This window comes from Prosthecobacter sp. (genome assembly GCF_044373815.1).
In the GTDB taxonomy this organism is placed as follows: Bacteria; Verrucomicrobiota; Verrucomicrobiia; order Verrucomicrobiales; family Verrucomicrobiaceae; genus Prosthecobacter.
Window position 1 is genome coordinate 1 of sequence record NZ_JBIPNG010000003.1, and the last position, 46831, is coordinate 46831.

Genomic DNA, 46831 nt, shown 5'->3' on the forward strand with positions numbered 1-46831 from the left:
TGGGCTTTTATCTTCACCGAGAAAGTCCTTGCTTACGATCACGCCCTTATGGCTGTGGCCTTCCTTGTCCCCGGCATTGTTTCCGGGGCCGTTTGCGCGGTCTTGTGGCGTAAAGTGGGCCTCCGCTGTGACAAAGCCAGGTCCGGCTCGAAAGACAAAGAACCCACACCCGCAAGCTGACGGCAGCTAATCCATCTCAGTCCCTTTCGGCCAGCATTCCTTTCTCCTTGCAATGAATTGGTGAAACTGGAAACCTCCCCATCATGGCCAATTTTGATATAGTGTTATGGGGTTTTATCGTGGTGCTTCTCACTGGGGGGCTGGTCGGTTACTTTAAAGCTGGGAGCCGTGTGTCGCTGCTTACGAGTGGCCTTATCGCGGTTCTCCTGGCGTTCGCCGCATTGGGATTTTTCGGCGCAACCACTTCCCGCTCGGTCGCGAGATTCATGGTCGGGTGTCTCTTTTGCCTCTTTGGCTGCCGCTGGTGGGTGAGTCGTAAGTTCATGCCTAGTGGCCTCATGGCCTTGGCAGCGCTTGCGACCAGCGGCCTGCTGGCCGGATTTGACGATCATCTGCTAGGAAATGGCTTTTGAGGGGGGGCGGGGCGTGTTGGCTCTGGACGTGGCACGGGAACGGGGTGTTAGGAGGGGCTCGCCGCTGCTCCTGCGCATGGTCCCAGGCAGCTTACTTCCCCAGCCGCTTCACCTTCACCTCAGACACCACCCAGTCGCTGGCGACGGTGCCGAGAGCGAAGGCGCCGTGCGTGCTCTTCCAATCTGAATGCTGGCTGAGCGAGGACACCGGGCCGGCCCATTCGTAGAGGGGCTGGCCATCGAGTGTGGTCGTGATAATGGCACTCGGGCCGGCCTGGCGGACGGTCACTTCCAGGTCGTGCGGCTCGGAGTCCTTCACCTGTTTGCCCTGCACGGCTCCCGGCAGGTCTTTGCCAAACTTGCCGTTGACCATGACCAGGCCGGTGTAAATGCCGCCATGGGGCGACCTTCCAGCTCGAACCCGCACATCCGGTCCGCAACGGGGATGACGAGGGGGGAAGATTGTTTCGGGCCGAGCTGCCGCAGCTTCACGCGTACTTGATACCTAGTGCCGCTCAGGTCGCCGGGCAGCGGCAGGGTGGCATGGGGCTTGACCGGGCTATTGAGCGTTCCGTTTTCCATGCGCCAGCCGTTGCCGGTCTTCTCGACGATGGCGGGGGTGAGCTTGGCGAAGAGGTCTTCTTCGCCTTCGAGACCGGAGGCCGGTTTGGCTTCGGCCAAGCTCTGCGGCTCCCAGATGAGGGTTTCATTGTTCTCCGCAGCACAGCCGAGCCGGTGGCCGCTGCGGCTGAAGGAAAGCTGCTGCGGCGGTCGGTTGGGACCGCGCAATTCCTCCAGGCGGCGGCCGCTGTCGAGGTCCCAGAGGCGGATGCTGAGGTCATCAGAGGTCGTGGCGAGGATGGGCCGTGTGGGGTGCCAGGCCAGCGCGGTGATGCGGCCGTCATGTGCGCGAAACACCACACTTTTGCCACAGCGCATACATGCTCAGGCGCGCAGCCTCACGCAATTCCTGAAAACGTCTAGGCAATCGCTCGCGGATGCGCTCGGCGTAGTCGTGGGCGGCGTGGTTGTCAGGCGCGGTGGGTATGGGAACTCTTGCGGCGTGGAGCACGGCCAGTGGCGCGAGGAGCAGCGTGGGCTTCATGGAATGAGCAATCACTTCACTTTCCAAATCTTCACGTCGTCGATCCATACCGTGTTCGGCATCAGCAAACTGAACCAGCGCTTCATCGGATGGGCGAAGCCTTCGGAGCGGTGATGGGCAAGGAGTTTGCCATCAATGCTGAACCGTAGTTCATCGCCTTCGGTCACGAGCACGAGTTCGTGCCAGTCGATGTCCGCTTTCCACGGGACGGTGATCTGCTTCGTTTTCAACAAGGCTTCGAGATCGGCGGGCAGTTTCTCCTTTCGGTCCAGATACTCCTGCCTGCGCTTGCGGATCTCCAGATTCATCACGCCGGTCTTCGAATCCATGAGCACGATGTTGCTCTGCGAAAGGACGCCGTAGCAGAGATGGCCCGCATGGATGCCCTTGGTCTCGCGGTCCACGAAGCCAAGCGTGAGTGCTTCATCTTTGTTCAGGCCGGGAAACTTGAAGCGCACGACGGCACCGCCATCGGCGAAGCCGGCATCGTGATGAATGTGCGCGGCATGTCCGGCTTCTTTCGTGGCGCTGGCGAGCTTGAGGATGCCGCCGTCGAGATCGGCCTGTTTGATCTGCGGCACCCGGTCTGCCGTGGCGCTCTCCCAACCGTTGCCGATGGCCTTCATGCCATTGCCGGTTTCCTCACGCTCAAAGGCGTCGTGAAAGAGGGGCGTGCCTTTCTCACGAAGCCACCCGGCGTCATCGCGCGACGGAGTAGTTGGCTTGGGATCGGCGGCGTGCAGGGCGGCCAGCGATGCGAGTAGCAGGATGGTGAAGAGGGTGCGGGTGGGTTTCATTTGGAGTTCTTGGTGTCTGGTTGCGGACTCACGGAGGCCGCTGGCTTGGACAGCCCATTTTCCGCATCTTCTGTCATGGAAGGGTCCGCAAATACGCCACCAAGTCAACGAGTTGCTGATCCGTGAAACCACTGGCGAGCGGTAGCATGACCGATTTTCCGGCGATGTAGCCGGCGTTCTTGATGTCCGCCACGGGGATCACTTGCGGCACGCCGCCCATGAGGAGGACGGTGATGTCTTTGGCTGATTCGGACTTCTTGAAGCCTTCGATGCGCTGGCCGGTCTTCGTTTCGATTCGGTAGAGGCGGAAGACTTGCTCAACGGCAGCATCAGGGGCGAGGATGGAGGTGAGCAGGCCCTCGATGTCACGCTTCGACGAACCGTCGAGCGGTGGGCCAAGCGAAACGCCTTTGCCGCCGATGACGTGGCACGACATGCAGGTGCCTTCGAACAAGGGACGTCCGGCGGCAGCGTTGGCCTTTGGCAGCAGCGCGGTCACAGCGGCGATGCGGGCTTGCACCTTGGTTTGTTCGTCGGCAGCGGGTGCTGGGGCCGTGCCAATGACCTTGTCCCACTTCGATTCCAACAGCTGGGCGGCGGGCGATTTGGTTTCCGCCAGCGATAGCAAGAAGTCTTGGAAGGCCTGCTCATAACTGCCGCCAAGGGCGAGGTAGTTGCCGTTCCAGCCTTTGATCTCAACCTTCGGCGGAGGCGTGGCACTCCACTGTTTCAACCAGGCGATGCGGTTGGCATTCACCGGCCCGGCGGCACGTCGAAAGTAGCGCAGCACCTCGTAGCGGACAGTCCACTGCGTCTCGGAGTCGAGCGGCTGCAGAAGATCGAACGCCGTGTCCTCCGCCACCTTCAAGGTGCTGAGCACGCGAACGGCCTCGCGGCGAAGATCGATGGAAGGGGCGCTGAGCAGAGTCTTCCACAGGGCGGCGTCAAAGTGGCCGAGCTCTTCCAGCGACCACAGTGCGTGAATGCGGGCGTCGTCAGCGACTTGCCCGTCGGCGGCGAGTTTCGAGAGCGCGGGGATGAGTTCCTTTCCGTTGCGCTCGCCGATCTGATGCCACGCCGCGCGCATCTCCCAAGTGCTCGCGGCTTGCAGATGCGCGGGCAGCTCGGCGGTCGGCACATGAGTCATGTCGGGCGTTTGGCTCTGCGATTGTGAGCTATGGCGCACGCGCCAGACACGACCGTGTTCTTTATCGCGGGCGGGATGGTCGCGTGGGATTTCGTTGTGCGAGATGATGCGGTTATACCAGTCGGTGATGTAAAGGCAGCCATCGGGACCGAAGGTGATCGCCACCGGTCGGAACATCGTGTCGCTGCATGACACCAGATCACCGCGTTTCTCGAAGCTCCACACGCCTCGCTCATCGAGCTTCGCGGAAATGGCGTGGATTTTGCCGAGGATGGGGTTCGCGATGTAGAGCAGCCCGTGCCACGGCGCTGGAAAACTGCCACTGAGGTCATCGCAGATCGCTAGGCCGGAGAAGCCCGTGCCGCCCAGGTTCAGCTCCCAGGCCGTGGGTGGATGCATCGGCGCATTCGGATGCAGCCGCATGGAAATGTAGGCCGGATAACTGGAATCCTCCTCAAACGGCACCACACTGTAGCCGAGATCATTGGCCTCGTGGATGAACACGCGCCCGGTGCGACCGAGACCCCACCCCCAGATATTGTTCAGCCCCGCGCTGAGGATGCGGGTGTCTGTGCCGTCGGGGGCCGTCGAAGCAACGAGCGTGCGATTGAAGACAAACGATGCACCGGAGGCGTCGGTCATCGTGCCGCGATTCAGCAACCCCTGCGAAAACAACACGCGCCCGCCCGGCATCCACGTGAGCTGATGCGGCAGCGTGTGCGTGTCCTGCGTGCCAAAACCCCGCAGTAAGACGCGTCGCTCGTCCCCGCGGCCGTCGCCGTCATTGTCGTCGAGGAAGAAGATCTCCGGCCCCTGCGCGACATACACCCCGCGACCGCGCGGCAGCAATGAAAGCGGCATCACCATTCCGTCTGCAAACACACGCGGCGTCTGCGGCGAGCGCGCCGTGGGCGTTTCAAACACCACGATGCGGTCTTTGCCAGGTCGCTTCCAAATTTCGGGATCATTGTCGCAGGGATACATCGTCGCCGTGGCCGACCACATGCGGCCAGCATCGTCAAAGGCGACCATCGTCGGCTTCGGCAGCCCCGTTACCTCACTGGCGACGAGTTCGACGCTGAAGCCTTCCGGCAGCGTGAAACGCTTTCGCTGTTCAGTCGCGCTGAGCGCCTGCACGGATTCATTGTTGTAGCCTATGGCTCGTGCGAGTGCCTCCGTGCTCTTTGGCCGCACCTGAAGCACGGATTTCGCCGCCGCCACCACGTCTGCTTTTTCGCCGGGTGCGAGCACGACGTAATCGAGGCCGAGCATGTGGCTTTTGCGCGCTGCGGGATTGGCTCCGCGCACCACAAATCGCAGCACCTGCTCGCCTGCCTTCAGTTCAAGACGAGGCCCCAGCGGCAACGTGCCAGTGTGGACCACCTCAGGGTTGTAGAGATCGAGTTTTTCGAGCAAGAGCTGATCATTGAGCCAAACGTCGAAGATGCCGTAATCGAGCGCTTTGGTGAAACCCGCGCCGAGTTGGTAAACCCCCGCTTGGGTGATGGGGAGAGTCAGTTCCAGTGCATCGTCAGGCTTGGCTCCAGTCCACCAGAGATGCGCCGAGCCGCTCCATGAGCCCTGCTTGTAACTGCGCAAATCCTGGGGCTTTGCCTGGCCGCTGACCTTGCGCACCGCGAGCTTTTCACCCTCCAGCAAAGTGGGGGCATTTTGCCCTGCGGCGCTGATGGTGAGGAGCGTCAGGAGGAGGACGCGTAGTGAATGGGTGGGCATAGTCGGCTTAATTGGTGTGTGAAACGGGCATTACAATGGCATGTTGAAATCGAAGACCACCACGCGCTCAAGGCACGGCACGACGATCGCCTTCACTTCTTCGTGAAGGGGATGCGGCAGATACTCATCGCGCGCCTGTGAGCTGGCGAACGTCATGATGAAGCCGTGCGTGAAACCGTCGTTCAAGCCCTCGCCGGAGTCGTAGGGGCCGTGGCTGAAATCAAGCAGACCGGGAATGCGCCCGACCATGCTCGACATGGAGGCGAAACACTCGACGATCTGTTCTGGAGTGATGTGGGCTTTGAATTGGAAGCAGCCGTAATGTTTGACCTGGGGCATAGCGATGGTGGCGTCGGTGGTTTGCGGGACAAAAGTGAAGGAATGAGAAGGACATATAGGCCCAGCCCCACTCCAAGTGAAGCCGCCAACACACACCAGCAGGTGACGAAAACGCACACCCGTCTCAAGCAGTCCTTACCGCTGCTCCCGATACCGCGCTGGCGACTTCCCGAGGTAGAGCTCCTTGGCGCGCTGCATCCGCACACTCATTGGCCGTGATCTGTCATGTGGTTGGTGATGGTAGTTCCGTTGTCGAGGAGAAGTGCTGGCATGATGGAGAATACGCAGACTTTGAGGGGAAACTGATTCTGATCTTCCTCCTGAAGGGGAGTGAGCGCCTCCCCTCCGTTCTTCCTTCAAGTGAAACTGCATCTGCTATGCAAACGGGTGCGACACGACTTCAAGGCGGAGGAACTGACCATGGGGGATGGTCGAGCTGCTACGACATAGTGAAGTCACATCATAGCGTTTCCGTTCCGGCTTCATTTGCCGAAAAAAATTTCAGAGGGCGAAAATGACCAGCAGATACTACTCTGGCGAGCGAGGGTGGACGTGGCTCAGACCTATCGCTTCCCAGAGTTCCTTCGCCCAGTGCAGCCAGATGATCCCAGCGACTTTTTTTGGCACTCTCGGCTCCAGTGTCGGGAAAGAGAGTGATGCAAACTCACTCAACCCTGCCCGACTCTGTGGAACCGCGCCTGCCTCGATGAGGCGAAGATCAAAGGCGGCTGGACTTTGGCTTGATGCATAAAGCGAGCTCGCAGCCTGTGCGGCGGGCACCGCCAGCAGCAGCGCGGTGAGGAGTGTGAGTGTGTGTTTCATTTGGAGTTCTTGGTGTCTGGTTTACGGACTCGCGGAGGCCGCTGGCTTGGGCAGCACTCTGGCAGGTGGCGTGGGCTCGTGTGGCTTTGGTCCGCCTGATCCGGGCTGACGCAGTTCCTTTTGAACCCACTCGAGGCCTTGCAGGTTGCCCTTGACCCCCCGGCGGCGTCTAGGTTGCCGCGTTCGTGGATGACGCCGACCGGGCCGCGCCAGCCGCTCGCTTCGACGACACGGAACAACACGAGTTTCGACTTATCGCTGACCGGTGTCGCCGAAGGTGTTGGCATTGCTTGTTTGGTCTCGCTGGATTGCATTCATCAGGCCGCGAGTTCCTTCAGCAGGCCCGAGCTGTCACCGTGACGTTCGACATTAACGCCGCTGCCGTGAAGTAGCGTGAGCCAAGCGTTGCAGAGCGGCGTGTCTTTGGAGGCGACGAGGTGGTGGCCGAGTTTGATGCCCGCTCCGCCACCGGCGATGAGCGTGGGGCAGTTGGTGAGGTTGTGGACGGTGCTGAGGTTGCTGCCGAAGACGACCGTGCTGTGGTCGAAGAGGCGGGTGCCGTTGGCTTCTTTGACGGTCTTGAGTTTGTCGAGCAGACCGGCGAGGAGTTCGCTGTGTGCGACGTCGCGTTTCTGGGAGGCTTCCATGCGCTCGCCGGGGCTGTAGTGGCTCATGTCGTGCGCGGCGACCTTGACGCCGAGGCTGGTGAGCAGGTTGGCGATGGGCAGGCGGTAGGTGAGCACGCGGGTGCTGTCGGTCTGGAGCGTGGCGACCATGAGGTCATACATGAGCTTGATTTCCTCCACGCCAGAACGGCCATCCGGCGGCTGCGGCAGCGGGGCTTTGGGCTTTGGCACGGACTGCCATTGCTCTTCCTTGGCGATGCGCAGTTCGATTTCGCGGATGCCTTGGAAATACTCGTCGAGCTTCTCCACGTCGTTCTTCGCCAGTCCGCGCTGGAGGTCTTGTGCCTCGACCATCACGGCATCGAGCAGGCTGCGCTTTTGCGTCATTCGCAGACGGAGTTGATCGAGCGGCACTTGCTCGGCGGAGAAGAGGCGGTGAAAAACAGCGAGCGGTGAGTTGATGCCCGCGATGGGTTTGCCCCGGCTGTCCCACGCGAGTGAGAGGCCCGCGCCGTGACCGGGACCGGAAAGGTCTTTGTCGCTGCCATTGAGCTGGAGCGAAGCGAAGCGCGTGTCTTTGCCAAAGGCGGCCGCCGCCGCCTGGTCCACAGAGATGCTGTTGTGCGCGGAGGCACCGCCTTCGTGTGCATTCGCACCGGTGAGCCAGCGGGTGCTGCCGCCGTGCGCATCCTCGGAATACCGATTTGTGAGCCCCTGCACGATGGTGAAGTCCTTTCGATGCCGCGCGAGCGGAGCCAGTCCCGGCGGCAGCGTGTAATCCGTGCCGGTCTGTTTCACATCGGGATACCACGTTTCCTTGGTCACGCCGAAGCCGATGCCGAGGAAGATCATGCGCTTCGCCGGTGCAGCGGGCACGGCAGCGGAGGCGAAGCGGCGAAAGCCGAGTGACTCAAGAAACGGCAGCGCAATGAGCGCGGGACTGGAACGGAGGAAGTGGCGGCGGGTGAACATGGGAATGGGAATGGGGATGGTGGGTGGCGATGGGTTCTGGCGATGTCTGGAAGTGCGTGGAAAGGCGGCTCACGGTTTTTGGGCTTCCGGGGTCACCCATTTGAAGTCTGCGAAGATGATCTTGGTCAGGTCGGACCTCTCCTTGGGCAGAAAGTGAAACTTTCCGACTCGGGACCAGTCGGGCATTGGCTTCTGGCTGAAGCGGTTGATCAGGCGCTCTGGGGCTATGGTCATCTCCTGCCAGTTGTCGGAGGCGGTGATCTCAAGCTCGACGGTGTTGTAATCGGCGGCGGTGAGCACCACAGTTTGCGGCTCGGTGCAGTAGAACTTGAAGCTCAGCCGCGAGTTGGCAGGAGCTTGCCATTTGGGATCGTGCAGTTGCTCGGTGCCGGAACCGCGTCCGTTGTTCGTCGAACGAAATCCCTTGATGCCTTTGGGGCCTTCGAGTTCGGCGATGTTGCTCCAGGCGCTGTAACCGCTGTCGGAAATCTCGTTCGATGGTTTGTCTGTGGCCACCGCGTTGCCGAGCTTAGCAGGGATCGCTGCGTTGAAATCGGTCGAGCGGACGATGGTCGTGTCGTAAGTGATGTTGGCGTAGCCGAAGACATAGTCGTCCACATTGAGCACGGGCATCTTGCCCACCCACTGTTGTCCCTGCCTCACGCTGGGAGTGTCTCGCCAGGAGCGGGTGTAGCTGCACGGGTTCTTGAGCGCGTAAAACAACTCGACCTTGCGCACGGTGTCGGGTGACGCCGGAGTGATGACGAGTTCCGGCACGCCTTCGGCATCCAGACGGATCTCGGACCTCGGATGCTCCGGCCAAGTCACGTCTTTGCCGAGCACATGCTTTTCCAACCAGAACTTGGTGTTCTGCCCGATCTTCTCAGTGTCGTGATGTCCGCGTGCTTGAATTGCAAACGACCACGGCACGTTCTTCGGGAACTTCTTGAAGCTCTCCAGCCCGCGTTCGTGGCCGCCATGATGATCGTTCGAGCCGTTCAAAAACAACGTTGCCGCCGTGATGAATGGCACATGAGCCTCGGGCGCGATTGAAGCCATGATGATCTCTTCTCCCGGCGACTTCGGTGGCTCGGTGTAGGGCACGTTGTAAAGCCAGACCTGCTTGTCGCGGTAGTAGTCGTTGTAACCGATGCCGAAGTAGGCGGCGACTGCCTTCACCCGTGGATCGGTGGCGAGATTCCACATCAGCGTGCCGCCATACGAATACCCCGTCGCTCCGAGCCGCGTGCGATCCACTTCCTTCTGCTGTTCGAGATAACTCAGCACCCGGCGCTGGATCGCATACCACACGTAGTCGGAAGTCTGCTTCGGATCGGTGATTTGCTTTCCGTCCAGGTCCTGAGCCCGCACCGGTCCCGCCACCGTTCGATCCATGTTTCCGTGCCGCAGCTTCTCTGGATACTTGGTGAAGTGAGGGCGGGTTCCCGTCCGACCGCAGTAGTCATGCGCCATCACCGCCCAGCCGTCCTCGACAAATTTCCGGTCTGGCTCCGCCGCGCCCATCCAGCCATGCACCACCAGGAGGCCCGGAGCCTTCGTCGCACCCGTCTTCACGCTGTAGCGGCAGTAAACACGAATCTCTTCACCGAGCACATATGCGCTGATGTAGGAGTCGCGATGGAGGATGCCGTCTTTCGTTTCCACCTTCACGACCTCCTCTTTGAGGTCGCCCTTGTCGGGGTCGTAATCTCTCCAAAGCTGCACTGGAGCCGGAGCCGCCTTGTCTTCGGCTGCGGCCATGCCTGCGATGATTAGTGGCACGAGAGCAAGTGCGACAATGAGCGGGGCTGAGGATTTCATGAGACGGCGGGTGTGCATGAGGGCGATGTGTTGATGTGACTATTTGGTCTGAAACTCGCGGCTTTGGACGAGGGTATGGATGAAGGAACGGAGGGCGAAGTTTTGCGCCTTCGACTCGGCGATCATCCGCTCGATGACCGGCCCGTCGCTGAATCCGGCGGAGTGGCCGAGCGCATACTCCACGAGCGCGGCGCTGAGGCCTCGGGCGAAGTCATCGGAGCGAGCGGCGATGAGATCGCGAAGCTGCTCGTAGCCGGCGAAGGCGGTGCCCTTGTGGAAAGCGCCGGCCGGATCGATTGGCCACGTCTTCTTCCCCAGCCCGGTGCGTTCATAGGAATCCTCCGTGCGCCACTGGCCCACGGCATCGAAGTTTTCCAAGCCGAAGCCGATCGGATCGATGCGGCGGTGGCAACTCGCGCATTGGGGCTGCTCCTGATGCGCCAGCAGGCGCTCGCGGGTGGTGAGAAGTTTGTCTTCGAGTCGCGTGAGCTGCGGCACATTCGCGGGTGCGGGCGGTGGCGGATCGTTGAGCAGCTTGCGCAGCACCCATGCGCCGCGTTCCACGGGGCTGCTGTGTTCGCCATTGCTGCCCATCGCATGAATCGCCGCCATGCCGAGCAATCCTCCACGGGGCGAGCCAGCGGGCAGCTTTACGGCGCGGAACTCATCGCTGCCGACATCGTCGAGCCCGTAATAGTTCGCGAGCAGACCGTCCACGACGACGTAGTCGGCCTTCAGTAAATCGCGGGCGCTGCGATTCTCGCGCAGCAGATAGGCAAAGGTTTCGAAGACTTCCAGACGCGCCGCTTCTTTCGTAGCGAGGTCGAAGTTGGGGTAACGGGCATTATTGAAGCGGAAGAAATCCAACCGATCCATCCGCAGCCATTGATGCAGGAAGGGTCGCGTGAAACCTGCCGAACGAGAATCAGCGAGTAGGCGATCGGTCTGCTTCTTTAAGACATCGGGCTTCAGCAAGTCACCATTGGCGGCGAGGGTGCGCAGCTCGCCATCGGGAGGCGCACCCCACAAAAGATAGCTGAGGCGAATGGCGAGGTCGGCGGCGGGGAGATTGCCCGCAGCTGCATTGTAATGGTCGGGCGCAGTGGATGGCTGCGGCTCGTTGAGGTAGAGGAAGCGGGGTGAAGCGAGCACGACGGCGAGCGCTTCCTTCAGCGCTGCGCGATGAGCGGCACCGTGCTGGCGGTGGTCATTGTAGATGCCGATGAGGCGATCCACAAACGCCGGTGACGGCTGCCTGCCACGGTAAGCCTCGACACAGAAAGCCTCCAGTGCCTGGCGCAAAGCTTCGGGAGCGAACTGGCGATCCACAGCGCCGAGGACTGGCGTGAGCGCCTTCATGCCGGGCGCGTCCGGCTTGGCGGGGAGTTTCTCCAGTTCGGCATAGTCCAGCCAGATGGCGAAGTCGGGACCGACGCCATTTTCTGTAATGCCCGCACCCTGCTTCCGCACGGGTTGGCTGTCGTCGTCGTGCGTGCCGCGTTCGCGGACGAAGAAGGAAACGACGTTCCCATGCAGCGTCACGGGAATCTCAATGATCTGCGGGGAAACCAGCGTGCCGCTTACCATGTGCCGGCTGTCGTGATTGAACGGATTGCCGCCGCCGAGGCCGAATTCGATGAAGCGCCGTTGCGCGTCCACATTTTTCGATGCGGCTAACCGGAGGCGGACGACGTAGTCCCCGGCCGGACAGCCGTGCGTGGCGAAGGAAAAGTAGGACCTGACCGCATTGTCGCCGACGGTGAGCCAGGTGCCCGTGCGGTTTTCGGGCATGGAGAGATACCACGCCTGATACGGCACGAGATTCCACTGCCCCAGACCGACGTGCATCGCGTGGAAGGCATCGGTGAAACCAAACGTCGTCGGCGATGGCGCGCCAGGAACTTTGTCCCAACGATGATAGATCGCGTTCGGCTCGTTCTTGAGTTCATTACGAATCGCTGCGACGGCTTCTCGGTTCTCCGGTTTGGCGGCAGCCTGGTCGACCGCACGTTTCCAGATCAGGAAACGCCGATGACCTTCGGTGCGTTCCCTGAGGGATTTCGCCACGGTTTCCATTGCGCCGGTTTCCCCCTCGAAGCGTTTCTTTACGACAGCATCTGCTTGGTCATGCCGCGCTAGCGCTTCTGCAACCGCCGTGCGTCCGAGGTCGAGGTATTGCTCAACCTGATCTCCCGAGAGGAAGAGGCTGCTGCCCGCCGTGTCGAAGTTGGTCGCGCTGGTATCCGCAGGCAGTTCATTCACCGGGATACCCATTCCGAACAGGGCCTCTAGGGTGTTCCCGTATTCGCGCTGATTCAGCCGCCGCATGGTGATGACGCCACGCGAGTCGCTGAGATTGCGCCGTGCGACGACGACGGTCTTCGCGAGATCGTCGAGAAAGTCCGCCTTCGCATTGGAAGGCAACCGCTTCTCATCCTCTGGCGGCATGTCACCCGAGTTCACCGCGTTGAGCACCTTCTGCCAGCGTTCCGCACTGCGATTGTCGGTGATGGAGAACGCAAGGTCGTCGAGGCGGAACTTGCCCTTCTGCTTCTCCGCATTGTGGCAGGAGAAGCAGTGTTCCTTGAGCAACGCACGGTGCTTCTCGGGGAAGGCTGCCTGCGGAGATTCAGCGGCGAACACCAAGCCCGAGTGCAGCAGAAGGAGGCACCGGATCGTCGCAGCGAAAGTGACAAGCGCACGCGAGCGAGGCAGAAAGGAAATGAGTGAAGGCGTCATGGGAAGACAGGGCGGTGGGTTCAGGGGCGCGTGTTCTGATAGATTTCGAGCAATTCGGATTCAGTGAGGGCGACATTCCACAGTGTCATTTCATCAATCCGGCCCACGAAGTTGCGCACCGGCCACGAGCCGTTGGCGATTGGAAGGCCCCAGTTGCCAATGTCGGCCTTGCCGATCCGCAACGTCTGCCTGCCGACAAGCGATTCGGTGGACATCTCTCTACCGTTCAGGAAGTGGCGCACTTTGCCACCGTGGTTGTCATAAGTCGTCGCGACAAAGGTCCACACACCGACTCGCCGCGGATGAAACAACTCCGGAGAGCCATAGCCCGTTCCCTTCAACGCACCGTCCGGTGCGGCGACCAGCACGCCAAAACGCAACTGCCCCGTAGGCGCGATCTGCCAGTGCGGGCAGCCCAGCTCATGCCCATCCGTGAGCAGCAAGCCCTGCATACGCCCGGGAATCGTATCGAGCCGAATCCACGCACTGAGGGTGAGCGTGCCATAGCTGCCGGGAATGTTGACGCGGATACGGTCGCTGGGCCGCTTGAACTCCAACGCGCCTTTTTCAGCCCAGCGGCCGTTGCTCACCTCGCAGCCAATGATGGAGCCGTCCGCATGCTGAGGGCCAGAATCAATCAGCCGCGCATCCAACTTTTCAAAGTCATAGCGCACCGCCACGCGCGGATCGTTCGCGATGGTGCGGTTCCACTGCTGCCACGCGGCATATCGCTCCTTTGCCCGCTGGTCGGAGCGGCTGCGCACATCGTCGAAGGACGGGAAGCCGCTCGCATTGGCGCGAATATCCGTCCTTTGCCCGGTGCTCGCCCACGCAATCCCCGCGCCTTCCAGCAGACGCAGCGGAGCCGGTGACAGCGCACCCGCACCTGCCGGATGCAGCTCCACTTCACCATCGAAAACCTCCACCTTCGACCCCGCATTTCCACCCACCTCCATGCCAAACTCCGTGCCGAGATCCATGAGTTCAAATTCCGGCGACACCACCTGAAAGCCCCGCGCCTGCGGCGGCACCCACGCACGGATGCGCCCCGAGTGGCATACCGCGCGGTTCGCCGATACCAGTTCCAACTCCGCAGGCCCCTCCAGAATCACGCGGGCACCGCTGTAGAATTCCAGTTGCGCCAGACCACTCGTAAGTTGCAGTCGCCCGGCGGAAAGAATGTTTCCCGCACGTGGCTGATGAGTCCCCTTCCAGTTGGCATCAACCACCTGCGTCAGCAACGCCACGCCATCGTCCACCGCCTCCGGTTTCTCGCTCAGCATCGGAGCCTTTCTCGCGCTTGATCCAATCACCCAGCCGCCGACGAACAGAACTAACGCGGCAGCAGCAGCGAGCGGACGCCAGGAGAGCCAGCGGTTCGGCGGGGCTGTTTTGACCAGCTTTGGCCGCACCTTTGACGACAAGCCTGCCTCCACACGCGCATAGGCCAGATAGTCCCGGCGCAGCTGCGCATCCACTGCCAGCATGGACTCCAGCCTTCGCGCCTCTTCCAGAGTTGCCTCGCCGCCCAGGTAGCGGCGCACCAATTCCATCTGAGTGTCGCTCGATTTCATGCAAGTTCCTCCTTTTGGTTCAAGGTGAGCTGTACACAGTCCGCCAAGGTCATGCGGATGCGGTGCATTGATTTATAAAGAGCCATCGGTGTGCGGCCCGCTGAACGCGCTAGCTCATCCATGCGGACGCCCGGCGCATACGCCGTCTCCACCAGTTCGCGCTGGGCTGCGGGTAGCTTTTGCAAACACTCCTCCAGCGCCCGCTCCTCCTGCTCGCTCGACCGGGCCGCCTCCATGGCATCGGCCTCCAGCAAAGCCAGCACCTCATCGCCGAACACATGCCGGTCACGCGCCCTGTCGCGGAGAAATGCGAGAGCCTCGAACTTCGCCACGCCAAAGGCCCACGGACGGAAGTCCACCGAGTCATCAAACTTCCGCCACAGCACCGCCGCCGTCTGCTGCATGACCTCGCGCGCATCCTCCAGCGTGGGCACCAGCGAGCGCACAAAGCCACGCAACGCCTCTTCATGCTCCACATAGAGCCTGAGGAAGCGGTCATGTCTGTCGTTCTCCGCAGCGGTCATCACAAGGAACCCTCCACGAAAACGGCGATTTGCCGAAAAAAGTTTTCAGAGGACGAAAATGCCCGGCTGATGCCACTCTCACGAGCCGGGGTGGACGTTGCTCAAATCCATCGCTTCCCGGAGTTCCAGCAAGCGTCTCGGCATACAGCCTGCCAAGCTGATTTCCAAAAGTAGCAGGCAACGGTGAGTGTGCGCTTGATGTTGGGATTCATTTCTTCCATTCCGTGGCAGGCGCATCGGCAGCGTGCAGCGCGGCCTGTGACGCGAACAGGAGAGCGGTGAGGAGTGTGAGGGTGTGTTTCATGGTATTGGACGTTTCTACAGGGAGTGATTGGTATTTGCTTTTTCGACTAGTCCACGTCCGCCTCGTAGCAGCCATGGGGATCAAGGGGTTCAGTGATGAGTGCGTGCCTCACTTGGATTTCTTCGTGTCGGGTTGTGGAGTCGCGGAGGCCGCTGGCTTAGTCTTCACTTTGGCGGGGGGTGGGCTCCTGCGGCTTTGGCCCGCCTGATCCTGCCCGACGCAATTCCTTTTGAACCCACTCGAGGCCTTGCAAATTGCCCTTGATCCCCTCGGCGGCGTCGAGGTTGCCGCGTTCGTGGATGACGCCGACAGGACCGCGCCAGCCGCTCGCTTCGACGACACGAATCATCGCCAGTTCCGACTCATCGGAGCCGATGTAACGCACGCCGGGATACTGCGAGGTGTCGGCCCTCATGCCGTTGAGATTCACCGCGATCAGATAGGGCTGGATGCGTTTGAACAGCGCGGGGAACTCCGTCAGCGAGCCGCGCCAGTGGTGGAAGTTAAACACGATGCCCACGTTCGTGATGCCGCCGCGCTTCAGCCGCTCGATGATGGCGATTTGATGATCCTGCTCCTCAAACCATGGCTCGCGATGATTGTAGAGCCCCACTTTGCAACCGAGCGCCGCTGCATCCTCTGCGATGGGCCGGATGCGCGCCGCCTCGGCTTCGATTCGCTCGGCATCGTTGGTTGTTGTGATAGTGCGCGAGCCGCAAACCCAAAGCTGTGGATGGATACCGTGGCTCTTGATGGCATCGAGGATTTGCGGATTTCGTGCTGGATACCACCACGCGGTGATTTCGATGCCGTGCTTCTGCATCGCTTCGACTTCGGCATTGAAGGTTGGGACGTGTTCGGCGCGCCAATCGTAGGCGAGCTTCGTCACGCCAAGCTCCTTCAGCATCAGCGCCCGTTCCTCGGGGCCGCGCTTCTTCGCATCGTAAGGCACGATCCACAATGCGGCTATGTTCTTGCGGTCGAAGATGGACGGTGCATCGGCAGCGGTGACCTTTGCGGAGGCCGTCGCAAGAATGGTGATGGTGAGGAGGACGAGTGAGGTGAGCGATTTGGGTTTCATGGTTGGTTAGTGGTTTGCATGCTGTTGTCGGAGGAAAGGAATTTTCGCGCTACACGAAGGTGGGGAAGGTTCACGCGAGTTGTCCGGCCTTGATGATGCCGCCCTGCATCACGGCGAGGAGGTTGTCGCGGTTTTCGAGGATGGAGATGTCCTGGAGCACGTCGCCATTCACCACGAGCACATCGGCGAGCTTGCCGGCTTCGAGCGTGCCGAGTTCATGCTCGCGTCCCATCATCTTCGCGCCGCCGAGCGTGGCGCACGTGAGGGTGTCGAGTGCGCTGAAGCCAACGTAGTTCACGAAGAAGGTCAGCTCCTGCGCGTAGGTGCCGTGAGGCGTCCAGCCGAAGCCGTAGTCGCCACCGAGGCCCAATGTGCCTCCGGCTTTGAGCACGCGGCGGCAGCTCTCCGCGCCGGCTTCGAGGGTTTCCTGGTGTCCATCAATGACGCGTTGTGAAAGGCCGAAATCTTTGCCGCGCTGCACGCTGAACAGCTCGAACCCAAGGCCGGGGCACATCGGCACGTTGCGCTTGAGCAGGAGTTCGAGGCATTCGTCATCCATGAAGGTGCCGTGCTCGATGGCGTCGTAACCGGCCTTCAGCGCGTTGCGGATGCCTTCGGTGGCGCGGCAGTGACCGGTGACTTTGAGGCCGTGGTTGTGCGCGGTGGCGACGACGGCATGCATTTCATCAAACGTCATGCATAGCGTGTGATGGTCGTTGATGTCGGGAGAGGCAGCGTCGCCTGTGGGATAAGTCTTCACCCACTCGATGCCGTCTTTGACCAGCTTGCGCACGGCTACGCGGGCTTCGTCGGGCCCGTTGACGATGAAGACAATGCCTTCCATGCCGATCTTCCGATAGTCCGGGTTCCAGTCCATCAAACCACCCGCACCGCAGATTTCGCGACCGCTGGCGCTCAAGCGCGGGCCGGGAATCATGCCCTCCTCGATGGCCTTTTTCATCCACACGTCGATGTTGTGCAAGCAACCGCCGCTGCGCGCGGAGGTATAGCCGCATTCGAGCGCGGTCTTCGCATTCACTGCCGATTGTAGCGTCACGTATTCGACCGGGAACTTGATGTCGAGGTCCTGTAGCTCGGTGACATTGAAGTAGGTGAGATGGATGTGCGCCTCGATGAGTCCCGGCATGATGGTGCCGCCGTGTGCGTCGATGGTTACCGCTTCGGGCGGCAGTTTCGGCGCATCAGCGGCAGGTCCGGCGTAAGTGATGAATCCGTCGGTGACGATGACGGCGGCATTCGGGACGGGGGCCTTGCCAGTGCCGTCAATGAGCTGGCCGTTGGTAATGAGCGTGGTGCCTGTGGAGGTTTTCATGGTGGAAAGAAAAGTGGTTGGAGATCAACCCTCGCCGGGGGTGGATTCGCCATTGAGGAGGCGTCGGATCGTTAGCGGGTTGGCGTTTTGCAGCGCTGGTGGGAGCAGGTCGTCTGGCATGTCCTGATAGCAGACGGGACGGGCAAAGCGCAGCATGGCTGCGGTGCCGACGGAGGTGTAGCGGGTATCCGTGGTGGCCGGATACGGGCCACCGTGATTCATCGCATGGCAAACTTCGACGCCGGTGGGGAACGCATTGATGACGATGCGACCCGCCCTTTGTTCGAGATGCGCGAGCAGCGTCCGCGCACTCGTGAGGTCGGCGGAGTTGCCGTGGATGGTGGCGGTGAGTTGGCCTTCCAGAGCTGCGGCACAGGCGAGTATTTCGTCTGCACTCTCTGCCATGACGACGAGTGCGAAGGGTCCAAAAGCCTCAGTCGCCAGCGTGGGCGTCGCGAGAAAGTCATGCGCGGTGGTGACAGCCACACTGGGCTGAATCTGAGCGCCCAAAGCGTCAGGCGTGGCTTCCGCTGAAGCGAGCAGGCGGACTCCGGGAACACGGATGATGGCATCCCGATGCTCTGTGAAGGCCGTGCGAATGCCGGATGTGAGCATGACGCCGCTGGGAGCGCTGCGAACCAAGGCGCCGAGGGATTGCAGGAAAGCATCGGCATCTGCGCTCCTGAGCATGAAGACCAGTCCCGGCTTGGTGCAGAACTGACCAATCCCGAGCGTGCATGAGGCTAGCAGACCTTGGGCAAGTTTCTCACCACACTCAGCGAGTGCGCCGGGCAGCAAAAAGACTGGGTTTAGGCTGCTCATTTCGGCAAAGACCGGGATGGGGCGGGGCCGGGCCGAAGCAGCATCATACAAGGCGCGACCTGCGGCATGAGAGCCGGTAAAAGCCACCGCTGACGTGGCCGGATGTCGAGCCATCGCCATGCCGACGACCGCACCATTGCCATGGATGTAGGAGAAGATGCCGGGAGGAAGCCCGCAGGATGCAACAGCCCGATTCACCGCGCTCCCGACAAGCTCGGATGTGCCGGGGTGCGCACGGTGTGCCTTCACCACTACGGTGCATCCGGCTGCAAAAGCTGAGGCGGTGTCGCCACCAGCCACGGAGAAAGCGAGTGGGAAATTGCTCGAACCAAAGACCACGACTGGACCGAGGGGAATCAAGCAACGGCGCAAGTCAGGACGCGGTAACGGCTGGCGTTGCGGCAGAGCCGAGTCGATGCGGGCGTCCACCCAGGAGCCCTCTCTCGCCACGGTGGCAAAGAGCCGCAGCTGTCCGCAGGTGCGGGCACGCTCTCCAAGCAGCCGAGGCATTGGCAGTCCGGTCTCGGCGTGCGCGCACGCCAGCAGGCTCTCACCGAGCGCTTCGATTTCCTCCGCGATGGCTTCCAGAAAAAGCGCTCGCTGCTCGCCTGGACATACGCGCCACTGCTCAAACGCAGCAGTGGAGGTGTTCATCGCTTGGTCCACCTCAAGTTCTGATGCCTCGTGAAAAACCGTCTCCAGCGACTCCAGCTTTGCTGGATTCACCGCGCGAAAGGTGGTGCCGCCTACGGTGCCGGGCTGCCCGGCGATGCTGCTCAATCCGTGTAGTTTCATAGGGGCTCAGGCGATGGTGTTGATGAGTGTGCCGATGGGCGGGATGGTGATGCGCACTTCGTCGCCGGATTGCAAAGTGAAGTCATCCGGCGGCACAATGCCGGTGCCTGTCATGAGGTAGCAGCCGCGAGGGAAGGCATTGTCGCGGAACAACCAGGCGGCCAGCGAATCCAGCGGGCGCTTGATTTGCGCGAGTGTGGTGTCGCCGGAAAACACGGTCTGCCCAGCACGCCGGATTTCGAGCAGGATGACGGTCTCCGAGCCTGGTAGTGTGTCACTGATGAGCAGGCATGGCCCGAGTGCTGCGCAGCGGTCATAAACTTTGGCCTGCGGCAGATAAAGCGGATTTTCACCCTCAATGTCGCGGGAGGACATGTCATTACCGATGGTGTAACCGAAGATTTTCCCATTTGTATTGATGGCTAGAGTCAGCTCCGGCTCCGGCACGTTCCAACGGGAATCGGACCGAATGCGCAGTGCACCACCAGGAGCGACGACGCGGTGCGGCGTGGCTTTGAAGAACAACTCCGGGCGCTCAGCTTCATAAACTCGATCATAGAAGCGTGCGCCCTCCGCTTCGACCGACTCCTCCATACGCGCGGTGCGGCTGCGATAGTAGGTCACTCCGGCAGCCCACACTTCCTGCGACTGCACGAGCGGTCTGAGCAGCGGCGGACAACACTCAACAGCGTGCGCATCGGCGCAGACCTCCCCGAGTAAGGCGAGCGCATCGGGAGCTGTGAATAGGCGGTCGAGGTCGAATGAGGCAGGGAGCATCTGGTAGCTGCCATCGACTTCAACGCAGAGGCCGGATTCAGTAGTGTAGATTTTCATAGAGTGAGCTGTGATGTGGTATTTACTCAACGATGAGCACGCCGCGCATCACCATCCAGTGGCCGGGGAAGGTGCAGAGGTAGGGGTAGCGGCCTGGCTGCGCGGGGGCGGCAAAATGAATGGTTGTCTTCTTCTGTGGGTCGAGGATGCGCGTGTGGCAGAGGATGTTCGGGCTCTCGGGGACATAATGGCGTGCCAATGCATCGGGCGCGGCGACGATCTGGTTGGCGAGCGCACCGACGCGGTCAGTAGCATCAGTTTTGATGAGCACCCAGTTATGCGGCATGGCGTCTGGATTCTCGAAGATGAGGGAGAGTCGCTCGCCTGTTTTGGCGTGGAGTTCCTTTTGTGCGAACTGCATGCCGTTCGTGGTTTGGATGTGCAGCTCCCGTCCGGCTTCGCCCTTTTCCCATGGCACCGGCCGCACGGCGGCAACTTCAGGCATGACATGCACGGCGTGGTTGGTCTTGGCGATTTTCGTGTAGCCCGTGAAGGCGGTGAAAGGCTCGGCCAATGTGTGTGCCGTGAGGAAGACATCGTGTGCCCGGTCCTTTGTCACGCTGACGCGCAGATGAATCTGATTGGCAGGAATGAGCTGCGGAATCTCGATGAACAGCGTCTTCCCGCCATCAAGCAGCTGTGCGCTACGAATCTCCAGGGGATCATGCCCGACGGTGTTGGAATGGAGCACGGAGAACTCCGGCGAGCCATACGAGGCGCTGTAGCGATAGTTCCAGCACTGCGCGAAATGGGTCGCCGCTGTGCCCGCGATACTGGCATCGAGCGGCTCATTGAAGCGCAGCAAGACGCCGTTGTCCCGAGCTTCAAATCCCACTGGCACGGGCGTGCTGCCGCCGGTGAAACGCACGCGCTGGAAGCAGCCATCCTGCGGCGTGAAACTAACCCAGCCTTGCATGCCTGAGACATAGAAGTGCCCGTCCCGCGCGTTGAATCTTCCGCCCTGCACGCCGGAGTCGAAGTTGCCGCTGATCTTCACGGCGGCGGCCTGCCATTGGTTGTTCACCTGCTGTCGCATCATCAGCCAGGCACTGCCGCTGCCGGTGGAGAGATGGATGAGGTTGCCATCGCCCTTCAAGGATGACCAAGACTCGCCGGTGACAAAGCATTGGCCGCCGGAGGAGTTGTCCTCACCACGCGGCAGATAGAGCAGAGGTGGCTCCGGTGGTTGCCCGTTTTTTGGGCCATCAGCGCCGAAGTGGGCACCCTGGTTTTTTCCAAGCTCAATCTGACCAATCGCCGAGGCGGGTATCCAGTTGCCCTCCTGCTGGCTGGCGGTGACGAATCGCTCGTCGGGCGAAATGCCGATGCCGTTGGGATTGCGAAAACCGGTGCCGAGCACTTCGAGCTTGTCTGGCAGCGTGACGCGGCAGATGCCCTGATTTGCCGAAGCAAAATAGAAACGTCCCTCTCGATCACAATCCAGACCGGTGATGTAGGAATGACCGCCGGTATCGGTCACCATCGCATGGGACGCGCACTCGTAGAAATCGGCTTCATCATCGCTATTCAGGTCATGCAGGCAGGTGATCTGATCGCGTCCGAGCACATAGATTTCATCCTTCACGATCTTCAGGCCGAGCGGCTGATGCAGACCGGTGGCAAAGCGTTTCCAGCGCACCTTGCCGAGCCCTTCATCAATGCCACGGACCAGCCAGACCTCCCCGGTCATCGTGCAGATGGCCGCGCTGCCATCGCTGAAGAAGTCGTGGCCACTGATGAAGAAAAGCGTTCCGTAGGGATTCTGGAACGGGACGGTGATGGTGTCCGTGGCGAAGGGTGTTTGCGTGCCGAGCACGCCCTTCGTCTCGATCCACTGCGGCCACTGCGCCGGGCCACCTTTGGTGAGTTCAGTGAGTTCTTTGCCGTCCTCGCGCGCGGTCGTCAGATGCTCAACGCCGCTGCGGGAGTAGGAGAAGACGACCTCTTTCCCATGTCGATAGAAGCCGTGATAGACGAGTGTGTTTTCCGCCTTCCCCGGCAAAGGCTTCCCCACCACTTTCCCCACCAGCGCTCCGCCAGAGCCGAAGCCGTGGCGTGCATCGCTCAGCTTGATGAAGCCGCCTTCCCACTTGACGGGGAACGTGCAGGTCAGCGGATCAAAGCACGCGGCGCGGTCATCGAAGCGGACGCACACGCCCTTGGGAATCGTTAGGCCGCCGCCCTTGAAAATGGTGCTGAACACGGTGCCGTGATCTGCTGCGGCCCAGCGCCCGTCCTTCCAGGTGTCTTTGTCGTTTTGATTCCCAAAGTGCCCATGCTTCCCGCCGTCAAGGTCCGGGAAGGCTGGCAGCAACTCGGGCATCGGCTTCTGCTTCATGAACTGCAACGCCTGCTTGCCATAGTAGTCGAATACGCGCTCGCGATTCACGAAATGCTGCCAGTGGACGTTGTCGGCCTTGTTGAGCGGTGGCAGCTCTGGCGTAAAGGCGGCGGGTTTTGGTGCTTTGACGACGGGCGCGGGAGCCTTGAGATCGTCGAAGTTCCAAAGCCCGATCGTGGTGTCCAACGACAGGCGGGGTGCGTCGCTCTTACCCGGTTTCATGAAGCCACGGGAGAGACGCACATCGTCGATGATGCCGTCGCAGCCGATGTTTCCATCCACGAGGCGGCCAAAGGCCAAGCCACCGGACTTTGGAGATCCCTTGAGGGGCTGCACGGCTTTTTCCAAGACTTGTACGCCATCCACCCACAGCACGACTCGCTGTTCATCGACGCTGGCGAGGAAGTCGTGCCACTTCCCATCGCAGACATCGATCTTCGAGTCGAAATTGCCACCGCGGCCAGGCATGAATAGCGCCAGGGTGCCGCTCCTGGCCATCGTGTAGAGTTCCCAATGCGTCGCCGAGGCCTTCATCTCGGCAGCGACGAGGATGTTGAAGCGCTCCTTGCTCTCCAGCCTGGCACGGCACTCGATGGTGAATGGCGGCGTCGAATACTCCGCTTTGCCATCGAACAGCAGGCCACCCGTGAGCGCTTTTCCAAATGGCTCACTCAATGACGGCGCACCGCCGCCGGGGTTGATCGTTGTCGATGGCGCAATGGCGGTTGCCTTGGCGTTCGCTTTCTCCCAGGTGCGATACTTCGGTTTCTCACCCGGCTTCGCACCATCGAGCTGCGGCACCAGCCACTTCAAGCCATCGAGATTATCCAGCAGTCGTCCTTCGGCATCTTCGCCGGTGTGGTTGAGGATGCCGATGGGACCGCTGTAGCCGCTGGCACGCACGATGCGCAGAATCTTCACGTCCTCGGTGCCGACGCCTAGCGGGAGGATCTTGCGGCCCTTCGCTTCACCGTCGATGTCCATGCCATTCAGGTTGAAGCAAAGCAGGTGCGGCAACATGCGTGGCAGCACAGTGGCAAGGCGGTCAAGATGGCCGTGGCCGTGGTGCAGGTTATAAACGATGCCGATGTTTTGAATCCCTTGCGCCTTGAGTGCTTCGGTGACCGCGATGGCGTTCTCCGGCTCGCCGCCCCAGCCGCCGTGATTGTAGATGCCCACCTTGCAGCCGAGGGGCGCGGCAGCCTCACAGATGGCTTTGAATCGTGCGGCCTGCTGCTCGACGCGCGTCTTTTGATCCGCCTCATCCTTCACTGCGATGGTGCCGCCACCGCCGCTGATCCAAAGCTGCGGATGCACCCCGTGGCGTTTGAAAAGTTCGAGGGTGTTCTTTGCCTCTTCATTCAGCGCGCCTGGAAACCACCAGCCAAGCAGCTCGATGTGGTGCTTCTTCAGTGCGTTCAGTTCGTCATCCCACTGAGGAATATGTTCCGCGCGATAGTCATAGACGAACTTCTTCACGCCCATCTTTTCGAGCATCACCGCGCGTTCCTCGGGGTTCCGTTTGCCCGCATCAAAAGGAACGATGCACCACGCGGCGAGGTTGGATTTGTCGAACAGATCCCCGGCAGCGAGTCCGGCGACGGGCAGGCTGGACAGGAAGAGGGCGACAAAGAGGATGTGCTTCATTATGTTAGTAGATGGAGGCATAGGTTACCCCCTCATGCTGCCACAACAGCCTCGGCAACGATTGAACTCCGGCGACAGCTTTGTGGACGAACGCGCCAAAGCGTCTGTATCTTGAATGTGAACGCACCTCGTCCCTGTATCCTCCACGCGGACCAAAACCGTCTCCATGCACCCCTGCACATGAAACCCAAGCAAACCTCCGTCAGTGCGTTCTTCGACCAACTCGGCCCAGAGTCCGGCTTGCGTCTTTTCGATGCATTCGCAGACACACGCTTCTTCATCAAGGACAAGCAGGGCATCTACATGCACGCCAGCCGCGTCATGCACCTAGCACACGGAATCGCCGATCCCAGTGGCATCGTCGGTCGCACCGACCACGACTTCATTCCTGCCTACCTCGCCGACCACTACACTCGTGACGACCATGCGGTTCTCGCCGGAAAGGAAATCTGGGGCCGCGTCGAAATGGTTCTGCGTCATCCCAACTGCCCCGACTGGTATGTCACCTCGAAAACCCCGCTGCGCGCCAAAGGTGGCCGCATCATCGGCCTCGCCGGAGTCTCCCGCGATCTGCAACAAGCCGCCAAGATTGCCACACCTTTCGTCCAACTCACCCCCGTGCTCGACCACATCCGCGACCACTTCGCCTCACCCGTGGAAGTGGAGTCGCTGGCCCAACTTGCCGGCATGTCAGCCCGCAGCTTTCAGCGCCACTTCAAGAAAGCCTTTCAACTCACCCCCACCGCCTACGTCCGGCAATTTCGCATCGGCAAAGCCTGCCAGATGCTCATCGAAACCGACGAGACCATCACCAGCATCGCCATCGAAACCGGCTTCAGTGATCACAGCCACCTAGTTCGCGAGTTCACCCGAACCATCAACACCACCCCCGGCGCGTATCGAAAGAAATACCGAGGGACGTGAGTGAACAAAGTGGCCAGTGAGGCGGCACCGATTTGCCAAGCGCGGGTTGGGTGCGCCCAACTCATCAAGCATTCGCATGTTGGCTTCGTGGTCCTGTAGCTCAGCCATGGTCGGAAAGATGAAGCCTCCTTTGATCCTGCCGATGGATTCCCGGCTGATGCCACGATCACGAGCCAGGGCGGACGTTGCTCAAACCCATCGCCACCTTCCTCACCGATCTCCAGCATGAGTAATCCCGCTCAACCCTGGCACGCCTATGCGAAAGCCACCGACTTCAGCATCGAACCCGGTGGGCTGCTCGTGCAGTTTACCGATGGACGCTCTCACCGCCTGCATGTCTTCGAGACCGATCACACCTGGCTCCTGCGTGGTTTGGTGGTCCGGCATGCCACCCGTGAGACCGATGCCACACCGGCCTTGAGTGCCGCGCTTAAAAACCGTCACAGCCGCATGTACGGTTTGCGCGTGGACAAGCAGGGCAAATTGATCGGCGAAACCCACGTCCCCAAGCCCGGCCTCACACCTGTAGAATTCCAACTCCATGCCCGCCACCTAGCTGCCGAGTGTGATCGCCTTGAGTATTTGATTACTGGTCTTGATCGTGAAGCGAGGGGGAGAGAAAAGTAAAAAGAGAGAATGCGCCAGATTGACGGAAGGATACCGGGGCGATTGCCCTCCATCAGGGGCGAATGCTTGGGCGGCGGGGCCTCCGCAAATCATTCATTTGCAGAAGAATAGGGCGTCATCGAAAGGCGCTCTGGCCGCTGGCTCAAGGATCTGGCACGCGAAGGCAAGTTGGGGGCCTTCGATTTACATGCATGCATTCCGGCTTGGGAAAGCCAGTGTGAACAGGCATCGGATTCTAAGTAGGAATTGATCAGCATCCCTTGCCATCAGCAATGTTCTTCGCATGAATAAGAAAATACCCGCATGGTTGAACCCAACCTCTCTCATTCTTCATATGGTTTATTGCAGACCTTCTTCGTGGCGACGACAGGCAGTCAGAATATGACGCGCTCATTAGATACCAATGCAGAGAAGGCTGGCGACTCCCTCTTCACTAAGACTAGCCAATCACATTTTTAGCCTTCGGCCTCATGTCGCTCCAAGTCATTGCCAGTCTCGCCACCAAAATAGGTTTTGCTTCGCATCAAAATGCCGTAGCCCTCCTGCTGGACCTCGTTCTGGAAAACACGAACGAAGCCGCACTACAAAGCCTAACCGTCAGGCTCGGATCCGCTCCGGCGTTCCTGGAGTCAAAAATTTGGAAGATTGATGCCCTGCAATCTGGCGCGTCACTCCGAATGAGTGACCGCAATGTGAATCTCGACGCTGGGTTTCTTGCTGGGCTGACGGAAAGCCTACGAGGAGAAATCATCATCGAGGCAAGCACAGAGGAGAATTCGGTCCCGCTGTTCTCTGGTCGCTACCCTGTAGAACTGCTGGCGAAAAACCATTGGGGCGGCACAGGCTCCATGCCGGAATTGCTCCCCGCTTTTTGCATGCCGAATGATCCTGCGGTGGACAAGGTGCTGAAAGCCGCCAGTGATGTTCTTCGGCGAGCTGGTAAGGAATCAGGGATAGATGGATATAAAAGCAAATCTCGGACACGGACCTGGGAGCTAGCCTCCGCCATCTGGTCGGCTGTCTCGGGACTGGGACTTGGCTACGCTTACCCACCGGCAAGTTTCGAGGTGGAGGGGCAGAAGGTGAGGACACCTGGAGCGATCCTAGAAGGTCGTCTGGCAACATGCCTGGACACCTCCCTGTTGTTTGCATCGGCATTGGAGCAGGCGGGTCTGAACCCTCTCATTGTACTTACTAAAGGTCATGCCTTCACTGGTGTGTGGCTGCAGCCGCAGGAGTTTTCCCAGCTCACGACGGACGAAGCCGCAGCTGTACGTAAACGTGTGGAACTTCAGGAAATGCTCGTGTTTGAGACCACTCTTGTGACTCAGTCCCCGGTGCCATCATTCAGCTCTGCGGTGGAAGCGGCCAAGAAGAAGCTGAGCGATGACGAATTCTGCATGGCGATCGACATTCGTCGGGCACGAATGCGCAAGATCAAGCCGCTGGGAATTTCCACCCCTGTCACCCCAGTGGAACCCGGCGTGCCAGCGCCACCTGTCTCAGAATCACTGGAGGAAGCGCCACGGCTGCCAGCCTTTGACGTAGAGATAAGCCAAGAACCAACGACAGCAGATGACCGCGTCTCCCAATGGCAGCGTAAGCTTCTGGACTTAACCGCACGCAACCGCCTGCTGCATCTGCCGGAGCGCAGCAAGCATGTGCCGCTTGTCTGCCCGGATCCGGGCGCTCTGGAAGATTTGCTCGCCGCTGGCAAGACTATCCGAATTTCCGCCCTGCCTGACCTAGAGAAAGGCGGCAGAGATGCCAAACTTTACGAGCAGCAAAACCAGGAGGAACTGCACCTGCAGTATGCGCGAGAGGCGCTTCTTTCCAGTGAGGTGTTGTCACCTTTGCCACAGAAAAAGCTGGAGGCAGAAATGATCGACCTCTTCCGCAAGTCCCGGACTGACATGGATGAAGGCGGGGCCAACACGCTCTTTCTCGCCTTGGGATTTCTGAACTGGAAAAAAACAGCTGATGATACGCGAACTTACCGCGCTCCGCTAATTCTGCAGCCTGTAAAGCTGGTGCGAAAAAGCGCCCTCTCCGGGGTCACGATGACATCACATGAAGACGAACCACGCTTCAATCTTACGCTGCTCGAACTCCTGAGTCAGGATTTTGACCTGAAGATACCAGGACTCGACGGCGAACTGCCACAGGACGACAGTGGCATCGACGTGACCGGTATCTGGAACCGTGTGCGTGTCGTGGTGAAGGATATACCTGGATTCGAAGTCACGACAGAGACGGCGCTTGGGACTTTCTCGTTTGCCAAGTATTTGATGTGGAAAGACCTCACGGACCGAAAGGACCAGCTTATGGCCAACTCGGTGGTCAGGCATCTGATCGAACGCGGGGAAGAGAAGTTTGGTGAAGAATCTCAATATCCCAACGCGGCGGAGTTGGATGACATCATCACGCCTTCTGAATTGTTCACGCCATTGCCGGCGGACTCGTCTCAGATCGCGGCAGTCGTGGCATCAGCCAGGGGATGCAATTTTGTCCTTGATGGCCCTCCCGGAACTGGGAAGTCACAGACCATTGCAAACATGATCGTGCATAATCTCTCGATTGGCAGACGTGTGCTCTTCGTGGCAGAAAAAATGGCTGCATTGGAAGTCGTGCATCGTCGTTTGGCAGAGAAAGGGATCGCCGAATTCTGTCTGGAGGTCCACTCGAACAAGACCGCCAAAATGGAAATCCTGCAGCAGCTTGACCGTGCGTGGAGCGCTCGTGGTGAACTGAGCGAATCCGATTGGAGCCGGGAAACTGACCGTCTGAGAACTCTTCGAGACCGTTTGAATGGGGTATGCGAACGGCTGCATCTGCGCCACGCCAATGGCATGACAATTCATCAGGCTGTCGGCAGGGCAGCCCGGGATCATAGCGCAGCAACTCCACGACTGAGCTGGGCAACCGGCAATCAGCACAGCAGCGAAGCATTTGAGGCAATGCGTGAAACTGCCCGCCGTCTCGATCTCAATTTCGACGCATACGCAGACGCACCGAAGGACTTCTCAATTATTGAACAAGGCGAATGGTCCAATAGATGGCAGGAAGAGGTTTTGGGATCGTCTAAAGTTCTTCCCGACACGATTAATGCGCTAATTTCAGCCAGAGATCAGATCAAGAGAGTCTGCCAGTTTGACATCGCCTCAGATACTGACAGCGCGATGGAACGTCTTGTGCAGTTTGTCAGGACGGTTCTAGCGACCCACAAAAAGGACATGAGCTTCGCGTTCGCGCCGGATCTCACTGAAAAACTCGGAGCTGCCCGCCGGCTGCTGGCCCTCCTCGAAAGGTATGGAGAGGATGAAAAGAAACTTTCTGTGCGCTATAAATCAGAAGCCGCACGGCACATAGATGTCGATCAACTCGATGTCGCATGGTCAGAGGCCAACAATAGATTCTGGCCCTTTTCCATCTGGGCGAAAAACGGCGTGTCTGAGAAATTGGCTTCACAGGGCGGTGCGAGTTCCCCTCCAAACGTTGAGCTCGACCGGCCTCTCCTACGCCGACTGAAGGAGATGCTATGCGAGATGGATACCCTCAAGGCGGTCCTCGGAAATTTCCCGGGCTGCGCTGGAATCGACAGCAACTCTGATGTGATCAAAGATGTCATCGGCATCGCAGAGGCCATGCAGAACCAGCAGCCGCGCTTGATTAGCAGCCCTGACGAACTGATCTCCTTCAAGGGAGCGGTCCGACGTCTGGTGGTGGATGCCAATGAACTGCTCGGACCGGAGGGAGCGATTGCCCTTGCGGCAGGCTTGCTTGAAGGAGCTCTTCGTGAATATCGGCAAACCTATGGACGTTTTGCCGACCTGTGCGCGATTACACAGCGGGATGTGCTTCCGCTGGAGAAGATCAAAGCGGCGGCGGAGACCTTAACCGCAAGCGAGAATCGTCTGCGTTCCTGGTGCACATGGCGGCGTGTCCGCCAATCAGCCATTCAGCAAAATCTTGCGCCTTTGGTCGTTGGCATAGAGGAGGAGCGGCTGACAAAGGGGGATGTCGAGCCGGCATTCTTAACAGCCTATTCCAAGTGGTTTGCCGCAGAGATGATCGACCGCGAGCCTTCCCTCAGGGATTTCGTTTCCGTCGAACACATGGATTGCATTGAGGAGTTTCGGCGGGTGGATGACCAAGTAGCTAAACTGACCGCAGAATACACCCGAACAGTTCTGTGCGGACGGCTGCCTTCAAAAACTGAGGTGGGCCGAAAGGATGGCTATGGCATTCTCAAGCATGAGCTGCAGAAGAAGCGCAGTCACAAACCACTGCGCAGGCTGGCAAGCGAGATGGGGGAGGCTTTCAGCCATCTCGCGCCATGCATGCTGATGAGCCCGCTCTCAATCGCTCAATATCTTCCTGCAGATCAGCAACTCTTCGATCTGGTGATTTTCGATGAAGCCTCGCAAATCACCCCCTGGGATGCAGTTGGTTCCATTGCACGTGGCAGTCAGGTCGTCATCGCTGGGGATCCTCGTCAAATGCCCCCCACAAACTTCTTCCAGCGAGGCTCGGGCGACAATGAATTCGATGGCGATGTTGAAGAGGATCTTGAGAGCATCCTGGATGAGTGCCTGGCCGTTGGGATTCCTCGGCATAGTTTGAGCTGGCATTACCGCAGCCGCCATGAAAGCCTGATTGCTTTTTCGAATCACACTTACTATGGTAATCAGCTGATTACGTTCCCAGCTGCGGTGACGCGTGACAGCGCCGTCATCTGGCGGCGGGTGCAGGGCACGTATGCGAAGGGCAAAGGGCAGACCAATCAAGTGGAGGCTGAGGCCATGGTCGCTGAGACCGTGAAGCGCCTGACCGACCCGAGTTTTGTGAGGTCCGGACAGTCTCTGGCTCTGATCACTCTCAACTCCAAGCAGCAGGAACTCGTCGAAGATCTGCTGGATGCCGCCCGGAGGAAGCATCCTGAAATTGAACCGTACTTCAGTGATTCGCTTTCTGAACCCGTGGTCGTAAAAAATCTTGAAACAGTTCAAGGTGACGAACGCGACGTGATTCTTCTGGGTATCTGCTATGGTCCCACCGAACTGGGAGCTGGTTCAATGTCGATGAATTTCGGCCCTCTCAATCGGGACGGTGGCGAACGTCGACTCAACGTTGCGCTCACTCGGTCAAAGCAGGAGATGGTGGTGTTCACCTCATTTGATCACTCACTGATTGATCTCAACCGGACCAGCGCACGTGCCATTCGAGATTTAAAGAACTTTCTGGATTTCGCCGACCGAGGGCCGCGTGCTTTGGCTGAAGCTGTCCAAGGCTCAGTAGGCGGATATGATTCTCCCTTTGAAGAAGCCGTGGCCGACAGGCTCCGCGACAAAGGCTGGGAAGTTGTTCCGCAGGTGGGAGTCTCCCGATTCCGCATTGATCTCGGTATCGTTGATCCAGACCGACCGGGGGATTTCCTCGTTGGTGTCGAATGCGATGGCGCGACATATCATCGAAGCGCCACAGCTCGTGACCGTGACAAGGTCAGAGCTGCCGTCCTGGAGGGTTTGGGGTGGAATCTGCTGCGTGTGTGGTCAACCGACTGGTTTGTGGATCAAGCCCGCGAAACTGAACGGCTGCACTCACAATTGGACTTAATTCTGGATGAAAAACGACAAAGGCTGAAATCTGCCACGCACAGCAGCCTGGCTTTGACAGAGCCTGCTGAAGTCTTGGTTCACTCTGCGATGCCTCAAATTTCCGGCTTTGCGACAGAGGTCGTCGCCGAACCAGCATTGGAGGCAGATGCATCCTCCGAACCCCCGATCCTTCAAAATGCAGTTGTGTATCAGATCGCCGACTTCTCTGGTTTTCTGGACCGCATCAACCCTGATAATTTTCATGATGCTAGCTACGATGCGGTTCTTGTGGAACTGATCAGGCAGACGCTCATATCGGAAGCCCCCATTGCAGATGGTCTACTGGTGCAACGCATCGCGCGTGCTCATGATTTCAAGAGGGCTGGCCGTCTCATTCGTGAACGAGTTCTGGCCATCGTGGACGCTCATTTTCACCTGCGTGAGGATCCAGTCGAAGGCCTTTTTGTCTGGAAGCATGAGGCAGATCCCAATGGAACGATACCCTTTCGATTTCCAGCCGAGGGAATGGATGCTCGGGGAATTGAAGAGATACCATGTGAAGAAATACGGGCTGCTGCTGCGCACGGTGGCATGGACTGGTCGGCTGTCCAAATAGCGCGGATTTTCGGCACTAAACGTTTAACGACATCCGGCAAGGAGCGCATTGATCGCGCCCTGGGATTGCCCGCAGATGTGAGTTCTGACACTCCACAGCTGCTGTGAACGTGCAAAACCTGAATGCTTAAACCATCATGGCTTCTGTTTCACCGCCAGTCATGAAGCCAGCTTTGCAATGATCAGTCTGGCATGGCTGCAAGTCCTTGCCATCGGATTCATCCCTCGCTTTGATTCATCACATCACACTTTCGAAAGACTTTCCCTGAATGCCTGTCAAGAAATCCGACCTCTATTCCTCCCTTTGGGCCTCCTGCGATCAGCTTCGCGGTGGCATGGATGCCAGCCAGTACAAGGACTACGTCCTGTTCATGCTGTTCATCAAATACATCTCCGACAAATATGGCGACAGTGATGACTTTGCCCCGCCCGTCGTTATTCCCAAGGGAGCGGGCTTCAAGGACATGATCGCCCTGAAGGGCAAGTCGGACATCGGGGACAGAATCAACACCCAGATCATCCAGCCGCTCATCAATGCGAATTCCCGTCTCGCGCGCAGTGACTTCCCGGACTTCAATGACCCGAACAAACTCGGCGAGGGCAAGGACATGGTGGAGCGTCTCACCAATCTCATCGCCATCTTCCAGAAGCCCGAGCTCGATTTCTCCAAGAACCGTGCCGACAACGACGACATCCTTGGCGACGCCTACGAGTATCTCATGCGGCACTTCGCCAGCGAAAGCGGCAAGAGCAAAGGCCAGTTTTACACCCCGTCTGAGGTCAGCCGCATCATGGCCAAGGTCATTGGCATCGGCCCGCACAATACCAAGGCCAGCACCACCGCATATGACCCTACCTGCGGCTCTGGTTCCTTGCTGCTGAAGGTCGCCGCCGAGGCTGGGAAACACATCTCGCTTGAGGGGCAGGAAAAGGACGTGACCACCGCCGGTCTCGCCCGCATGAACATGATCCTGCATGACTTTCCCACGGCGAATATCCTCAGCGGCAACACCCTCTCAGACCCCAAGTTCAAGGACGGCGAGCAGCTACGCGCTTACGACTACGTCGTCGCCAATCCGCCCTTCTCAGACAAAGCCTGGTCCACCGGCATCACCCTTGGGAAGGACACCTTCCAGCGCTTCACCTGGGGCGAGCCGCCGGCGAAGCAGGGAGATTACGCCTACCTCCTGCACATCCTCCGTTCGCTAAAAAGCAAAGGCAAAGGGGCCTGCATTCTGCCCCATGGCGTGCTCTTTCGTGGCAATGCTGAGGCCGTCATCCGCCAGCAGCTTGTGCGGTCCGGCTTCCTGAAAGGCATCATCGGCCTTCCGGCAAATCTCTTTTACGGCACCGGCATCCCCGCCTGCATCCTCGTCATCGACAAAGAGAACGCCCAGGCTCGGAAAGGCATCTTCATGATCGACGCCAGCAAGGGCTTCATGAAGGACGGCCCCAAGAACCGCCTCCGCGAGCAAGATCTCCACAAGATCGTGGACACCTTCACCCGATCGGATGAGAGCGACCCGCGCTACGCTCGCATGGTCCCCGTGGCGGAAATCGCCGACCCCAAAAACGACTACAACCTCAATCTCCCGCGCTACATCGACAGCACCGAGCCAGAGGACTTGCAGGACATCGACGGCCACCTGCGTGGTGGCATTCCTGAGCGCGACATCGACGCCTTCGGCGCTTTCTGGAAGATCATGCCGGGCCTGCGCGCCACTTTATTTGAGAAGTTCAATCGCCCCGGCTACTCCGCGCTAAAGCTTCCCATTGCCGAGGTGAAGCCAGCCATCTTCAGCCATCCCGAGTTCACCGCCTTCACCACGAAGGCGAAGAAGCTGTTTACGAAATGGCAGGCGGCCTCTGTCCCGCTGCTCAAAGGCTTCACTCAAGGCGGCCATCCCAAGCCGCTCATTGGCACCATCTCCGAGGACCTGCTCGCCACCTTCAAGACCGCGCCGCTTCTCGACGCCTACGATGTCTATCAGCATCTCATGGATTATTGGGCCGAGACCATGCAGGACGACTGCTACCTCATCGCCGCAGACGGCTGGGAGGCCAAGACTTACCGCCTACTGGAGACGGACAAGAAAGGCAAGACCAAGGACAAAGGCTGGGCCTGTGACCTTGTGCCCAAAGGCCTCATCGTCGCCCGCTACTTCGCCAAACAACAAGCCGCCATCGAGGCCCAGCAGGCCGCGCTGGAGGCCACCACGGCCAGTCTCGCTGAACTTGAGGAGGAGCACGGCGGGGAAGGGGGGCTCTTGTTTGAGGCGCTGGACGAAAAAGGCTCATTGACCAAGGGCAGCGTGAAGAGCCGACTCTCTGCTGCTCAAGAAGGTGGAATTGACGTTGCGGAAGCTGGAGAGATCCCGCTGCTCAATAAATGGCTGAAGCTCAGCGCTGAGGAAACCGACCTCAAGCGCGCCCTCCGGGAAGCCGAGACCGCACTCGATCTCCTGGCCTACAAGAAGTATCCACAGCTCAGCCCTGCGGAGATCCAGACCCTCGTGGTCGACGACAAATGGCTGACCACCCTCGCCGCCGCCGTGCAGGGCGAGCTAGATCGCGTCTCGCAAACTCTCACCGGCCGCATCCGCCAGCTCGCCGAACGCTACGCCACACCGCTGCCGCAGCTCACCGACGAAGTCGCGACGCTCGCTGCCCGTGTGGACGCACACCTCAAAAAGATGGGAGCGGTATGGAAATGAAGCCCGGCTACAAACAGAGTGAGGTCGGCGTCATCCCTGAGGAGTGGGAGTGCGCAAAGCTCTCGGAGTTTTTTTCCTTCATCTCATACGGATTCACCAATCCGATGCCTTCGGTTCACGATGGCGTCTTCATGATTACGGCAGCGGACATTAACAATGGCCGCCTGCAACTTGATACCGCCCGGAAGACATCCGAAACAGCTTATCGCACCCTTCTCACCGCGAAGAGCAAGCCGCTAAAGAATGACATCTTACTGACAAAAGACGGCACGCTCGGAAGACTCGCCCTTGTAGGGAACGAAACAGTTTGCATCAATCAGTCCGTGGCAGTTATTCGTCCCAATGGACGAGTAGAGCCACAGTTTTTGAAGCTGTTATTGGAAAGTCCACGCTACCAAAAGCGAATGGTGGAGGATGCTGGTGGCTCAACGATCAAGCACATCTACATCACTATCGTTGACAAGATGCCGCTCGGGCTTCCGCTCGATATATCCGAACAGCGCGCTATCGTTGCTGCGTTGAGCGATGTGGACGGGCTGCTGGGCGGGCTGGACCGGCTCATCGTCAAGAAGCGCGACCTCAAACATGCCGCCATGCAGCAACTCCTCACCGGTCAAACCCGCCTCCCCGGATTCCACGGCGAGTGGGAGGTGAAACGGTTGGGGGATGCTTTCACGATCACCGCAGGCAAATCAAAGAGTGCGTATATTGTCGAGGGTGGGGACTTCTGGATCTGTGACATGGGTTCAGTATCCATCGAAGGGCGTCTGATTGTATCCAAGCGGACGAACTATCGCGGCGATTTCCTCAAGCGGGGTGATTTGATCATGCCCAAAGACGACATTGGCGGAGGCAATATCATCGGCAAGGTTGGTTACGTTGACGCCAACGAATCCTACATCCTCGGCGATCACGTTTATTGCTTGCGGGCCTTAGAAGGTGATCCGCGCTTCCTTGCCTATGTCATCAATTCGCACCGAGTGAACTCGGAGCTGCGGAAAAAGGTTATCGGTTCTGCTCAGCTTGGCCTTGGGCGAAAGAGCGTAAATGAACAGGAAATGGTATTCCCCAGCGTCTCTGAACAAACCGCCATCGCCGAGGTGCTGACGGAGATGGACGCGGAGCTGGCGGCGCTGGAACAGCGGCGGGAGAAGACTCGCGCCGTCAAGCAGGCCATGATGCAGGAACTTCTCACCGGGAGGACCAGACTTATTTAGCCATGTCATACGAGATCGAACACCACAATCACAGGCTGGCCGCGTGGGCAGCCTCCACCTCGGCGTCCGCCAGCCCAGTCTGTCGCTTCAAGGTAGAGCACGGTGTGAGCATCCTTGAAAGCTGTGGATTTACTCCGGTGAACTTTGCGGACAAGGAAAGTCTTCCCGCACCAGCAGCCCTTGATGACACTCACTCGAATTGGAGAGCCTCGATCTTAAGGGCCGCTCACGAAAAGCAGTTGAACTTTACGCACGGCATAGCTGCGAAGCTCATTAACTGCTACCTCAAGGTGAGATTTGTTTGTGCGGGTTTTCACCTCGACAAAAAGGTTCAGGCGTTACACCCGCCGATCGATGCACTCCTTCTCGATTCGTTAGCCCGAAACAACTACGCAGGGCGTGGGCCTGCGTGGCGCGACTTTCATCAGAAACGATGGTCGAAGTTTGATTCCGACACCTATGCAGCTGTGATTGACCTCATTCGAGAGACTCTCCCGCAGGGAGAACCACTGTGGAAAATTGAGGAGCATTGGGAGGGACACCAATGATGATCTTCAGTTCGACGGCGTTGGAGCAGCGGCGGGAGAAGATCCGCGCCCTCAAGCAGGTCATGATGCAGGAACTCCTCAACGAAAGGACACGGCTAGTATGACAGCACCAATGAATCGCGTCTGGAAGGTTGCCTCTCGCTGGAGTGAGACAGGCACGGCTGAAAGCTCAATTCTCGACATCTTCCGGCGTCACAATGTGGTCTTTGTGGGTAGGTTTCAGGATCGATTCCAACAGATCGGGTTAGGCGATCTCATCGTCATTTCGGACGCTAAGCGCGTGGTAGCGATGGGGCTGGCGACGACTCTGCCGCAGCCGGTGACCGAACTCGGGATCGAGTTCACAGAGGACGACTTGCGAAAATTCGATTGCGAGGATCACGTCCTCTGTTGCCGCCTTTCGTTCAGCGACCTCGGCGAGGAGGAGCAGCCGAGCTACCGGGTGAGCACATTCCACGGGGTAAACGAGCGCGCAGACGAGTTTCGGCGCATTTTCACTGAGCACCGACAGAGATTTGAGGAGAGGCAGCAATTCGAGATCAAGGCGCGGAGCTGCACGTTGGCGCGCAACGTGGCCAGCCCGGCGGATACCCTGTGGCAGAATGGGCTGGTCTTTCGCGTGCCGGTGTACCAACGCGCGTATTCATGGAAAGAGGGCGAGGTACGCCGCCTGCTCGGGGATCTACTGGCAAACTTCCTCGGGCTGAATGGCCGCCCAGTTGAGGAGCCGATGTTCATCGGGACGATGCAACTCACGGAAAAACGAATTCTCGACGTCAAGAGCGGACGGCATATGCAGGAGGTGATTGACGGCCAGCAGCGACTGAGCACGCTCATTCTGCTGCTGAACATTCTGAAAGCTCGCTGCCCGGAGCTCCCGGTCTGGGTTGAGCTGGACCTCGCGAATCGGATCGAGACGGCAGTGAGCAGCGGCGCGCAACAGCGCTATCTGCAGGAGGCGCTCGAAGCCGACCTGCGCGATCTCCCCGTCGAGACTCAAAATCCCTACCTGTATGTGGTGCCGCTCATGCAGCAATTGCTCGATGAGGCTGGCGGGGACAGTGGCGAAGAGTTTTCACCCGGCTCGCCGTTGGAAGTGGAGCGTTTCGCGGCGTATTTGCTGGGGCGCGTTTATTTTGTGGTCATCGAGACGCGGGCGACGCTGTCGAAGACGCTGCAAATCTTCGACGCGATCAACACCTCCGGGATGGATCTGAACGGCGGAGATGTCTTCAAGGTGCGGTATTACGAATACCTGCGCGCAACTCGAAATGTGGAGGAATCGGAGTTCGAACGGATCAGCGGGCTTTACCAAGTGATCGACGAGCGGAACCGCGAAGCGGGCCGGACGGTTTGTGGGATTGAAGAGATTCTCTCACTGGCGCGGCATATTCTCGTGGCGAGGCACGATCTGCCGAAGACCTTGCACGACTACGGAGCGGCAGTGTTTTTCGACCGCTTCTTCGACACCGTGCTGTGCGTGAACGAGTGGCCCAACTTCAGCCTCGCTACCTGCCGAAAGGCGGACGTGCGCCTGGAGGAGTTCGCCCGGTTGATCGCGGTGCGATTTGACTGGCTGAAAGATGTTCCGGCGCTCAGCGCCGAAGCGCGCTCGATGCTCGACTTTATCTGGTGGTCGCGTTACTCGAAATACCATTATCTGATTGTCCTCTTTCGAGATCGGTTCGGCGCTGACCTAGCTCTAACCGGGCGTTTTATCGTCCAGCTCGCGAAGCTGCTGGTGATGTTCAGCATTGTGTATTGGCGGGCGGTCAACGAATTGCACGCGGTCATGCACCGGGTGGTCGGGATGATGTTTGGTGCCTCAGCCACCAGCACGGCTGAGGATGTGATCGACACGCTGAGAAAGGTGGCGGCGGATAATCGATGGAAAATCGAGAACGCATTCGAGGTTGATGCGATCGCGGGCAACGTGAGGGCAAAAGGCTTGACGTGCCGTCTCGCGGCGTTCCTTCACGAACTGGAGGAGGGGCTTCTCGACGCGGAGGAACTGCGCCGCCTGATTTTCGACACTGAGATCGACATTGAGCACATCGAGTCAGTGAACCACAAGAATGAAACCGAACGCGCCAGAATTCATGAGCTCTGGCAGGGCGAATTGCACCGAATTGGAAACCTCATCGTGTTGGAGAGTTCGCTGAATCGTTCGATCAGCAATGAAGACTACAAAACTGTGAAGGTGCCAGCTTATCGGTCACGGAGTGCCTTCCGAGTGGTGAAGACCCACGCGGCGGAGTTTCCTGATTGGAACTTGGACATTTGCAAGCAGCGCAAGGACATTCTCAAGCGCGCGCTCGTCGATTACCTTTGTTCGTGAGATACATTCTGACCACTCATAGCTCTAACCATGCCTGAAATACCCCGCTCCGAACGCACGACGCAGAACCGGGTCATCGCTCTGTTCACGGACAAGAAGCGTCCTGATTGCCTGGGCTACCGCTATCTTGGGGAATGGCACAAGCGGGAGAACAACCGCTGTATCGAAGTGGAGCTGCTGCGAGAGAATCTAAAGCTGCGCGGCTACTCCGATGCCCATATTTCCGCCGCGTTGCAAAAACTGCTCGTGGCGGCGGATGTCACGGGAGTGACGCTTTACCAGGCCAGCCTGCGCACCTACCAGCTCCTGCGCTATCCGGTGCAGGTGCAGATTTCCGCCGGCAAGCCCAACGAGAACGTCCATCTCATCGACTGGGAGCACCCAGAGAGGAATGACTTTGCCCTGGCAGAGGAAGTGACGCTGAAGGGAGGCTATGAGCGCAGGCCGGACATTGTTCTTTACGTGAATGGAATCGCCCTGGCAGTGATCGAACTGAAGCGTGGTTCGGTGGAACTTGCCGATGGGGTGCGTCAGCTCATCACCAACCAGGAGGAGATTTTTAACAAGGGCTTCTTCACCACCGCGCAGCTCCTTTTTGCGGGCAATGATTCCCAGGGCCTGCGCTACGGGACAGCCACGACCAAAGCGGAGTTCTTCGTGGAATGGAAACCGAGTGACACCAGCCCGCCGACCACCGGGGCACTGCTGGACCGCCCGCTGGCGGAGATGTGCGAGAAGAGCCGGTTGCTGGATCTGATCCGCAACTTCATCATTTTCGACGGCGGCATCAAGAAGGTGCCGCGCCCGCATCAGTTCGCCGGCGTGAAGGCCTCGCAGGTGCGGATAGCCAAGCAGGAAGGAGGCGTCATCTGGCACACGCAGGGCAGCGGCAAGAGCATCCTCATGGTGCTGCTGGCCAAATGGCTGCTGGAGCACGACCCAGAGGCTCGAATCCTGATCGTGACTGACCGTGACGAACTGGACAAACAGATCGAAGGGGTGATGCGGAATGCGGGAGTGATCGGGGGGGAATCGCCCTCGCCACGAATCACCTCGCGAAAAGACTTTGTGGAAAAGCTCACAGCAACGACGCCCCGGCTGCTGTGCGCCTTGGTTCACAAGTTTGATCCAAGTGACCTCAGGGGACCGCCGCCGCCGGTTCATGGCCGCTTCTATGTCTTTGTGGATGAGTGCCACCGCACGCAGGGCGGGGACATGAACAAGCAGATGAAGCGCTGGCTGGAGAATGCGATCTTTATCGGCTTCACTGGCACGCCTTTGCTGCGCAAAGACAAGCAGATGACGCGGGATGTCTTCGGCACCTACATCCACACCTACAAGTTCCATGAGGCCGTGGCGGACAAGGTGGTGCTGGATTTGAAATACGAAGCCCGCGATGTGCCGCAGCGGCTGACTTCGCCGAAAGCCATCGAGGATTACTTTGCGCAAAAGACCAAGAATCTGAACAACTTCCAGAAGGCCGTGCTGCGTAAACGCTGGGCGACAATGGAGGAGCTGATGAGCTCCAGCGAACGGAAGCAGAAGATCATCTTCAGCATCATCCACGACTTTGACACGAAGCCGCGCCTGAACAGCGACCGGGGCACCGCCATCCTCGTGGCGGCAAGCATTTACGACGCCTGTCACTACTTTCGCCTGTTTCAGAACACGCCCCTCGGGGAGTATTGCGGCATCATCACCTCCTACGATCCACAGCCCGGCGCCATTGTGCTGGAGCCGCCCAAGAGTGATGAGCGCTACAAGTTTGACACCTACACCAAGCACGTCTTAAAAAGTGGCCAGACCGTAAAGGCCTACGAGGACATGGTGAAGGAACGCTTCATCAAGGAACCTGCCAACCTGAAGCTCCTGATCGTGGTGAGCAAGCTGCTGACCGGCTTTGACGCCCCAAGCTGCACCTACATCTATCTCGACAATGAGCTGCGGGACCACAATCTCTTCCAGGCCATCTGCCGCACCAACCGCCTGGATGGTGTGGACAAAGACTACGGCCACATCGTGGACTTCAAGGAGCTGTTTGGTGACGTGCAGCAGGCCATCGCGGTTTATAGCAGCGACGAACTCGACATCGACGAAGGCGGCGGTGGGGGCAACAATGTCGAACTCAAGAACTGGCTGGTCGAAGGGAAGAAGGTGCTCGATACCGCACGGGAGGCCCTTAGTTTTCTCTGTGCTCCGGTGCTGCCACCGCGTGAGCTGGAGCAGTTCATTCATTACTTCTGTGGCGATGCCAGCAATCCCAATGCCCTGACCGAGACGGAGGCCCTGCGGATCTCCTTTTACAAAGCCGTGGCCTCCTTTGTTCGCGCCTACGCCGATCTTTCGAATGACCTCGCTGAGGCTGGATATTCAGAAGCGGAGATCACCGCGCTGGCAAAGGAAGGCGAATTCTATAGCGACATCCGTTCCTCCATCAAGAAGCACTCCGGGGAGGAGCTGGACATCAAGCCCTACGAGGCGGACATGCGCCATCTCATCAACACCTACATTCATGCGGACGCTGCCGATCCGCTGGGGACGGTGGAGAATTACTCGCTGGTGGAGCTGATCATTCATACCGGGATTCACGATGCTATCGCGAAGAAGCTGAATGCAAAGAAGCTTTCACGAAACTCCATTGCCGAAGGCATCATCAACAACGTCCGCAAGACGATCATTCGAGATCAACTCACCGATCCGCGCTTCTATGCGCAGATGTCGAAGCTGCTGGACGATCTCATCAAGCAGAAGCGTCAGGAGACGAAGGACTATGAGAAGTTCCTCGAAAATGCAGAGGCGCTGGTAAAGCAGATGGCCAAAAAGGGGCCAACGGACGGCATTCCAGCCGAGCTTCATGGACATCCCGAGGCCACGGCCATCTTCAACAATCTCACGGATATAATGGCTGGTGACTCCACCATACTGCAAGACGAAGGTCCCAATGAAATCGAAGCTCGCGTCAATATGGCTTTGAAGATTGACTCAGAAATGCGCGAGAAAGCTCCTGCGAGCTGGAAGGGCGATGAAACGAAGGAGCGGATCGTGCAGAATTTCCTGCACAAGCTGCTTCAAAAAGACGGGCGTGCAACGCTTGCCCTTTTTGAACTCGTGAAGAACCTGCCCGGCTACTGATGCGAGAAACCATCCAACTCGGAGAGATCGCGATTTTGGTGACTCGCAAGGCCATCAAGAATGTACACCTGTCGGTTCATCCACCGGATGGCCGCGTGACAATGACTGCTCCCATTTCCACCAGATTGGATGTCGCCCGCGCGTATGCCATTTCACGCCTTGGCTGGATCCGTCAGCAGCAAGACAAGCTGCGGGGCCAGGCCAGAGAGACGCCGCGCAAGTTTGTCGAACGCGAGAGCCACTATGTGTGGGGACGCCGGCATTTGATGACGATCAAATATGCAGATGCAAAACCATGTGTATTGCTCGACCACAAACGCATCACACTGACAGTGCGTCCGGGCAGCGATGCCAAAAAGCGTGCTGAGGTTATCCATGAGTGGCACAAAGGCCTGCTGCATTCGGTGGTGCCAGCCATCATCAAAAAATGGCAGCGCAAGCTGAACGTGCATGTGACGAGTTACTTCCTCCAACGCATGAAAACCAAATGGGGGAGCTGCAATCACCGTGCAGGCCACATCCGCCTGAACACGGAGCTCGTCAAGAAGCCGAAGGATCTTCTGGAATACGTCATCGTCCACGAGATGGCACATCTCTTGGAACCGACTCACAGCGAACGATTTATGGCCATTCTCGACAAGCACTATTCCACTTGGCGAGAAGCGCGTGCCGAATTGAACGAGCTGCCGTTGAGTGCTGAAGCATGGAGGGAGTAGGATTCGATTTTCGACAAAGGCTTTCGGAACACAATCAGCAAGAGGACGAAGCCTCAGTCTAAAAGATTTTTCAGGCTGACTTTTAATCCATCACACATTTTTAAGATGACCCATAGCGTCGGGCGCGCTTCATTTCGCTCAAGGTTTGGGATGGTATTACGCCCGACACCAATTGTTCTCGCCAATTCGGCCGCTGAAATTCCCTGTTTCACTCGTTCTTTTTTGAGGGCCAAAATTATGGAGCGCTCGCGGGGGTCAATCTGAGATGGGGGTTCCATCTGCTCAAACATCCCCCGTTGACACAACATGCACGCCCATTAAAATGGGCGCTTAAGGACGCGATTTGAATCGACCGGCCAAACCATCATCCAGATTAGCCAAGATCAAATGCTGCTTCCCATTCACAAGAATGACTCATTCCCGCTTCACCTGGCTGATTTAAATCGCAGACAAAAAAATTATGAGATCTCATGCTTCCCTCATTTTGATTTGCAGTCTCTGCTTGTACACCTCACACGCGAGCGATGTCGATATGGCGGCTCTCTCGGGGACGTGTCACAATGTGACAGGCAACGCTGATGGCCATTTGAAGATCGTGTTCGCTGAGGAAGGCGACAAGCTTGGTGGATTCGTCTCAGTGAGCGGCTGGCTGAGAGGCGGGGGAAACATTACCGGCACACGCAGTGGAACGAAATTCCGATTTAATACCACAGATCACACAGGGCAGATCATCAAGTGGCAGGGGGACGTTCAGAACGGGAAACTGTCCGGGGAATATTATATCGACGCGCAAGGAGGGATACCGCAACAAAATGGGGAATGGAGCGTAACGCCGGAGGGCAGCATAAAAGCCGGCGCGCCTTGCGATGCGAACGTCACCCTCAGCTTGCTAAAAATGGTTCTTGAAACCAGCTTAAACGATCCTGTCAAACAGGCGGACGGAACATTCATTTCGGGTGCTCAGGACCTGTTTAAATCGATTCATCCTGCTGGAGCAGGGATCAGCGTTTGGGTTGAAAGCCTTGATGTGGACTGGAAGGCCGACACACAAAGCAGGTGCTATGAAGACATTCACAAATTTCGCCTCAATTGTGTTTTATACTGGCAGGGAATTCTTAGGCCCACAGGCACGACAAAATTGCGCTTTGCCTACAATATCAAACTCAACGCCGTCACATCTGCTGAAATTGTCGAAAGCACCGGGAAGACCAACAAGGACGTAAATAAAGCCCTTCTCGGAGTGGGCTCATTCTTGGGAGACGCTGCCATCAAAGGCCTTCTGGGCGGCAAGTGAAGTCGCTCGAAATTAAGCGCGAGGTCAGATCTGACCTCGCCCTCTATCCCAGACCCAACAAGTCATGAACGATCATTCTGCACAATCCCCGGGGGATTACCCTTCCGCTCCACACTCTGCTGGCAATCCGAACAGCGGCTGTGCCGTGCCTGCCGCATGTGGTGCCTTTATTTTCTCCATTTTCGTGTTATCGAATTTCGTCTTTGTAAATCAGGAGCAAAGGCTGGTTGAAACTGGTGGCTTTTTTTCAAGCGCCAAATACGAGGAGGTGCCAGTCACATCGTGGTTCCCGGTCATGTTTTGGACCGCCATATTTTGCGGTGTGGTCTATGGATTGGTTTTGTGGAAACGTAGCAAGCCATTCATTTGGCTGGCCATAGGAGCTGGCCTTCTCCTGAAACAGTGTGCTGACGCACAGAAACGGGCCAACGAAGCCAAAACAGTGCCTAGCTATCAATCCAAGTAGGCAAATCCATGCCTTGCCACCTTGGGGGACAGGTTTCCTAGAAACTCTTTGCTGCGTCCTTGAGAATGCGAATGTGAAGTCGATCGCTTAGATAGGCCCTGAATCAGTCTATAATTTCCACAAAATCGTGCATCGACAGCACGAAAGCGGAATTAGCAGCCGGGTATGGTGCATGATTTTCTAAAAAAAGCGGAATATGTTTTACATTGAAATACAATGAGTTAGATGTCGATTTCGCAGAAATGACACCGGAATTGTAAAGTGGGTGATTCCGGGCGTGCAATCATTTGATGATGAGTCACTTAAGCGGGTGCGCTCGCGAAATGTGTTTTATTCGTCCACGAAATGAACGCGGGCACACTTAGAGATCGTTCCATCTCTAGCTCCCATCAGCTATCCGCACGCTGCCACCGGCGTCCCTGCGGACAAAAGTCCGAAGGCCGCCTTCCACTCAGAAGCGTCGAACGCGATGTCATCGCCGCTAGCGGCCACTGGTGCTTCTAACAATCCGTCTGCGGGATGAGAGACTTTATGCACCTTTTCATCGCCGACCTACTGGCGTAGGCTCTTGTCCAAGAGCACATGTCTTGCATCGACGCTTTCCAGCAGAGTGGGAGCATGGGCCACGTCGGCCTCGGGGCCTGCAGTCCATATCAGTGCCTGGGGTTGGCTGCGCCCATCTACGCGGTATGCAGCTTGGTGTTGAGCCCTCCCTTGGAGCACAACAAGCTTGTGCAGAAGGCCGGAAAACAGAAAACTTGCTGCCTGAGATTCTGGATGCGGCTGCATGCCTGTATTCCATACCACGCTTTCCGGACTTCATGCTAAAACTTGGAGGTGCTTCAATGGGAAAAGGCTCGGGTAAGTGATTGAGCGCTTCATCAGTTCTGACCTCCGCTTGTTTCCTTGCAGCTGATCAAGTACCCGCTTTGATCTTTTGGATCCAACCAATCTCTGGCGGTCAACGTCATCCTCTCTCTCCGCATATGACACGTAGCCTTCTGCTGACCCTGTCCCTGACGTCGTCCTTGCTGCTCCCGGCCGCACCACCGCCGCTGCCGAAGGCGGTGACAAGTTTTGGAGCGGTGGCATGCGAGGGATTTGTCTATGTCTATGGCGGGCACACGGGAAAGGCACATGAGTACTCGACGGCGTCTGTGAGCGGGGCGCTGTGGCGGCTTTCGCTGACGAGGCAGGATGCATGGGAGGTGTTGCCAGGCAATCTGCCGGTGCAGAGCCCAGGGATCGCGGCGTGGCACGATCAAGTGATTCTCGCGGGCGGAATGCAGCCGCAGAATGCACCGGGAGCGGATCAGAAGCTGATGTCGCTGGATCATGCGGCGCTCTTTAGACCAACGACGAAGACCTGGACCAAGCTGCCGTCGCTGCCGGAACCAAGGTCGAGTCATGCGTTGGCAGTGATCGGCGATCAACTGTACCTGGTGGGTGGCTGGCCGTTGAGCGTGGGTGCACCGAAAGCAGAGCCGAAGTCGGACGGACCACCGACGAAGAAGTGGCATGACACGATGGCGGTGTTGGATATGTCAAAACCAGAGAGCGGATGGCAGACACTGCCTCAGCCATGGAAGCGACGAGCGCTGGCAGCGGTGACGTTTGCCGGAAAGATCTGGTGCGTCGGCGGGATGACGGAGGACAACGAACTGTCGTCGGTCGTGGATATCTATGATCCGGCGACGAAGCAGTGGAGCAGTGCACCACCCGTGGGTGAGACAGAACGAGCGAAGGCCTTTGGCTGTGCGGCCTGTGTGGTGGGTGACAGCTTGTATGTGAGTCCCGAAGGCGGGAAGATCTATCACATCGGCGCGGATGCGAAACAGTGGATTGAGTGCGGCAAACTCGCCAAGTCGCGCTACTTTCATCAACTCATAGTGCTGGATGACACACACCTGATGGCACTGGGGGGCACGTCTGGCGGCAAGCCGATGGATGACGTGGAAATCGTGACACTGGACCAACCCAAGAACGCGCCCTGAATCTGCATGAAACGCTCGCTCCAAGCATTCGCCTCCGTCTTGATCCTGATAGTCCTGTTAAGCGGACACGCCCTGGCCGATGAAACAACGAAGGGTGTGGACTGGCCACAGTTTCATGGTCCGGCGCGCAACAACACAACGTCTGAAACAGGCTGGCGCAAAGAGTGGCCGAAAGAGGGCCCGCCAGTGGCGTGGCGGGCGAAGGTGGGCACGGGCATGGCATCGTTTGCCGTGGTGGACGGGCGTGTCTTCACAATGGGCAATGATGGCGAGAATCAGGACACCCTTTTCTGCCTCGATCTGGTGAGCGGAAAGCCACTCTGGCGGCATGACTATCCCTGCAAGAGTGCGGCTCATCAAATGCCCATCGTACCCGGTGGTCCGAGCGCCACGCCCTGTGTTGGCAACGGCAGAGTCTTCACCGTCAGCCGCGAAGGGGATGTGTTCTGCCTGGACGCACTCACGGGCAAGATCGTGTGGCAGAAAAACCTTTTGCGCGATTTCCACGGCCAGCGACCTGTCTATGGTTACGCAGGTAGTCCACTGCTCTGGCAGGGAAAGCTTATTCTCGATGTTGGCGGAAACGTTGGATCGACTGTCTGCCTCAACGCGGCCACTGGCGATACGATCTGGGCTCAAGGTGTGGGCGAAGCGGGCTACTCCACACCGGTGGTGGCTTCGCTGAGCGGTCAGGACAGG

Annotated in this window: 33 protein-coding genes; 15 read left to right on the forward strand and 18 right to left on the reverse strand. The window is 58.6% G+C overall.

The window, feature by feature from the left end:
- Both ACIREA_RS00455 and ACIREA_RS00460 read left to right on the forward strand, forming a co-directional pair.
- The coding region (locus tag ACIREA_RS00455; RefSeq protein WP_397379424.1) for a hypothetical protein at positions 1 to 180 on the forward strand (180 nt) is incomplete at its 5' end.
- Positions 181 to 263: 83 nt separating this feature from the next.
- Positions 264 to 593, forward strand: a complete 330-nt coding sequence (locus tag ACIREA_RS00460; protein ID WP_397379426.1) for a TMEM14 family protein — start codon at positions 264 to 266, stop codon at positions 591 to 593.
- Between the two features lie 91 nt (positions 594 to 684).
- Here the strand turns inward: ACIREA_RS00460 and ACIREA_RS00465 are convergent, their stop codons facing one another.
- The 17 genes from ACIREA_RS00465 to ACIREA_RS00545 form a co-directional block, all read right to left on the reverse strand.
- Complete coding sequence (locus ACIREA_RS00465; protein WP_397379429.1) at positions 685 to 966, reverse strand: hypothetical protein; 282 nt, start codon at positions 964 to 966, stop codon at positions 685 to 687.
- A complete protein-coding gene (locus ACIREA_RS00470) occupies positions 909 to 1511 on the reverse strand; it encodes a WD40 repeat domain-containing protein (protein WP_397379431.1) in 603 nt (200 codons plus the stop codon). The genes ACIREA_RS00465 and ACIREA_RS00470 overlap by 58 nt, the downstream gene beginning before the upstream one ends.
- Complete coding sequence (locus ACIREA_RS00475; RefSeq protein WP_397379434.1) at positions 1495 to 1698, reverse strand: hypothetical protein; 204 nt, start codon at positions 1696 to 1698, stop codon at positions 1495 to 1497. Before ACIREA_RS00475 ends, ACIREA_RS00470 begins: the two co-directional genes overlap by 17 nt.
- Positions 1699 to 1709: 11 nt before the next feature.
- On the reverse strand, positions 1710 to 2495 hold the full coding sequence (locus ACIREA_RS00480; protein ID WP_397379436.1) for a hypothetical protein: 786 nt from the start codon (positions 2493 to 2495) through the stop codon (positions 1710 to 1712).
- A 73-nt stretch (positions 2496 to 2568) separates the two neighbouring features.
- A complete protein-coding gene (locus ACIREA_RS00485; RefSeq protein WP_397379439.1) occupies positions 2569 to 5376 on the reverse strand; it encodes a PVC-type heme-binding CxxCH protein in 2808 nt (935 codons plus the stop codon).
- Positions 5377 to 5406: 30 nt separating this feature from the next.
- Complete coding sequence (locus tag ACIREA_RS00490) at positions 5407 to 5715, reverse strand: Dabb family protein (protein ID WP_397379442.1); 309 nt, start codon at positions 5713 to 5715, stop codon at positions 5407 to 5409.
- 528 nt (positions 5716 to 6243) lie between these two features.
- Positions 6244 to 6537 (reverse strand): hypothetical protein, encoded by a 294-nt coding sequence (locus ACIREA_RS00495; protein WP_397379444.1) that lies wholly within the window; start codon positions 6535 to 6537, stop codon positions 6244 to 6246.
- Positions 6538 to 6854: 317 nt separating this feature from the next.
- Positions 6855 to 8135: a DUF1552 domain-containing protein gene (locus tag ACIREA_RS00500; RefSeq protein ID WP_397379446.1), complete on the reverse strand. Its 1281-nt coding sequence runs from the start codon at positions 8133 to 8135 to the stop codon at positions 6855 to 6857.
- A gap of 69 nt (positions 8136 to 8204) precedes the next feature.
- Entirely contained in the window at positions 8205 to 9956 is a 1752-nt protein-coding gene (locus tag ACIREA_RS00505; protein ID WP_397379449.1) for a dienelactone hydrolase family protein, read from the reverse strand.
- A gap of 39 nt (positions 9957 to 9995) precedes the next feature.
- Positions 9996 to 12695, reverse strand: coding sequence for a DUF1592 domain-containing protein (locus tag ACIREA_RS00510; protein ID WP_397379451.1), 2700 nt, complete (start codon positions 12693 to 12695; stop codon positions 9996 to 9998).
- A gap of 20 nt (positions 12696 to 12715) precedes the next feature.
- On the reverse strand, positions 12716 to 14269 hold the full coding sequence (locus ACIREA_RS00515; protein WP_397379453.1) for a LamG-like jellyroll fold domain-containing protein: 1554 nt from the start codon (positions 14267 to 14269) through the stop codon (positions 12716 to 12718).
- A complete protein-coding gene (locus ACIREA_RS00520) occupies positions 14266 to 14793 on the reverse strand; it encodes a sigma-70 family RNA polymerase sigma factor (protein WP_397379455.1) in 528 nt (175 codons plus the stop codon). The genes ACIREA_RS00515 and ACIREA_RS00520 overlap by 4 nt, the downstream gene beginning before the upstream one ends.
- Before the next feature lie 461 nt (positions 14794 to 15254).
- Positions 15255 to 16178, reverse strand: a complete 924-nt coding sequence (locus tag ACIREA_RS00525; RefSeq protein ID WP_397379457.1) for a sugar phosphate isomerase/epimerase family protein — start codon at positions 16176 to 16178, stop codon at positions 15255 to 15257.
- A gap of 70 nt (positions 16179 to 16248) precedes the next feature.
- Complete coding sequence (locus ACIREA_RS00530; protein WP_397379459.1) at positions 16249 to 17511, reverse strand: amidohydrolase family protein; 1263 nt, start codon at positions 17509 to 17511, stop codon at positions 16249 to 16251.
- 24 nt (positions 17512 to 17535) lie between these two features.
- Entirely contained in the window at positions 17536 to 19128 is a 1593-nt protein-coding gene (locus tag ACIREA_RS00535) for an aldehyde dehydrogenase (NADP(+)) (protein WP_397379462.1), read from the reverse strand.
- A 6-nt stretch (positions 19129 to 19134) separates the two neighbouring features.
- Positions 19135 to 19962 (reverse strand): fumarylacetoacetate hydrolase family protein, encoded by an 828-nt coding sequence (locus ACIREA_RS00540; RefSeq protein ID WP_397379464.1) that lies wholly within the window; start codon positions 19960 to 19962, stop codon positions 19135 to 19137.
- Between the two features lie 22 nt (positions 19963 to 19984).
- Complete coding sequence (locus ACIREA_RS00545) at positions 19985 to 23950, reverse strand: plastocyanin/azurin family copper-binding protein (RefSeq protein ID WP_397379467.1); 3966 nt, start codon at positions 23948 to 23950, stop codon at positions 19985 to 19987.
- A gap of 180 nt (positions 23951 to 24130) precedes the next feature.
- Here ACIREA_RS00545 and ACIREA_RS00550 point away from each other — a divergent pair, with 180 nt between their 5' ends.
- The 9 genes from ACIREA_RS00550 to ACIREA_RS00590 all read left to right on the forward strand — a co-directional run bounded on the left by ACIREA_RS00550 (position 24131) and on the right by ACIREA_RS00590 (position 42378).
- On the forward strand, positions 24131 to 24874 hold the full coding sequence (locus ACIREA_RS00550; protein ID WP_397379470.1) for a helix-turn-helix domain-containing protein: 744 nt from the start codon (positions 24131 to 24133) through the stop codon (positions 24872 to 24874).
- A 225-nt stretch (positions 24875 to 25099) separates the two neighbouring features.
- Positions 25100 to 25501: a hypothetical protein gene (locus tag ACIREA_RS00555; RefSeq protein ID WP_294401689.1), complete on the forward strand. Its 402-nt coding sequence runs from the start codon at positions 25100 to 25102 to the stop codon at positions 25499 to 25501.
- A gap of 470 nt (positions 25502 to 25971) precedes the next feature.
- Positions 25972 to 31821, forward strand: a complete 5850-nt coding sequence (locus ACIREA_RS00560) for a DUF3320 domain-containing protein (RefSeq protein WP_397379473.1) — start codon at positions 25972 to 25974, stop codon at positions 31819 to 31821.
- A gap of 161 nt (positions 31822 to 31982) precedes the next feature.
- Positions 31983 to 34427, forward strand: a complete 2445-nt coding sequence (locus tag ACIREA_RS00565; protein ID WP_397379474.1) for an N-6 DNA methylase — start codon at positions 31983 to 31985, stop codon at positions 34425 to 34427.
- The gene (locus ACIREA_RS00570; RefSeq protein WP_397379476.1) at positions 34424 to 35644 is read left to right on the forward strand and encodes a restriction endonuclease subunit S; all 1221 of its coding nucleotides are present in this window, start codon (positions 34424 to 34426) and stop codon (positions 35642 to 35644) included. The genes ACIREA_RS00565 and ACIREA_RS00570 overlap by 4 nt, the downstream gene beginning before the upstream one ends.
- Positions 35645 to 35646: 2 nt before the next feature.
- On the forward strand, positions 35647 to 36192 hold the full coding sequence (locus ACIREA_RS00575) for a hypothetical protein (RefSeq protein ID WP_397379479.1): 546 nt from the start codon (positions 35647 to 35649) through the stop codon (positions 36190 to 36192).
- Positions 36193 to 36304: 112 nt separating this feature from the next.
- Entirely contained in the window at positions 36305 to 38530 is a 2226-nt protein-coding gene (locus ACIREA_RS00580) for a DUF262 domain-containing protein (RefSeq protein WP_397379482.1), read from the forward strand.
- A 30-nt stretch (positions 38531 to 38560) separates the two neighbouring features.
- Complete coding sequence (locus ACIREA_RS00585) at positions 38561 to 41662, forward strand: type I restriction endonuclease subunit R (protein ID WP_397379484.1); 3102 nt, start codon at positions 38561 to 38563, stop codon at positions 41660 to 41662.
- Entirely contained in the window at positions 41662 to 42378 is a 717-nt protein-coding gene (locus ACIREA_RS00590; RefSeq protein WP_397379486.1) for a M48 family metallopeptidase, read from the forward strand. The genes ACIREA_RS00585 and ACIREA_RS00590 overlap by 1 nt, the downstream gene beginning before the upstream one ends.
- Positions 42379 to 42431: 53 nt before the next feature.
- Here ACIREA_RS00590 and ACIREA_RS00595 read toward each other — a convergent pair whose 3' ends face one another.
- The gene (locus ACIREA_RS00595; protein WP_397379488.1) at positions 42432 to 42656 is read right to left on the reverse strand and encodes a helix-turn-helix transcriptional regulator; all 225 of its coding nucleotides are present in this window, start codon (positions 42654 to 42656) and stop codon (positions 42432 to 42434) included.
- Between the two features lie 224 nt (positions 42657 to 42880).
- Between ACIREA_RS00595 and ACIREA_RS00600 the strand changes: the two genes are divergently transcribed.
- From ACIREA_RS00600 to ACIREA_RS00615, 4 genes are all read left to right on the forward strand, one after another.
- Entirely contained in the window at positions 42881 to 43672 is a 792-nt protein-coding gene (locus tag ACIREA_RS00600; RefSeq protein WP_397379491.1) for a hypothetical protein, read from the forward strand.
- A 64-nt stretch (positions 43673 to 43736) separates the two neighbouring features.
- Positions 43737 to 44138: a hypothetical protein gene (locus tag ACIREA_RS00605; RefSeq protein WP_397379493.1), complete on the forward strand. Its 402-nt coding sequence runs from the start codon at positions 43737 to 43739 to the stop codon at positions 44136 to 44138.
- 986 nt (positions 44139 to 45124) lie between these two features.
- Positions 45125 to 46132 carry a Kelch repeat-containing protein gene (locus ACIREA_RS00610; RefSeq protein ID WP_397379495.1) on the forward strand — a complete coding sequence of 336 codons (1008 nt, stop codon included), beginning with the start codon at positions 45125 to 45127 and terminating at the stop codon, positions 46130 to 46132.
- A gap of 6 nt (positions 46133 to 46138) precedes the next feature.
- Positions 46139 to 46831, forward strand: a 693-nt coding sequence (locus tag ACIREA_RS00615; RefSeq protein WP_397379497.1) for a PQQ-binding-like beta-propeller repeat protein, incomplete at its 3' end; no start/stop codon positions are given.

Coding starts and splice junctions, on each gene's coding strand:
- ACIREA_RS00560 (WP_397379473.1), top strand. CDS start 25,972: ATGTCGCTCCAAGTCATTGCCAGTCTCGCCACCAAAATAGGTTTTGCT.
- ACIREA_RS00610 (WP_397379495.1), top strand. CDS start 45,125: ATGACACGTAGCCTTCTGCTGACCCTGTCCCTGACGTCGTCCTTGCTG.
- ACIREA_RS00495 (WP_397379444.1), bottom strand. CDS start 6,537: ATGAAACACACACTCACACTCCTCACCGCGCTGCTGCTGGCGGTGCCC.
- ACIREA_RS00485 (WP_397379439.1), bottom strand. CDS start 5,376: ATGCCCACCCATTCACTACGCGTCCTCCTCCTGACGCTCCTCACCATC.
- ACIREA_RS00500 (WP_397379446.1), bottom strand. CDS start 8,135: ATGTTCACCCGCCGCCACTTCCTCCGTTCCAGTCCCGCGCTCATTGCG.
- ACIREA_RS00520 (WP_397379455.1), bottom strand. CDS start 14,793: ATGACCGCTGCGGAGAACGACAGACATGACCGCTTCCTCAGGCTCTAT.
- ACIREA_RS00590 (WP_397379486.1), top strand. CDS start 41,662: ATGCGAGAAACCATCCAACTCGGAGAGATCGCGATTTTGGTGACTCGC.
- ACIREA_RS00505 (WP_397379449.1), bottom strand. CDS start 9,956: ATGAAATCCTCAGCCCCGCTCATTGTCGCACTTGCTCTCGTGCCACTA.
- ACIREA_RS00480 (WP_397379436.1), bottom strand. CDS start 2,495: ATGAAACCCACCCGCACCCTCTTCACCATCCTGCTACTCGCATCGCTG.
- ACIREA_RS00460 (WP_397379426.1), top strand. CDS start 264: ATGGCCAATTTTGATATAGTGTTATGGGGTTTTATCGTGGTGCTTCTC.
- ACIREA_RS00535 (WP_397379462.1), bottom strand. CDS start 19,128: ATGAAACTACACGGATTGAGCAGCATCGCCGGGCAGCCCGGCACCGTA.
- ACIREA_RS00510 (WP_397379451.1), bottom strand. CDS start 12,695: ATGACGCCTTCACTCATTTCCTTTCTGCCTCGCTCGCGTGCGCTTGTC.
- ACIREA_RS00580 (WP_397379482.1), top strand. CDS start 36,305: ATGAATCGCGTCTGGAAGGTTGCCTCTCGCTGGAGTGAGACAGGCACG.
- ACIREA_RS00525 (WP_397379457.1), bottom strand. CDS start 16,178: ATGAAACCCAAATCGCTCACCTCACTCGTCCTCCTCACCATCACCATT.
- ACIREA_RS00465 (WP_397379429.1), bottom strand. CDS start 966: ATGGTCAACGGCAAGTTTGGCAAAGACCTGCCGGGAGCCGTGCAGGGC.
- ACIREA_RS00550 (WP_397379470.1), top strand. CDS start 24,131: ATGAAACCCAAGCAAACCTCCGTCAGTGCGTTCTTCGACCAACTCGGC.
- ACIREA_RS00605 (WP_397379493.1), top strand. CDS start 43,737: ATGAACGATCATTCTGCACAATCCCCGGGGGATTACCCTTCCGCTCCA.
- ACIREA_RS00555 (WP_294401689.1), top strand. CDS start 25,100: ATGAGTAATCCCGCTCAACCCTGGCACGCCTATGCGAAAGCCACCGAC.
- ACIREA_RS00585 (WP_397379484.1), top strand. CDS start 38,561: ATGCCTGAAATACCCCGCTCCGAACGCACGACGCAGAACCGGGTCATC.
- ACIREA_RS00570 (WP_397379476.1), top strand. CDS start 34,424: ATGAAGCCCGGCTACAAACAGAGTGAGGTCGGCGTCATCCCTGAGGAG.
- ACIREA_RS00575 (WP_397379479.1), top strand. CDS start 35,647: ATGTCATACGAGATCGAACACCACAATCACAGGCTGGCCGCGTGGGCA.
- ACIREA_RS00515 (WP_397379453.1), bottom strand. CDS start 14,269: ATGAAATCGAGCGACACTCAGATGGAATTGGTGCGCCGCTACCTGGGC.
- ACIREA_RS00540 (WP_397379464.1), bottom strand. CDS start 19,962: ATGAAAATCTACACTACTGAATCCGGCCTCTGCGTTGAAGTCGATGGC.
- ACIREA_RS00565 (WP_397379474.1), top strand. CDS start 31,983: ATGCCTGTCAAGAAATCCGACCTCTATTCCTCCCTTTGGGCCTCCTGC.
- ACIREA_RS00490 (WP_397379442.1), bottom strand. CDS start 5,715: ATGCCCCAGGTCAAACATTACGGCTGCTTCCAATTCAAAGCCCACATC.
- ACIREA_RS00595 (WP_397379488.1), bottom strand. CDS start 42,656: ATGGAACCCCCATCTCAGATTGACCCCCGCGAGCGCTCCATAATTTTG.
- ACIREA_RS00530 (WP_397379459.1), bottom strand. CDS start 17,511: ATGAAAACCTCCACAGGCACCACGCTCATTACCAACGGCCAGCTCATT.
- ACIREA_RS00475 (WP_397379434.1), bottom strand. CDS start 1,698: ATGAAGCCCACGCTGCTCCTCGCGCCACTGGCCGTGCTCCACGCCGCA.
- ACIREA_RS00545 (WP_397379467.1), bottom strand. CDS start 23,950: ATGAAGCACATCCTCTTTGTCGCCCTCTTCCTGTCCAGCCTGCCCGTC.